50 protein-coding genes and 1 pseudogene (2 of these 51 only partly in view) are annotated in these 56415 nt (G+C 72.6%); 21 read left to right on the plus strand and 30 right to left on the minus strand.

Translation table 11 applies throughout. The features are described from left to right. From IEZ10_RS01635 to IEZ10_RS01655, 5 genes are all read left to right on the plus strand, one after another. On the plus strand, positions 1 to 588 hold the final stretch of the coding sequence (locus IEZ10_RS01635; protein WP_189244629.1) for a sensor histidine kinase. 1446 nt of this gene lie to the left of the window's left edge; only the last 588 of its 2034 coding nucleotides appear in the window; its start codon lies off the left edge, out of view; its stop codon occupies positions 586 to 588. A 226-nt stretch (positions 589 to 814) separates the two neighbouring features. After that, positions 815 to 1762 (plus strand): TolB family protein, encoded by a 948-nt coding sequence (locus IEZ10_RS01640; RefSeq protein WP_189244630.1) that lies wholly within the window; start codon positions 815 to 817, stop codon positions 1760 to 1762. Positions 1763 to 1978: 216 nt separating this feature from the next. Then, positions 1979 to 3763 carry an NAD+ synthase gene (locus tag IEZ10_RS01645; protein ID WP_189244631.1) on the plus strand — a complete coding sequence of 595 codons (1785 nt, stop codon included), beginning with the start codon at positions 1979 to 1981 and terminating at the stop codon, positions 3761 to 3763. Between the two features lie 237 nt (positions 3764 to 4000). Continuing rightward, on the plus strand, positions 4001 to 4237 hold the full coding sequence (locus tag IEZ10_RS01650) for a hypothetical protein (RefSeq protein WP_189244632.1): 237 nt from the start codon (positions 4001 to 4003) through the stop codon (positions 4235 to 4237). Further along, positions 4234 to 4662, plus strand: coding sequence for a type II toxin-antitoxin system VapC family toxin (locus IEZ10_RS01655; protein ID WP_189244633.1), 429 nt, complete (start codon positions 4234 to 4236; stop codon positions 4660 to 4662). Before IEZ10_RS01650 ends, IEZ10_RS01655 begins: the two co-directional genes overlap by 4 nt. 132 nt (positions 4663 to 4794) lie before the next feature. Here the strand turns inward: IEZ10_RS01655 and IEZ10_RS01660 are convergent, their stop codons facing one another. The 7 genes from IEZ10_RS01660 to IEZ10_RS01690 all read right to left on the minus strand — a co-directional run bounded on the left by IEZ10_RS01660 (position 4795) and on the right by IEZ10_RS01690 (position 13304). After that, positions 4795 to 5385 (minus strand): TetR/AcrR family transcriptional regulator, encoded by a 591-nt coding sequence (locus tag IEZ10_RS01660; RefSeq protein ID WP_189245050.1) that lies wholly within the window; start codon positions 5383 to 5385, stop codon positions 4795 to 4797. Further along, the gene (locus IEZ10_RS01665; protein ID WP_229810840.1) at positions 5385 to 6980 is read right to left on the minus strand and encodes a hypothetical protein; all 1596 of its coding nucleotides are present in this window, start codon (positions 6978 to 6980) and stop codon (positions 5385 to 5387) included. The genes IEZ10_RS01660 and IEZ10_RS01665 overlap by 1 nt, the downstream gene beginning before the upstream one ends. Beyond that, positions 6977 to 7378, minus strand: a complete 402-nt coding sequence (locus IEZ10_RS01670; protein WP_189244634.1) for a cupredoxin domain-containing protein — start codon at positions 7376 to 7378, stop codon at positions 6977 to 6979. Before IEZ10_RS01670 ends, IEZ10_RS01665 begins: the two co-directional genes overlap by 4 nt. Beyond that, positions 7375 to 9498, minus strand: coding sequence for a right-handed parallel beta-helix repeat-containing protein (locus IEZ10_RS01675; RefSeq protein ID WP_189244635.1), 2124 nt, complete (start codon positions 9496 to 9498; stop codon positions 7375 to 7377). The genes IEZ10_RS01670 and IEZ10_RS01675 overlap by 4 nt, the downstream gene beginning before the upstream one ends. 105 nt (positions 9499 to 9603) lie before the next feature. Then, positions 9604 to 10224: a TetR/AcrR family transcriptional regulator gene (locus tag IEZ10_RS01680; protein ID WP_189244636.1), complete on the minus strand. Its 621-nt coding sequence runs from the start codon at positions 10222 to 10224 to the stop codon at positions 9604 to 9606. Positions 10225 to 10231: 7 nt separating this feature from the next. After that, positions 10232 to 11815, minus strand: coding sequence for an MFS transporter (locus tag IEZ10_RS01685; protein WP_189244637.1), 1584 nt, complete (start codon positions 11813 to 11815; stop codon positions 10232 to 10234). Positions 11816 to 12101: 286 nt separating this feature from the next. Then, complete coding sequence (locus IEZ10_RS01690) at positions 12102 to 13304, minus strand: MFS transporter (RefSeq protein WP_189244638.1); 1203 nt, start codon at positions 13302 to 13304, stop codon at positions 12102 to 12104. A gap of 162 nt (positions 13305 to 13466) precedes the next feature. Between IEZ10_RS01690 and panB the strand changes: the two genes are divergently transcribed. Next, positions 13467 to 14312 carry a 3-methyl-2-oxobutanoate hydroxymethyltransferase gene (gene panB, locus IEZ10_RS01695; RefSeq protein WP_189244639.1) on the plus strand — a complete coding sequence of 282 codons (846 nt, stop codon included), beginning with the start codon at positions 13467 to 13469 and terminating at the stop codon, positions 14310 to 14312. Between the two features lie 49 nt (positions 14313 to 14361). Here panB and IEZ10_RS01700 read toward each other — a convergent pair whose 3' ends face one another. Together IEZ10_RS01700 and IEZ10_RS01705 are read right to left on the minus strand one after the other, a co-directional pair. Then, a complete protein-coding gene (locus IEZ10_RS01700; protein ID WP_189244640.1) occupies positions 14362 to 15273 on the minus strand; it encodes a threonine/serine dehydratase in 912 nt (303 codons plus the stop codon). A gap of 37 nt (positions 15274 to 15310) precedes the next feature. Beyond that, positions 15311 to 16483 (minus strand): trans-sulfuration enzyme family protein, encoded by a 1173-nt coding sequence (locus tag IEZ10_RS01705; protein ID WP_189244641.1) that lies wholly within the window; start codon positions 16481 to 16483, stop codon positions 15311 to 15313. A gap of 267 nt (positions 16484 to 16750) precedes the next feature. Here IEZ10_RS01705 and IEZ10_RS01710 point away from each other — a divergent pair, with 267 nt between their 5' ends. Genes IEZ10_RS01710 through IEZ10_RS01725 form a run of 4 tightly spaced genes read left to right on the plus strand, consistent with a single transcriptional unit; the run spans position 16751 to position 20295 of the window. Continuing rightward, positions 16751 to 17677, plus strand: a complete 927-nt coding sequence (locus tag IEZ10_RS01710) for an ABC transporter ATP-binding protein (protein WP_189244642.1) — start codon at positions 16751 to 16753, stop codon at positions 17675 to 17677. 2 nt (positions 17678 to 17679) lie between these two features. Beyond that, positions 17680 to 18450 carry an ABC transporter permease gene (locus IEZ10_RS01715; RefSeq protein ID WP_229810922.1) on the plus strand — a complete coding sequence of 257 codons (771 nt, stop codon included), beginning with the start codon at positions 17680 to 17682 and terminating at the stop codon, positions 18448 to 18450. A 10-nt stretch (positions 18451 to 18460) separates the two neighbouring features. Next, positions 18461 to 19693, plus strand: coding sequence for a sensor histidine kinase (locus tag IEZ10_RS01720; RefSeq protein WP_189244644.1), 1233 nt, complete (start codon positions 18461 to 18463; stop codon positions 19691 to 19693). Then, the gene (locus IEZ10_RS01725; RefSeq protein WP_189244645.1) at positions 19690 to 20295 is read left to right on the plus strand and encodes a response regulator transcription factor; all 606 of its coding nucleotides are present in this window, start codon (positions 19690 to 19692) and stop codon (positions 20293 to 20295) included. The genes IEZ10_RS01720 and IEZ10_RS01725 overlap by 4 nt, the downstream gene beginning before the upstream one ends. A 120-nt stretch (positions 20296 to 20415) precedes the next feature. Here the strand turns inward: IEZ10_RS01725 and npdG are convergent, their stop codons facing one another. Next, positions 20416 to 21081: an NADPH-dependent F420 reductase gene (gene npdG / locus IEZ10_RS01730; RefSeq protein ID WP_189244646.1), complete on the minus strand. Its 666-nt coding sequence runs from the start codon at positions 21079 to 21081 to the stop codon at positions 20416 to 20418. Between the two features lie 129 nt (positions 21082 to 21210). Between npdG and IEZ10_RS01735 the strand changes: the two genes are divergently transcribed. Beyond that, on the plus strand, positions 21211 to 21789 hold the full coding sequence (locus IEZ10_RS01735; RefSeq protein ID WP_189244647.1) for a hypothetical protein: 579 nt from the start codon (positions 21211 to 21213) through the stop codon (positions 21787 to 21789). Between the two features lie 130 nt (positions 21790 to 21919). On the opposite strand, the gene IEZ10_RS01740 is transcribed toward IEZ10_RS01735, so the two are convergent. Beyond that, positions 21920 to 22099, minus strand: coding sequence for a hypothetical protein (locus tag IEZ10_RS01740; RefSeq protein ID WP_189244648.1), 180 nt, complete (start codon positions 22097 to 22099; stop codon positions 21920 to 21922). A gap of 45 nt (positions 22100 to 22144) precedes the next feature. Between IEZ10_RS01740 and map the strand changes: the two genes are divergently transcribed. Beyond that, the gene (map, locus tag IEZ10_RS01745; RefSeq protein WP_189244649.1) at positions 22145 to 22993 is read left to right on the plus strand and encodes a type I methionyl aminopeptidase; all 849 of its coding nucleotides are present in this window, start codon (positions 22145 to 22147) and stop codon (positions 22991 to 22993) included. Positions 22994 to 23031: 38 nt separating this feature from the next. Here map and IEZ10_RS01750 read toward each other — a convergent pair whose 3' ends face one another. The 4 genes from IEZ10_RS01750 to IEZ10_RS01765 all read right to left on the minus strand — a co-directional run bounded on the left by IEZ10_RS01750 (position 23032) and on the right by IEZ10_RS01765 (position 27748). After that, complete coding sequence (locus tag IEZ10_RS01750) at positions 23032 to 23442, minus strand: ATP-binding protein (protein ID WP_189244650.1); 411 nt, start codon at positions 23440 to 23442, stop codon at positions 23032 to 23034. Positions 23443 to 23618: 176 nt separating this feature from the next. Beyond that, positions 23619 to 25640 carry a bifunctional copper resistance protein CopD/cytochrome c oxidase assembly protein gene (locus tag IEZ10_RS01755; RefSeq protein WP_373287370.1) on the minus strand — a complete coding sequence of 674 codons (2022 nt, stop codon included), beginning with the start codon at positions 25638 to 25640 and terminating at the stop codon, positions 23619 to 23621. A 35-nt stretch (positions 25641 to 25675) separates the two neighbouring features. Continuing rightward, the gene (locus IEZ10_RS01760; RefSeq protein ID WP_189244651.1) at positions 25676 to 26308 is read right to left on the minus strand and encodes a copper resistance CopC family protein; all 633 of its coding nucleotides are present in this window, start codon (positions 26306 to 26308) and stop codon (positions 25676 to 25678) included. 147 nt (positions 26309 to 26455) lie between these two features. Beyond that, complete coding sequence (locus IEZ10_RS01765) at positions 26456 to 27748, minus strand: helix-turn-helix domain-containing protein (protein ID WP_189244652.1); 1293 nt, start codon at positions 27746 to 27748, stop codon at positions 26456 to 26458. Positions 27749 to 28786: 1038 nt separating this feature from the next. On the opposite strand from IEZ10_RS01765, the gene IEZ10_RS01770 reads away from it, so the two are divergent. Further along, complete coding sequence (locus IEZ10_RS01770) at positions 28787 to 31675, plus strand: AfsR/SARP family transcriptional regulator (protein WP_189244653.1); 2889 nt, start codon at positions 28787 to 28789, stop codon at positions 31673 to 31675. On the opposite strand, the gene IEZ10_RS01775 is transcribed toward IEZ10_RS01770, so the two are convergent. Next, positions 31662 to 33365 carry a PucR family transcriptional regulator gene (locus IEZ10_RS01775; protein ID WP_189244654.1) on the minus strand — a complete coding sequence of 568 codons (1704 nt, stop codon included), beginning with the start codon at positions 33363 to 33365 and terminating at the stop codon, positions 31662 to 31664. The two genes, IEZ10_RS01770 and IEZ10_RS01775, sit on opposite strands and share 14 nt — an antisense overlap. A 96-nt stretch (positions 33366 to 33461) precedes the next feature. Here IEZ10_RS01775 and IEZ10_RS01780 point away from each other — a divergent pair, with 96 nt between their 5' ends. Both IEZ10_RS01780 and IEZ10_RS01785 read left to right on the plus strand, forming a co-directional pair. Further along, positions 33462 to 35867, plus strand: coding sequence for a molybdopterin cofactor-binding domain-containing protein (locus IEZ10_RS01780; RefSeq protein WP_189244655.1), 2406 nt, complete (start codon positions 33462 to 33464; stop codon positions 35865 to 35867). Between the two features lie 51 nt (positions 35868 to 35918). Further along, positions 35919 to 37295 carry an NCS2 family permease gene (locus IEZ10_RS01785; RefSeq protein ID WP_189244656.1) on the plus strand — a complete coding sequence of 459 codons (1377 nt, stop codon included), beginning with the start codon at positions 35919 to 35921 and terminating at the stop codon, positions 37293 to 37295. Positions 37296 to 37311: 16 nt separating this feature from the next. Here the strand turns inward: IEZ10_RS01785 and IEZ10_RS38615 are convergent, their stop codons facing one another. Continuing rightward, positions 37312 to 38559, minus strand: a complete 1248-nt coding sequence (locus tag IEZ10_RS38615) for an excalibur calcium-binding domain-containing protein (protein WP_229810841.1) — start codon at positions 38557 to 38559, stop codon at positions 37312 to 37314. Between the two features lie 379 nt (positions 38560 to 38938). On the opposite strand from IEZ10_RS38615, the gene ald reads away from it, so the two are divergent. The 3 genes from ald (at position 38939) to IEZ10_RS01805 (ending at position 41713) form a co-directional block, all read left to right on the plus strand. Beyond that, positions 38939 to 40054 (plus strand): alanine dehydrogenase, encoded by a 1116-nt coding sequence (gene ald, locus IEZ10_RS01795; RefSeq protein WP_189244657.1) that lies wholly within the window; start codon positions 38939 to 38941, stop codon positions 40052 to 40054. Positions 40055 to 40374: 320 nt separating this feature from the next. Continuing rightward, positions 40375 to 40851, plus strand: coding sequence for a vitamin K epoxide reductase family protein (locus IEZ10_RS01800; protein ID WP_189244658.1), 477 nt, complete (start codon positions 40375 to 40377; stop codon positions 40849 to 40851). A gap of 49 nt (positions 40852 to 40900) precedes the next feature. Next, positions 40901 to 41713 carry a DsbA family protein gene (locus IEZ10_RS01805; protein WP_189244659.1) on the plus strand — a complete coding sequence of 271 codons (813 nt, stop codon included), beginning with the start codon at positions 40901 to 40903 and terminating at the stop codon, positions 41711 to 41713. A gap of 186 nt (positions 41714 to 41899) precedes the next feature. Here IEZ10_RS01805 and IEZ10_RS01810 read toward each other — a convergent pair whose 3' ends face one another. Further along, complete coding sequence (locus tag IEZ10_RS01810; protein WP_189244660.1) at positions 41900 to 42634, minus strand: thioredoxin-like domain-containing protein; 735 nt, start codon at positions 42632 to 42634, stop codon at positions 41900 to 41902. A 120-nt stretch (positions 42635 to 42754) separates the two neighbouring features. Here IEZ10_RS01810 and IEZ10_RS01815 point away from each other — a divergent pair, with 120 nt between their 5' ends. Continuing rightward, positions 42755 to 43405: a DUF305 domain-containing protein gene (locus IEZ10_RS01815; RefSeq protein ID WP_189244661.1), complete on the plus strand. Its 651-nt coding sequence runs from the start codon at positions 42755 to 42757 to the stop codon at positions 43403 to 43405. A 121-nt stretch (positions 43406 to 43526) separates the two neighbouring features. Next, complete coding sequence (locus IEZ10_RS01820) at positions 43527 to 43826, plus strand: DUF3467 domain-containing protein (RefSeq protein WP_218911607.1); 300 nt, start codon at positions 43527 to 43529, stop codon at positions 43824 to 43826. 162 nt (positions 43827 to 43988) lie between these two features. Here IEZ10_RS01820 and trpS read toward each other — a convergent pair whose 3' ends face one another. From trpS to IEZ10_RS01875, 11 genes are all read right to left on the minus strand, one after another. Beyond that, positions 43989 to 45011 (minus strand): tryptophan--tRNA ligase, encoded by a 1023-nt coding sequence (gene trpS, locus IEZ10_RS01825; protein WP_189244662.1) that lies wholly within the window; start codon positions 45009 to 45011, stop codon positions 43989 to 43991. 153 nt (positions 45012 to 45164) lie between these two features. After that, positions 45165 to 46229, minus strand: a complete 1065-nt coding sequence (locus IEZ10_RS01830) for a threonine aldolase family protein (protein WP_189244663.1) — start codon at positions 46227 to 46229, stop codon at positions 45165 to 45167. Positions 46230 to 46395: 166 nt separating this feature from the next. Beyond that, on the minus strand, positions 46396 to 47037 hold the full coding sequence (locus tag IEZ10_RS01835) for an SDR family oxidoreductase (protein ID WP_189244664.1): 642 nt from the start codon (positions 47035 to 47037) through the stop codon (positions 46396 to 46398). Further along, complete coding sequence (locus tag IEZ10_RS01840; protein WP_189244665.1) at positions 47034 to 49106, minus strand: DUF6421 family protein; 2073 nt, start codon at positions 49104 to 49106, stop codon at positions 47034 to 47036. The genes IEZ10_RS01835 and IEZ10_RS01840 overlap by 4 nt, the downstream gene beginning before the upstream one ends. Positions 49107 to 49363: 257 nt before the next feature. Beyond that, complete coding sequence (locus IEZ10_RS01845) at positions 49364 to 50767, minus strand: RNA polymerase sigma factor (protein WP_229810842.1); 1404 nt, start codon at positions 50765 to 50767, stop codon at positions 49364 to 49366. A 4-nt stretch (positions 50768 to 50771) separates the two neighbouring features. Continuing rightward, positions 50772 to 51107: a YciI family protein gene (locus tag IEZ10_RS01850; protein ID WP_189244666.1), complete on the minus strand. Its 336-nt coding sequence runs from the start codon at positions 51105 to 51107 to the stop codon at positions 50772 to 50774. 446 nt (positions 51108 to 51553) lie between these two features. Continuing rightward, positions 51554 to 51655, minus strand: a complete 102-nt coding sequence (locus tag IEZ10_RS40370; RefSeq protein ID WP_189245055.1) for a DUF397 domain-containing protein — start codon at positions 51653 to 51655, stop codon at positions 51554 to 51556. 54 nt (positions 51656 to 51709) lie between these two features. After that, positions 51710 to 52228, minus strand: coding sequence for a hypothetical protein (locus tag IEZ10_RS01860; RefSeq protein WP_189244667.1), 519 nt, complete (start codon positions 52226 to 52228; stop codon positions 51710 to 51712). Positions 52229 to 52256: 28 nt separating this feature from the next. Next, the gene (locus tag IEZ10_RS01865; protein WP_189244668.1) at positions 52257 to 52769 is read right to left on the minus strand and encodes an AAA family ATPase; all 513 of its coding nucleotides are present in this window, start codon (positions 52767 to 52769) and stop codon (positions 52257 to 52259) included. A 149-nt stretch (positions 52770 to 52918) separates the two neighbouring features. Continuing rightward, positions 52919 to 53578 carry a rhomboid family intramembrane serine protease gene (locus IEZ10_RS01870; protein WP_189244669.1) on the minus strand — a complete coding sequence of 220 codons (660 nt, stop codon included), beginning with the start codon at positions 53576 to 53578 and terminating at the stop codon, positions 52919 to 52921. Between the two features lie 125 nt (positions 53579 to 53703). Beyond that, a complete protein-coding gene (locus tag IEZ10_RS01875; protein WP_189244670.1) occupies positions 53704 to 54654 on the minus strand; it encodes an aminoglycoside phosphotransferase family protein in 951 nt (316 codons plus the stop codon). Between the two features lie 149 nt (positions 54655 to 54803). On the opposite strand from IEZ10_RS01875, the pseudogene IEZ10_RS01880 reads away from it, so the two are divergent. Beyond that, positions 54804 to 55996, plus strand: a pseudogene (locus IEZ10_RS01880) (RNA-guided endonuclease InsQ/TnpB family protein); the annotation flags it as partial. 42 nt (positions 55997 to 56038) lie between these two features. Here the strand turns inward: IEZ10_RS01880 and IEZ10_RS01885 are convergent. Continuing rightward, positions 56039 to 56415 carry the 3' portion of a hypothetical protein gene (locus IEZ10_RS01885; RefSeq protein ID WP_189244672.1) on the minus strand. It continues 331 nt past the right edge of the window, so 377 of the gene's 708 nt are visible here — the last part of the coding sequence; its start codon lies beyond the right edge, outside the window — the gene reads right to left on this strand; its stop codon occupies positions 56039 to 56041.

The following is a 56415-nucleotide window of genomic DNA, read 5'->3' on the forward strand; positions in this document are numbered from 1 at the left end:
CTGCACGACGGGCTCGGGCACGCGCTGACCGACATGGCCATGTCGATCAACATGGCCAGGATCACCCTGCGCACCTCCCCCGACTCGGCCGACCTGCTGCTGGCCGAGCTGCGCGGCGCCATGGACACGGTCAGCCGGGAGGTCAGGGAGCTGGTGTACGGCCTGCGCCCGCCGACCCTGGACGAGCTGGGCCTGGCCGGGGCCGTACGGGCGCTGGCCGCCGAGGGGGATCCCGTGGTGGCCGTGGAGACGGCGGGCGAACTGTCCGACCTGCCCGCCGCCGCGGAGGTGGCCGCCTACCGGATCGCCCAGGAGGCGCTGACCAACATCCGCAAGCACGCCGGGGCCCGGACCGCGACGGTCTCGCTGGCCCGCGGGGAGTCGCTGACGGTACGGGTGCAGGACGACGGCAAGGGGCTGCCGGGGACGGCCCGCTCCGGTGTGGGCCTGCTGTCGATGCGCGAGCGCGCCGCCGAGCTGGGCGGAACGTGCGTGGTCGGCGCGGCCCCGGGCGGCGGCACCGTCGTGGAGGCCGTCCTGCCGCTTCCGGCGGGCCGCGAACCTCCGGTCCCGGCCGGGCGGCGGTGAGCCCTCCACCGGGCCGGAACGGGCCCCCGGCCCCGGACGGACGCGGGCCTTCGAGAACCCGGCCGGATGCGAACCTCCGATCCGCAGCCGGACGTGAGCCTTCGGCCCAGACGGGCGGAGACGACGTTCCGGTTCCGGTTCCGGTTCCGGTTCCGGGCGAATGTGAACCTTCTGCGCCGCTCGGCGCTCTAACAACGAGCAGACGAACCGTTCCGAGGAGACCGTTGTGAAATACCGGGCCCTGGTCGCCGGCGCCGCACTCGCCGTGACCGCCCCCGCTCTCTCCGCCCCCGCCCAGGCATCCGCCGGGACGGCCGCTTCCGCCGCGAACCCCGCGGCGGCCTCGGCCCCGGCCCGCGCGGCGGCCACCGTACGCGGCGTCTACTTCGACTACAAGGACGGCGGCGTCCAGGTGACGACCGGACCCGGCGGGCGACAGGTGACCATCCCGTCGAGCGGGGGTTCCTTCGTCGGGCAGTTCTCCGCGTCGCCGGACGGCGGGCGCGTCGCCTGGATCGACGACAAGGGCCGCCTGCACGTCAGGTCGGCCGCCGGGGACAAGGTCGTCGCCACCGGCGCGGCCTACGGCGGGCCGTGCGTGACCCCCGCCTGGAGCGCCGACGGCAGGCGGATCGCCTTCCCCAGGAGGGGCGATTCGGAAGCCGCGACGGTGGCCGCGGTCGGCGCCTCCGGCGGGCGGGTGACCGTCCTCGGCCGCACCCCCGGCCCCTGCCACCTGGCGTGGTCGGCCGACGGCCGGACGCTCGCCGGCTACGCCGGGGACACCGCCGGCGTCCACCTGCTCGACACCCGCACCCACCGCTCCCGCAAGGCGCCCGGCATCAGGCTCGCCAACCACGTGGGGAGCGTCTCGCCCGACGGGCGCCGGGTCGTGGTGAACGCGATCTCCGCGAACGCCCCGGGCGGCGACGGCTCCTGGCCCGCCTGGTACAGCCCGTCGGTCTACGACACGACGACCGGAAAGAAGATCGCCCTCCCGGTGAAGGGCAGGGCACTGAGCGCCCACTACCTGCGCGACGGCCGCCTGGCCGTCCGGGTGAAGGGCGCCTCGGCCAACACGCTCGTCGTCCTCGACCGCTCGGGGAAGGAGGTCCGGCGCGTCACCGAGCCCGCTTCGGCGCGGAGGCTCGGCCTGCTCGGCGTCACCGGCTGACGGATACGGGCCGCCCCCTTCCCCGGGCGGCCCGCACCGGCCGTTCCGGCGGGAGCCGCTCCCTCCCCGCACCGGTCGTTCGGCGGGAACCCCTCCCTCCCCGGACCGGCCGGTCCGGCGGGAGCGGTTCCCTCCCCGGACCGGCCGCCCGCCGGCTCCGGGGTGTCCCGATCGCCCCGCAACCGTCTCCCGCGAGGCCGGGAATAGGGTGGGGGCGTGGCTCAACTCCGTATCGCCCTGGCCCAGACCAACCCCGTCGTCGGCGACCTCGCCGGCAATGCGGACAGACTCGTCGAGTGGACCGGGCGCGCCGCGGACCGGGGCGCGCACCTGGTGGTCTTCACCGAGATGTTCCTGACCGGTTACCCGGCCGAGGACCTCGTGTTGCGCAGCTCGTTCGTGGAGGCGTCGATCGCCGCGATCGAGGACGTCGCCCGGCGGCTGGCCGACGAGGGCCTCGGCGAGATCCCGGTGGTGGTGGGCTACGTCGACCGGGCCGGCCTGGCGCCCCGGGTCGGGCAGCCCAAGGGCGCCCCGCTGGACGCCGCCGCGCTGCTGCACCGCGGCCGGGTCGTCACCAGGACCGCCAAGCACCACCTGCCGAACTACGGCGTCTTCGACGAGTACCGCTACTTCGTGCGCGGCGACCGCCTGCCGATCTTCCGCCTGCACGGGGTGGACGTGGCGATCGCCGTCTGCGAGGACCTGTGGCAGGACGGCGGGCCGGTCTCGGTCGTGGCCGAGGCGGGGGCCGGGCTGCTGGTGGTGCCGAACGCCTCGCCGTACGAGAGGGAGAAGGACGACGTCCGGCTGGAGCTGGTCTCCCGGCGGGCGCGGGAGGCGGGCTGCGCCCTCGCCTACGCCAACCAGGTCGGCGGGCAGGACGAACTGGTCTTCGACGGCGACTCGATCATCGTCTCGGCCTCCGGTGAGCTCGTCGCGCGGGCCGCGCAGTTCTCCGAGGAGCTCCTGGTCACCGACCTGGAACTGCCCGAGGCCCGGTACGGCGGGCTCGGGTCGTTCGAGGTGGACGCCCACGACGGCACGGTGATCACGGTGGAGCGGGTGGAGCTGGCCGCGTTCCCCGTCGAGCCGTACACCCCGCAGCCCCCCTCCGTGGCGCCGCACCTGGACGACCCCGCCGAGGTCTACTCGGCCCTGGTGCTCGGGCTTCGCGACTACGTCGCCAAGAACGGCTTCCGGTCGGTCATCCTGGGCCTGTCCGGCGGGATCGACTCGGCGCTGACCGCCACGATCGCCTCCGACGCCGTCGGCCCCGACCGGGTGCACGCGGTCATGCTGCCCTCGCTCCACTCCTCCGAGCACTCCCTGAGCGACGCCCGGGAGCTGGTGGACCGGCAGGGGATCAACGCCCGGATGGTGCCGATCGCCGACATCGTCGAGGCGTTCGAGAAGGAGATCGAGCTGTCCGGCCTGGCCGCGGAGAACCTCCAGGCCCGGGTGCGCGGCATGATCCTGATGGGCCTGTCCAACGAGCACGGCCACCTGGTGCTCACCACCGGCAACAAGAGCGAGCTGGCGGTCGGCTACTCCACCCTCTACGGCGACTCCGCCGGCGGCTTCGCGCCCCTCAAGGACGTGCTCAAGACCCAGGTCTGGGAGCTGTCCCGCTGGCGCAACGCCCAGGCGGGCACCTCCGGCGACTTCCTGTACGGCTTCGACCGGCCACCGATCCCGGAGAACTCCATCTCCAAGGAGCCGAGCGCGGAGCTGCGGCCCGGCCAGCGCGACACCGACTCCCTGCCGCCGTACGACGTGCTCGACCCGCTGCTCGGTGACTACGTCGAGAAGGACATGGGCTCGGCCCGGCTCGTCGCGGCCGGCCACGACCCGGAGCTGGTGGCCAGGGTCATCCGCCTGGTGGACCTCGCCGAGTACAAGCGCCGCCAGTACCCGCCGGGCCCGAAGATCACCCCGAAGAACTTCGGCCGCGACCGCCGCCTCCCCATCACCAACCGCTGGCGCGAACAGGCCCCCTGAGATCCGGGCGCCCGGCGGTGAGGACGGGACGGCGGACCGGCGCGGCACACCCCATGGCCATGATCGGCATGCCCGCACCACCGTCATGACGGCGGATCATCGCTGCGGCGTTCCGGTCCCATGACCTCGCGGTTCGAACCGAGCGGTCGCCGATCAGCCCTGAGACCTGCGCGGATGAATATCCGGCACCCGTGATTTCCCCTCGTACGGGCAGGAGCCGTGCGTACACTCGAAGGCATGACCGCCGCCCATGACTACGACGACGTACACCACCTCGTCGAGCAGCTGACCCCCGACCAACTGGTCGAGGTCCGCGCCCACGCGCTCCGGCTGGTCACCGGTCGCCGGACCTTCGTGCCGTGGAGCGAGCTCAGGCGCACCGCCGCCCGCCTGCCACGCATCGACTACGTCGAGTTCCGGAGCGACGTCGATGCCGCGATCGACTCCGACACCCTGCTCGGGGACGCTCGGTGAGTGACCCGCGCAACCTCCTGCTGGACACCTCCGCCGTCATCGATCTCGAGCGACTCGACGAGCAGTACATCGCCGGCACTCTCGGCTGCCGGCCAGGTGACCTGCGTCCGGCGATCAGCTCCGTCTCGATGGCCGAACTCGCGGCAGGTCCGCATGCGGCCAAGACCGCCGACGCGCGAGCCGTACGGCAGGCAGTGCTGCAGTGGGCGGAGTCCACCTTCGATCCGATCCCTTTCGACACCGACGCCGCCCGCGCCTACGGAATCATCTACGCGCTCGTGCTGGACCTCGGCCGCCAGCCGCGTAAGCGGCTGGCCGATCTGCTGATCGCGTCGGTCGCCGCGGCCAACGGCCTTCCCCTGGTGACCCGGAACCCTGGTGACTTCGCTGGGCTGGAGTCCCAGATTCAAGTGATCGCCGCCTGAAACGGCCTATACCGCTCCAGAACCCATCGCGTAGGACCTGAGCTGGGAGTTCTCCGAAAGGACGATGCGGCTCGGCGGTACTCGTTGATCAGTTCGCCGGAAAGGCGAGGCTTCCGTTCCGCGGAGGCTCGGTCAGCGAGGTAGGGCGCGCTCCAGGTAGGCGCGGAGGAGGCGCTTGGTCTCGGCGATGTAGGAGGGGTCGCCCCCGGGGGACTCGCGGAAGGCGAGTTTGAGGAGCGCGTCGGCGGCCTCGACGGCGACGCGGAGCGAACGGTTCAGGTCGCCCGCGTCGAGACCGTCCGCCGTCCCCGGGAGGAGCCGTCCGGCGAGATAGGTGGCGAGGGACTCGGCCACCGCGCGGTTCTCGCCGAAGTCGATGACCGCGAAACCCGGGACCGTGCGCTTCATCTCGACGTACTCGTCCACCACCAGGTCCACCGTGTCCGGCCAGTCCGCCGCCCCCGTGAGCCGCAGCTGGATCCGGGCCAGGAAACGCTCCAGGTTGCGCCGGGCCAGGGCGTCGGCCAGGCCGCGCTTGTCGCGGAAGAAACGGTAGATCGAGCCGATCGGCACCTCGGCGCGGGCCGCCACCGCCCGGGTGCTCAACGCGTCGTAGCCGCCCTCGTCGAGCAGGGCCGCCGCAGCGTCGAGCATCTGGTTCACCCGCTCCACGCTGCGTTGCTGGACCGGGCTTCTGCGTACGGAGGATCCCACGGCGTCCATCATGCCGCGAACAGCAGGATGAGCCCTCCGATGGTGTAGCAGACCATCAGGACCAGCAGCGGGATCTGCCCGGCGACCGCCTTCTCCGGCGGGAAGAGCCGTACGGACCGGTCGTGTGCGGCGACCACGCCGAGCACGTGGCCGGCCACGATGGCCAGCACCTGGACGGAGGCGATCGCGCCGGGGCCCACCACGTCCGGGTCCACGGTCCGGTCCAGGCCGAGCGAGAGGACGACCGCCCGCTGTCCCTCGATGACGAGGAGCGAGAAGTAGTGGGCGATCAGGTAGCCGACCGCGACGGGGACCAGCGAGTGGGCGAACAGCCGGGCCGCGCCGCGCCCGCCGGTCGCCCCGGCTCCCCCGCTCGCACGGCCTTCCCCGCTCGTACCGACCGCTCCGCCGGACGGCACGGCTCGCCCGCTCGCACGGCCTTCCCCGCTCGCGCCGACCGCTCCGCCGGACGGCACGGGTACGGCGGCGGCCCCGACCCGTCCGGCCCGGCCGATCAGTCCGGCGGCGGCGGTGCAGGCCCGGTAGAGGGCCGCCACGAGGCCGATCGCGGCGAGCAGGCCGAGCGTCCCGGTGACCGTACGGCCCAGCGGCCCGGTCTGCAGGAGTTCCACCCACCACGGGGAGTCGGAGAACCCGTCGTATCCGGTGGTGCCCAGCAGCACGCACACGACGGCGACCAGCCCCGGGGCCGGACGCAGGGCGTCGAGCCCGTCGAGGGGGTTGCGCAGGACCAGCCTGCCGTCGTCCCTGCGGCCGAGGGGCGAGAGGCGGCCGATCAGGGCGGAGTAGACCTCGAAGGCGTCGGCCCGGTCGAACCACCGCGTCCCGTACCGGAAGGCCGCGGCCAGGTGGGCGGCGCCGTACAGGGTGAAGAAGACGGCCAGCGTGGTCGTCGAGGCGGGGGCGGGCGAGGCCAGTTCCATCCAGGCGAAGGCGGTCAGGCCGAGCGCGGCGGGCCGGTAGCCGAACGGCGCGGGCCCCTTGTCCCGGCCGCCGAGCAGCAGGTGGATCGTGCGCAGCGGGTTGAGGAGCCGCCATACCGGCCCGAGCAGCAGCGACGCCGGGATCAGTCCGGTCCAGAGGATCACGTAGACCAGGTGGGCGGCCGGGTTCCGGCCGGGGTCGTCGGGCCCGAGGAGCGTCCAGGCCGCGGTGAAGACGGCCCCGGCCAGCCCGATGACCCGCAGCGTCCACCGGACCCGTGCCCCCTCGGGGAGCCGTACCGGCCGACCGGCCGCCCCGCCGCGGAACCGCGAGTCGGCCCAGAGCAGGGCGAGCCCGAGGAACGACACGAACAGCGCCGCGAACGCCCCGGCGAAGGCGTAGAACAGCGGGATCGGCAGGTCGTGCCGGCTCCCCAGCCCATGGGCGAGGACCCCGGTGACGTCGTGACCGGGAAGGCCGGCCAGGAGGCGGACCGGCGGCCGGGCCACGGCGTGGGACAGGACCCCGGTGACGTCGTGCCCGGTCAGCGCCTGCATCGGCGGCCCGGCCGTGGAGCGGGACAGGATCCCGGTGACGTCGTGGCCGGTCAGCGCGTGGATCGGCGGCCGGGCCGCGGTGTGGGCGAGGAGGCGCGTCATCGGATGACGAGCTGGGTCAGGACGAGGCCGGACTCGTGGGTCTCGACCTCGAACAGCCCGGTGCGGTCGGCGACGACGTCGAGGGTGACGGGCCTGCCGGGCTCCAGGCGGCGGGTGAGGTCGAAGCCGTGGACGTGGATCTCGTCGGCGACGTCGGAGGTGACGACCAGGCGGACCGCCTGTCCCCTGGTGACCTCGACGCGGCCGGGCGGCGGGGTCACCCGGCCGCCGGTGACGGTGATCTCGACCGTCGGCCCCTTGGGAGCGCCGTAGGCGTCGTAGGGCGGGGGCGCGGAGGCCACGCTGTGGTCGGTGCCGGGATTGTGGTGTCCGGTGGAGACGTTGCAGGCGGCCAGCAGCAGGCAGGCGCCCAGGGCCGCCACCGCCCGCCGCCTCACGCGGGCACCTCCTCGGCGGGGGCCGCCGCCGTACGGCTCGGCCTGCGGGCGAGCAGGACGACCGCCCAGAGGACCCAGACCCCGCAGAGCAGGCCCCGGATCCAGCCGGGGCCGACCGGCAGCAGCGGGATCATCACGACCGCCTTGTCGAACGCGTCGATCAGGGCGAGGACGCCGAGCACGACCGTGAACCAGCCGAACCCCCGGCCCCTCCGCGGCCCTCCGGCTCCGGTTTCCACTCCGGCGCCGGTCCCGCCGGCGGCCCCGGCTCCGGCCTCCCCGGCCCCGGCGGCGACCCCGGCTCCGGTCCCGCCGCGTGACCGGCCACCGGGCCGCAGCCACAGCAGGCCCGCGCCGATCCACCACGCCCCCATCAGCACCAGGGCGGCGGCGGGCAGCGGGGTGTGGCCGTAGGCCGCGCCGAGGACGTCCAGGGTCAGGCCCGTGAGCCCGGCGACCGTGACGGCCAGACCGGCCCGGGAGCGGAGCGCGCGGCGCCGGAGCAGGACCGCGACCAGGCCGAGCGCGAGGGAGCCGGCGAGGGCGAGCTGCACCTCGACCCTGGCCGCGCCCGCCGCGCCGTACCATTCGCAGCCGGCCGGGAGGCGCCGCTCGCGGATGCTGTAGTCGTTGCACAGGTAGCCCTTGGCGAGCTTGACCGGTTCGCCGAGGATCCGGGACGGCCCGGCCGAGCCGCAGGCGGGCAGCGCCCACGGGGTGGAGGGGCCGGCGTCGTCCTGCCAGCAGTTACCGGTCCCCTGCCCGTCCCACGAGACGCCGGCGCCGTTGGGGCGGCTCACGCCTTCGGGCGTGACGCCGAGGCGGTTGCCCTCGTAGAGGTTGTGGTGGGAGGTGTCGAACTGCTTGCCCAGGGCCCCCTCCCCGCGGATGAAGGCGGGCACCGCGAGCAGGTCGAAGGCGGCGGACTCGTGGCCCCAGATCCAGTTGTCGCGGAAGACGTTCCAGTTGCCGCCCGCGGTGATGATCCCGGTGCCCCGGGGCATGCCGATCTGGGGACAGACGACGCCCCGCTCGTAGCCGCGTTCGGCCGCGGGCTTGGCGCAGGTGCCGTCGGCGACGTACCGGTAGTAGTCCCGGTTGTTGTCGTGGATCCGGTTGCGCTCGAAGCGGGCGTGGTTCTGCGGCAGGCCCGGGTGCCCGGCGAACGCGCTGTCCATCGAGGCGCCGCCCATGTTGTCGAAGAACTCGTTGTCGTGGACGTACACCGAGTCGCCCGCCGTGCCGGAGTAGCCGACCATGTTGCCGTGGCTCTTGCAGCGCCGGATCTCGATGGAGTAGCGCGGCACGTCGTGGCCCCGGCCGTCGTTGATGTTCGAGGCGCTGCCCGGGTAGAGCCCGGAGTCGCCGTTGCCGTGCGACTCGCAGTCGGTGTAGAGGCCGTGGTCGCTGGCGAAGGTCAGGAAGCCGTACTCGTCGTTCCAGCGGGTGAGCATCGTGTCGATGACGAAGCCGTCGGCGGCGAGGATGTAGATCGAGTTGAACGTGGTCCGCTGGGCGGTGAAGTTGCGGAAGTAGATCCCGTTGGCCGTGTCGGCGCGGATCGCGTTGAGCTTCCGGTACTGCGCGTCGATGATCACGTCCGTCGGCTTAGCGCCGGTGCCCTCGATCTGCAGGTCCTTGATCCCGAGGATGGCGACCAGGTTCTGGTTGTGCGGGCACTGCCGCTGCTGCTCGTAGGAGAGGATCTGGTAGCCCCAGGCCGACCAGCGGGCGGGCAGGTGGGCGCAGGCGCCGGTGGGCTCCGGCAGGCTGGGCTCCTCCAGGTAGACGCCGGGCAGGATCGCGATGTTCATTCCGGGCCGGTCGACCTTGTCCACCGCCTCCTGCAGGTGGCGGTACCCCTGCCCCTGGCAGCGGTCGAACAGCTCCAGGTTGCGCCGCCTGAGGTCGGGCGGGAAGTCCGCGATCCGCCTGCCGAAGTCGGCGCGGTCGCTCTTGCAGACCAGCAGGTCGGGTTCCCCGGTACGGTGCACCGGGACGCTGCCCGTGCCGTCGGGGAGTTTCACGGGGCGTTCCTCGTGGGCGAGGGCCGCGGAGGCGGGCAGCAGCAGGGCGAGGGTCAGCGCGACGACGGTCGCGGCCCCGCGTAACGGGCGCATGGCCGCGAGAGTAGAACAATGTTCATCTTTTGCCCAGGCCTGTTTTCGGGCGCCGGGCCCGGGACCGGTCCCCCGGACGGGGCCGGCCCCCGGACGGACCGGTTCTCAGGCGGCGGGCGCCAGGCCGGCCAGGAGCTGGTCGACGATCCGCTCGGCGATGCCGGCCGGTGACTCCGTGGTCCCGTCGGGTCCCGCGTCGCGCATGTACCACGTGACGGTGCCGATCAGCGCCGCCATCGCGACGGGCACGTCGAGGTCGGCCCGGAGCTCGCCGGTGGCGGTACCCCTCCGCAGCACGGCGGCCAGCACCTCCCGGCGCGGCTCGATCAGGGCCTGGCGGACCCGCGCGACGAGACGCGGGTGCCGCTCGGCGTCGTTCATCACGATGCTCATCACGCACCGGCGGCGCGCGTCACACGAGTCGCGCACGACGACCTCGAGGTAGGCGACGAGATCCTCGCGGACCGACTCGCCCCGCAGCTCCGGCAGCGGCGACTTGAGCCGGGCGAGGGCGTCGACGCACAGGTCTTCCTTGTTGGCCCAGCGCCGGTAGATGGTGGTCTTGCCCACCCCGGCCCGGGCGGCGATCGCCTCGATCGACAGCTCGGCGATGTTCATGCCCTCGCCGAGCAGGTCGAGGGTGGCGTCGATGATCGCCTGTTCCGCCCGGGCGCTGCGGGGACGGCCCGCCGGGCGGGCCGCTCGCGTCTCGTCAGTCGTGCTCATCGCACGTCTACACTACTGCCGGTTCCCTGTCGCGGTCCCCCTCCCCGATTGCGGAGTCGGAGGCGGGAGCGACGGCCGCGCCGCCGTCGCCGGACGGCAGCCACCTGAGCGCCACCAGCGCCCCGATCAGCGTGATCGCCGCCGAGACCAGCGCGGTGACGTGCATGCCGTCCAGGAAGGCCGTCTTGGCGGGCTCCACCAGGGCCGCGCCGCGCGCGCCGAGGCTCTGGGCCACGCCCATCGTGTCCGTCAGCGACTCGCCCGCGACGTGCCTGAGCTTCTCGGGCAGCCCGGCCAGCGCGGGGGCGATCTCGTCGCGGTAGGTCGCCGACAGCACCGAGCCGAGCAGGGCCACGCCGAGCGCGCCCGCGACCTGCCGGACGGTGTTGCTCATGGCGGAGCCGACACCGGCCTTCTCCCTGGGCAGGGCCTCCATGATCGCGGTGGTCGCCGGCGGCATGATGTTGGCCATGGCCGCGCCCTGGACGAAGAAGACGATCTCGATGACCACGAGCGGCGTGCTTCGGTCCATCAGCGCGTAGGAGGCCAGCACGCCGGCCACGACGAGCATGCTCAGGGTGGCGGTCGGCTTGCCGCCGAAGCGGCGGACCATCCGCTGGCTGAGCGGGGCGAAGATGAGCTGGGCCGCGGCGAACGGGATCATCAGCGCGCCGGCCTGCAGCGGGGTGTGGCCGAGGACGACCTGCAGGTAGAAGACCAGGAAGAACATCGCGCCCATCATCGCGAAGAACACGATGCCGATCAGGCCGACCGCGGTGGCGAAGCGGGCGTCGCGGAAGTAGGTGACGTCGAAGGCCGGGTGGTCGACGCGGCGCTCGTACCAGACGAAGAGGCCCAGTACGGCCACGCCGAGGAGCGTCGGGACGAGCACCTCGGCGCTGGCGACGGTGGCCAGCTCGCCGCCCCGGATGATGCCGTAGGTGAGGGCGACCAGGCCGATGATGGACAGCAGCACGCCGGCCGGGTCGAGCCTGGACGGCCTGGGGTCGCGCGACTCGGGCACGACCAGGGTGATGAGCACCATGGCGACCAGGACGATCGGCAGGTTGATCAGGAAGACCGAGCCCCACCAGAAGTGCTCGATCAGCAGGCCGCCGGTGATCGGGCCGATCGCCACGGCGAGGCCGACACCCCCGGCCCACACGCCGATCGCCTTACCGCGCTCGTGCGGCGGGAAGACGTTGGAGATGATGGCGAGGGTCGCCGGCATGATCGCGGCGCCGCCGACCCCCATGAACGCCCGCGCCACGATGAGCTGGCCCGGGTCCTGGGCGTAGGCGCTGGCCAGCGAGGCGAGGCCGAAGAGCGCCATGCCGACCAGCAGCATGCGCCTGCGGCCGGTGCGGTCGCCGATGACCCCGAAGGTGAACAGCAGGCCCGCGAAGACGAGCGTGTAGGAGTTGATCGCCCATTCCATCTGGCTCTGGGTCGCGCCGAGTCCCTCCTCCGGGTCGGCGATCGTCTTGAGGGCGACGTTGAGGATCGTGTTGTCGAGGACGACGGCCAGGAGGCTGAAGACCAGCACTCCCAGTACCTGCCATCGTCTCGGGTGGCCGAGCTGCGGTTCCATGGGTCCCCGTTTTCGATACGATTAAGTTTCGCAACGTGACCGTATCGCTCCCACTTCCGATACGCAACTGTTTCGTTTCGTATTTACCGGATGTCAATCCTCCGGAAACATCCCGGGCCGGGTCCCGGGCCGGGCCGCCGGGAGGACCCCCGCCGGCCGGGCCGGGACCATCGCCTCAGCCCGGAGCCGGACCGCCGCCCGGACCGCCGCCAGCCGCCGAACCGCCGGCCCGGACCACCGGCCCGGCCCGGGCCGTCCCGGATTCACCGCACCGGGACGGAGCACCTCACACGACGGCGGCCACCGGCCGCTCCTCCGGGACCTCGGCCGGCATCCGCCGCCAGAAGGGCAGCGCGATCAGCACCATCCCCGTCGCCACCAGCCCGGCGGCGACGAAGGCCCAGCCCGGCCCGCCGTGGTCGATGATCGCCCCGGCGATCGGGGACGAGGCGGCGCCGCCGATCAGCAGCGCCGTGCCGTGCAGGCCCATCGCCTCTCCCCGCGCCGCGGCCGGGACCCGGTGGCTGAGGCCCTCGACCGTGGACGACAGTCCCGGCGCGCACAGCAGGCCGGCCGGCAGCAGCGCCAGCAGCAGCCACCGCCAGTCGCCGCTCACCAGCCCCACCGGCACGGTGAGCAGGCCCATCCCGCCGATCAGGACCAGCGGCGAGGCGCCCCGGGGCAGCGTGCCGTACACGAAGCCGCCGACCAGCGAGTACAGGCACCACACCCCGATGGCCAGGCCGGTCCACGCGGTGTCACCGGCGTCCTTCACCGCCGCCACCAGGGCCAGCTCGGAGGCGGTCAGCACGAACGTCGCCGCCGCGGCGGTGCCGAGCAGCGCGACGACGCCGGAGGTCAGCCACCGGCGGCGCGGCACCCGCTCCGCCGGGGCCGAGAGCTCCTCGGCCGAACGGGTCGGCGGGTTCAGCAGGATCAGGGCCGCGCCCGAGCCGGTCAGGCCGATCGCGACGGCGCACATCGTCCACGCGCTGCCCAGCTGCGTGACGCCGAGGACGCCGAGGGCGGGCCCGGTCATGTAGGAGAGCTCGACCATGATCGAGTCGAGGGAGAAGCCGATCCGGCGCTGGTGGGGCGGGACCAGGGCCGCCAGGCACTGCCGGATCACGCTGAACACCGGCAGGGCCAGCAACCCGGCCACCACCGAGGCGACGACCAGCACCGGGTACGGCAGCACCCACGCCGTGGACCAGAAGGCGAGCTGGGCGAAGGTGGTCACGAACAGCACCGGGCGCAGGCCGTACCGGTCGACGAACCGCCCGGCCAGCGGCGACCCGACGGCCATCCCCACCGTCGTGGCCGCGCCGGCCCCGCCTGCCTCCAGCCATCCCAGGCCGAGGGTGTTGTTGATGTGCAACGTCAGCGTGATGCCCGTCGCCGTGGACGGGATGCGGGCGATCATGCCCACCAGCAGCAGTGTTCGCACACCGGGAAGCGCGAGCAGACGACGGTAAGGTTCGATGGCCATTTTTATTGCTTACCTCCGGGTGCATTCTGTCCTATGCCCCCGACAAGATCGCCACTGGATTACCCGGCGGTGCGGGGGTGTTGCACCTTCGGAGCGCGTGCAATCATCGAAGACGTCCGGGGACGCCACTGGGGCGCCTCGAGACTTCACAGGGAGGCTCCCATGTCCTCTTCCGTCACAAGCCGGCCGACCGCTCTCTACGGCGGCCAGGCGGGACGAAGGGTCACCGTCCGCGACGTGGCCGCCGCCAAGGAGCGCGGCGAGAGGTGGCCGATGGTCACCGCGTACGACGCGATGACCGCGAAGGTGTTCGACGAGGCCGGAATCCCGGTGCTGCTCGTCGGCGACTCGGCCGCCATGGTCGTGTACGGCTACGACTCCACGCTGCCGGTCACCGTGGACGACCTGCTGCCGCTGACCGCGGCCGTGGTGCGCGGGTCGTCGCGGGCCATGGTGGTGGCCGACCTGCCGTTCGGCTCCTACCAGGCGTCCCCCCAGCAGGCCCTGGAGACGGCCGCCCGCTTCATGAAGGAGGGCGGGGCGCACGCGGTCAAGCTGGAGGGCGGCCGCCGGGTGCTGCCGCAGGTCGAGGCGCTGGTCTCGGCGGGCATCCCGGTCATGGCGCACCTCGGCCTGACCCCCCAGTCGGTCAACACCTTCGGCGGCTACCGCGTCCAGGGCCGCGGCCAGGCCGGCGACGAGCTGATGTCCGACGCCAAGGACCTGGAGTACGCCGGGGCCTTCGCAGTGGTTCTGGAGTGCGTCCCGGCCGAGCTCGCCGAGCGGGTCACCCGGTCGCTGTCGATCCCCACCGTCGGCATCGGCGCCGGGCCCTCCACCGACGCCCAGGTCCTCGTCTGGCAGGACCTGATGGGCCTGACCCCCCACCCCGCCAAGTTCGTCAAGAAGTACTTCGACCTCGCCGGGGAGATGGACCGGGCGGTCCGCGCCTTCGCCGACGAGGTGGCCGGCGGGGCCTTCCCGGCCGCCGAGCACAGCTACCACTGACGCGCCGCCGCGCCGCCGTACCGGCTCGCGGGCCGGTACGGCGGCGCGGTCAGGCCAGGGTCGAGGGGTCGGTGTTGCCGCCGCAGACGACCACGGCCACCCGCTCCCCGGGGGCCGGGACGTACGCCCCGCACCGCAGGGCCGCGTAGGCGGCGGCCCCGCCGTACTCGGCGGCCACCCGGAAGGACCGCCACAGCTCCAGCCGGGCGGCGGCGATGTCCTCGTCGCCGACCAGGACGCCGCGTACCCCCGCCGCACGGGCGAGGCCGTAGCCGATGGTCCCGATCCGGCTGGCGCCCAGGGAGTCGGCCGCGATCCCGCCGACCTCGACCCGGACCGGCCCGCCCGCCGCCAGGGCGCGGTCGAGGGTGGGGATGCGCTCGGGCTCGACGGCCACCACCCGCGCCCGGCCGTCCAGCGCGGCGACGATCCCGCCGAGCAGCCCGCCGCCGCCGACCGCGACGAGCACCGTTTCGACGCCCCCGGTCTGCTCCAGCAGCTCCAGCCCGGCCGTGCCCTGCCCGGCCACCACCTCGGCCTGGTCGTAGGCGTGGACCTCAAGGGCGCCGGTCTCGGCGGCCCGCTTGAGCGACGCCTCGTACGCCTCGGCGTAGACGGCGCCGGTCTGCGTGACCTCCGCGCCCAGCGCGCGCAGCCCGGCGACCTTCACCGGGCTGGAGACCGTGGGCACGAAGATCTCCGCCCGGACGCCCAGTTCCCGCGCGACGTACGCCACCGCCAGCCCGTGGTTGCCGCCGCTCGCCGCGATCAGCCCGGCCGCGGGCAGGTCGCCCGCGGCCAGCGCCCGGTTGAAGCCGCCCCGCACCTTGAACGACCCGGTGTGCTGGGTCAGCTCCAGCTTCAGGAACAGCTCCGGCGACACCTCCAGCACCGGCGTACGGCGGACCCGCCCGGCCAGGCGCCCGGCGGCCCGCGTCACGTCGTCGATCGACACGCTCATCGGTGGTCTCTCCCCGCCGTTCCCGGTCGGCGGTCCCTCACGAGAGGGCCTGGCTGAAGTCGGCCCAGAGGTCCTCGATGTGCTCGATGCCGACCGCGACCCGGACCGTGCCCTCGCCGATCCCGTGCCGGGCGAGCTCCTCAGCCGTCAGCGAGCGGTGCGAGGTGGTCGCCGGGTGCAGGATGAGCGTCTCGACGCCGCCGAGCGACGGGGCCAGCAGCGCCAGCCGTACCGAGCTCATGAACCTCTCCCCCGCGGCGCGCCCGCCGGCCAGGTCGAAGGAGAAGACGCCGCCGAAGTCCGGCAGCAGCTTGACCGCCAGCTCGTGCGAGGGGTGGGAGGGCAGGCCCGGCCAGTGGACGGCCGTGACGGCCGGGTGGTCCGCCAGGCGGGTGGCCAGCTCGCGCGTGTTGGCGCAGTGCCGCTCCATGCGCAGCGGCAGGGTCTGCATGCCGCGCAGCGTGAGCCAGGCCGCGAACGGGTCGGCGGTGGCGCCCAGCTCGACCGCGAAGTGCCACACCTTCCGGTACAGCTCGTCGGAGGCGAAGACCGCGACGCCGCCGAGGACGTCGGTGTGCCCGCTCAGGTACTTGGTGGAGGAGTGCACCACGACGTCCGCGCCGTGCTCCAGCGGGCGGCACAGGATCGGCGAGGCGAAGGTGTTGTCCACGACCGAGACCAGCCCGGCCTCGCGCGCCGCGGCGCACATCCCGGGCAGGTCGGCGACCTGGGTGACCGGGTTGGCGATGGTCTCCAGGTAGACGACCTTCGTCTCCGGCCGTACGGCCGCGCGCAGCGCCCCGGGGTCGTCCTCGGGCACGTAGGAGACCGTGATCCCGAACCTCGTGACCAGGTCGTTGATCATCCCGGCGGTGCCGCCGTAGAGGGCCCGCTGGGCGATCAGGTGGTCGCCCGGCTTGAGCAGGCCGAGCAGCACCGAGTTGATCGCCCCCATGCCCGAGGCGGTGGCCACGGCGCCGGCGCCGCCCTCCAGGCCGGCGACGGCCTCCTCCAGTGACCGGACGGTCGGGTTGGACAGCCGCCCGTAGACGAAGGGACCGTCCGGGCGGCTCATCCCGTCGGCGAAGACGGACGGGTCCTCGAAGACGAAGCCGGAGGTCTGGTAGATCGGCACCGCGATGGGCCGGCTGCCCTCAAGGGGCGGCTGCGGGTGGTGGACGACACGTGTCTCGGGGTGAAGCTCGCTCATGCGACCAGGATGACCCGCGGGGAGGCCCACTGTCAGATCCGGCACGACGGGACCGGCCCGTCATTCGACCGGATCACGCCCGGATCCGGGAGGACGGGACCCGGCCCGGGAGACCGGAGGGGGCGCAAGAGCCAGGAGAGCCAGGAGGGGTGGGAGAAGGTCCCGCGGGGGCTCCCGAACCTGGTCTTACGCGCTTTCCATACCTTCCAGGGGGATTTGTGAATTCCTCACTGTCGCCGGGCGCGTCCGCCCGCCAGCATCGGAGGCATGACAGCGATTCTGGTGGACGGCCTCCGTAAGCACTACGGGGACTTCGCCGCCGTCCGGGACGTCTCCTTCGACGTCTCGCAGGGCGAGGTCTTCGCTCTGCTCGGCCGTAACGGCGCCGGCAAGACCACGACCCTGGAGGTGCTGGCGGGCTTCGCGGCCCCCGACGCCGGCACGGTGCGCGTGCTCGGCCTCGACCCCGTCAAAGATCGCACGGAGGTACGGCGGAGCTGCGGCATCATGCTCCAGGAGGCCGGGTTCTTCCCCGACCTGACCGTGGCGCAGACCGTGGACGCCTGGCGCGACTTCGTCGCCGCCCCCCGGCCGCGTGACGAGGCCCTGGAGATGACCGGGCTGACCGCCAAGACCGGCACGAAGGTGCGGCAGCTCTCCGGCGGGGAGAAGCGCCGCCTGGACCTGGCCCTGGCCATCCTCAGCCGACCCGACGTGCTCTTCCTCGACGAGCCGACCACCGGCATGGACCCCGAGGCCCGCCGGAACACCTGGGACGTCATCCGCGACCTCGCCGGGCAGGGCACCACGGTCCTGCTCACCACGCACTACCTGGAGGAGGCCCAGCGGCTGGCCTCCCGTATGGCGATCATGGATCACGGGGAGGTCGTGGCGAGCGGCGGCATGGCCGAGACCCTCGCCGCCCAGACCGGCCGGGTCGCCTTCGAGCTCCCCGGCGCGGTCACGCCGGAGGAGCTGCCGCTCCCGCCGTCCTCGGTGGAGGGCCGGACCGCGGTGTACCGGATCGCCGACCCCGACCTCGCCGCGCGGACCCTGCTGAACTGGGCCGGCGAGCGCGGCCTGCGCCTGCACGGCCTGGAGGTCCGCACGGCGACCCTCGAAGACCTGTTCCTGGACCTCGCCGCGGACGCCGACGGGCGCCCGGAGAACGAGCACGCGAAGGAGGTGGCGTGACCATGGCGGCGCGCGATCTGGTGACGGTGGCCCGCTTCGACGCCCGCCTGTTCTGGCGGGACCGGACGGCGCTGGGCACATCCGTGACGCTCTTCCTGGTCCTGGGCGTCGGGCTGCCGGTGATGATGGACCGCCTCCAGCCGGGCCGCCCGGAGTTCGTGGCGGCCCAGCACGTCGGGATCCTGTCGATGCTGCTGGTCCTCGCGACGTTCGGCCAGGCGGCGACCACCCTGACCACCCGCCGCGAGCAGCTCCTCCTCAAGCGGCTGCGGGCCACCGGGCTGGCCGACCGCGACATCCTCGGCGGCGGGATCCTCAACCTCGTGCTGCAGAACACCCTGCTGACGGCGGTGGTCTCGGTCGCGCTGTACGCGCTGACGAGCCTGCCGGTCCCGCGTGACCCGCTGCTGTTCCTGGTGGCGGTGGTCGCGGGCGCCGCCGTCCTGTGCCTGCTGGGCACGGCGTTCACCCCGCTCATCCCGCGCCCCGAGCTGGCCGGCGTCATGGCGATGCCGTTCTTCCTGCTCGCGGGCGTCGGCGCGGGCGGTTTCGGGCCGCTCACCGAGATGCTCCCCGGCTGGGTGAGCACGCTGCTCGGCCTGCTGCCCACCGACGCCATCGCCGACATCGCCCGGATCGCGTACGCGGCGGACGGCACCTTCGGCGGAGACCTCGCGGCGGCGGCCGGGCCCGCGCTCAAACTCGCCGTCTGGGCGGCGATCGGGTTCTTCGCGCTCACCCGCTGGTTCCGCTGGGACCCCCGGAAGCAATAATCACCGTGACATGCGAATGACCCCTCAGCGCCTGGCCGTCGGCCTGGTCGCCCTCATCTCCGTCGGGTACACGGTCTTCCCGGTGATCTACATCTCCCGGTACTGCGGTCCGGTGGGGATCGCCGTGCTCGCCGTCGGGTTCCCGGCGTTCTTCGTCCCCCATTTCCGGCACATCCGCGCCGCCCTGCGCGGCGCGGAACCGGGCGGCCCGTCCGCCGGGCTCGCGGTGCAGGCGCTCGCCACCTTCCTCCCGTTCGCGATCCTGCCGGGGCAGATGGGGTACTGGTGGACGGGGATGCCGCCCATCCTGCTGGGCTCGGCGCTGCTGCGGCTGCGCCCGCCGCTCGCCCTCGGCTGCCTGGCGGTGCTGGTGCCGGCCGTCTTCGCGCTGAACTGGTACTACGCCTACCCCGAAGCGAAGATGACCGCCGCCTTCTACAGTCTCATCACACTCACGGTGACCGGCTTCGTGATCTACGGGGTGACCCGGCTGGTCGTGGTCAGCCGGGAGCTGGCCCGGGCGCGGACCGAGCTGGCCGAGGCCGCGGTGCTCCGGGAGCGGCTGCGCATCTCCCGCGACCTGCACGACGGCCTGGGCAGCAGCCTGACCGCCGTCGCGCTCAAGGGCGATCTCGCGCGCAGGCTGGTCAGGCGCGACCCCGCCGCGGCCGAGGCGGAGCTGGCCGAGCTGGTCGGCGTGGCCAGGGAGGCGGCCCAGGACGTGCGGCAGGTGGCGCGGGGCTACCGGGAGATGTCGCTGACCGGGGAGGTGCACCGGGCGGTGGCGCTGCTGGAGGCGTCCGGGGTGAGCTGCCGGACCGACCTGGCCGGCGTCGGGGTCTCGCGCGAGGCCGACGAGGCGCTGGCCTGGGCGGTGCGCGAGGCGGTCACCAACGTGGTACGGCACAGCCAGGCGACGACCTGCTCGATCAGCACCTCCGCGCGCGGCGGCGCCGTACGGCTGGAGGTGGTCAACGACCGCGCCCGCGGGCACGCGGCGGACGGCGGCGGGCTGACCGGCCTGAGGGAACGGGCGTCGGGACTGGGCGGCTCGGTCGTGGCCGAACGCGTCGGCGACGGTTTCCGGCTCGTCATGGAGCTGCCCGCGGCACCGGGGACCCCGCGGAGGCGGGCGGACCAGAGCCGGCGGGTGCGGAGGGGCCCGGAGACGGCCGCCGGGGACGGGGACGCCGCCGCAGGGGATCAGGCGACGACGACGGGGGACGCGGCGGTGACGACGTGATCAGGGTCCTGCTCGCCGAGGACATGCACATGATCCGGGCCGCGCTCGGGGCGCTGCTGCGGCTGGAGCCCGACATCGAGGTGGTCGCCGAGGTGACCCGCGGCGACGAGATCGTCGACGCGGCCCTGAGGTCCCGGCCGGACGTGGCGGTGCTGGACATCGAACTGCCGGGGATCGACGGCATCACCGCCTCGGTGGAGCTGCGGGAGAGGGTGCCCGGCTGCCGGGTCCTGGTGCTCACCGCGATGGGACAGCCCGGCCAGGTCCACCGGGCCCTGGCCGGGGGCATCGAGGCGTTCCTGGTCAAGGACGCCCCCGGTGACCGGCTGGCGGACGCGGTCCGGCGCACCGCCCAGGGGTTGCGGGTGCTGGACCCCGAGCTGGTCGCCTCGGCGCTCGCGTACGGCGCGAGCCCGCTGACCCCTCGCGAGACCGCCGTGCTGAAGGAGGCCGCCCGGGGCGCCCCGGCCGAGGAGATCGCCGGGCGGCTGCACCTGTCGGCCGGGACGGTCCGCAACTACCTGACCAGCGCCGTCTCCAAGACGGGCGCCCGCAACAAGGTCGACGCCATCCGGATCGCCGAGGACGCGGGCTGGATCTGACGGGCCGGGGTCGTGGGGCCGCCGGATCCGCCGGGTCCGCCGGGTCCGCCGGATCCGCCGGGCTCGTCGCGGCGGGCCCGCACCGCCGGACCCGGGGAGCCGTGACCGGCGGGCCGGCCGTCAGACGTCGGTGACCCGGAAGCCGGCGTGGGCCTTGTAGCGGCGGTTGATGGAGATGAGGTTGGCGGTCAGCCCCTCGACCTGGCGGGCGTTGCGCAGCCGCCCGCCGTACACGCCGCGGACGCCCGGGATGCGGCTCGCCAGCGCCTGGACCGTGTCGGTGGCCTCCCGGTCGTCGCCCAGCACGAGCACGTCCAGGTCGATCCGCTCCACCTCCGGGTCCAGCAGCAGGACGGCGGAGACGTGGTGGAAGGCGGCGACCACGCGGCTCTCCGGCAGGATCGAGGCGGCCTGCTGGGCGGCGCTGCCCTCCTCGACGTCCAGCGCGTAGGCGCCCCGCTTGTCGAAGCCGAGCGGGTTGACGCAGTCGACCACGATCTTGCCGGCCAGCTCGTCCCGCAGGGACTCCAGGGTGGGCCGGTGCCCCTCCCACGGGGTCGCCACGATCACCACGTCGGCCTCGGCGGCCACGGCCCGGTTGTCGGCGCCGCGGGCCGGCCCGCCGACGCTCTCGGCCGCCTCCCGCGCCCGGTCGGCGCTGCGCGAGCCGATCAGCACGGTGTGACCGGCCTGGGCGAACCGCCGGGCCAGCCCCTTGCCCTGGTCGCCGGTCCCGCCCAGGATGCCGATCGAGATGCCGCTCACGTCCGGGATATCAGTGCTCACTCATCGCTCCTCATGATCGTCGGCCGGCCGGACACCCGGGGACGTCCCGCCCCGTCATATCTCCAGATCATGCCAGGCACGTCCGGCGATCTCCTGGCGGGACCCCGGCGGCTGGTGCACGATGATCTGATGGACGCTCGGTCGGTCGCGCTCCTCCGCGACATCCTCGGCTCGACCGGCTGGGTGGAGCGCACCCGCGCGCTCGGCCTGGCCCTGCGCACCACCCGGTCACCCGGCGGCCTGCTGGTGGTCGGCACCCCCGCCGAGGAGCCCTGGCACCTGGCCGCGCACCTCGGGGACGAGGCCCGGCTGGCGGGCCTGCCGCAGCTCACCCCGACGCTGGTGCGCTGGAGCCCTCCCCCGGGCGCACCCGCGCACCTGCGGATCGGGATGGACCGGATCGAGCGGGCCCGGCGGGGCGAGACCCTGTTCGTGGTGACCGAGGACCGGGCCCCCGAGGCGCTGCTGGAGCGGGTCGGCGACGCCCGCCGTACCGGCGCGACGATCCTCGCCCTGGACGGCGGCGACCCCGACCTGGAGGGGCTGGCCCACGAGGCGCTGGCCGTCCCCGAGCGGGCGCCGCTGTCGTTCGACGGCGCCCAGCACCTGGTCAGCATGGCCGCGGGCGAGACCGGCCGGCGGCCGGGCCTGCGCGAGCGGCTGGCCCGGCTGCTGGAGAGGGTCAGCGGCCCCCAGGTCGCCGAGTGACGGCGCGACGGCCGTCATCCGGCCGGGGGCGGGCCGGCCGCTCCCCCGCGCGGTCATCGTCCGGCGCACCGCCCGGGACACGGCCGGCGACCTCCTCGATCGCCGGCCCCCGGCGCGGCCGGCCCGTCGTTCAGTCGTCGTCCCAGGCGCGGTCGGCCTCCCGCCACGCCTCGTTGCGCTCGGCCGCGGTCTTCATCGCGTCGGCCGCGGCCTCGCGGGTCCCGTAGGGGCCCATCCGGTCCTTGTTGGGGCAGCCCTCGTCGGGCTCGACCGCCATGTGCTTCAGGCAGAACCACCACTGATCGCTCATGGGGGCAATCCTGCCCAGTGGGAAGCCCAACTAGACTGGGGGACCATGACGACACTGCTCCAGCCCGGACGGATCTCACCCACCCGCAAGGTCCCCGCCGGCATCGCGCGGCCGGAGTACGTCGGGAAGAAAGCCCCCAGGCTCGGCGAGTCCGACATCAAGACCCCGGAGATCATCGAGCGGATGCGGGTGGCCGGAAAGCTCGCCGCCCAGGCCCTGGAGGAGGTCGGCCGGCACGTGGCGCCCGGCGTCACCACCGACGAGCTCGACCGGATCGGCCACGAGTTCCTCTGCGACCACGGCGCCTACCCCAGCACCCTCGGCTACCGCGGATACCCCAAGTCGCTGTGCACCTCGATCAACGAGGTGATCTGCCACGGCATCCCGGACGACACCGTGCTGCGCGACGGCGACATCGTCAACGTCGACATCACCGCCTTCATCGGCGGCGTGCACGGCGACACCGACGCCACCTTCCTGGTCGGCGACGTCGACGAGGAGTCGCGCCTGCTGGTCGAGCGCACCCGCGAGGCGACCGCCCGCGCCATCAAGGCCGTCGCCCCCGGCCGCCAGCTCAACGTCGTGGGCCGGGTCATCGAGGCCTACGCCAAGCGGTTCGGCTACGGCGTGGTCCGCGACTTCACCGGCCACGGCATCGGCACCACGTTCCACTCCGGCCTGATCGTGCCGCACTACGACGACCCGTCGCTGGCCGTCACGCTGGTGCCGGGCATGACGTTCACGATCGAGCCGATGCTGACCCTCGGCACCATCGAGTACGACGTCTGGCCGGACGGCTGGACCGCCGTGACCAAGGACCGCCGGCGGACCGCCCAGTTCGAGCACACCATCCTGGTCACCGAGACGGGCCACGAGATCCTGACGCTGCCCTGACGCCCTGACGCCCTGACGCCCCGCCGCTCCCGGTCCGCCTACCGGCGGGGCAGCGTCCCGGTGACGGTGGTGCCCTCCCCCTTGACGCCGTGGACGCTCAGCGTGCCGCCGAGGGCCTCGAACCGGCCGCGCATGGCGTCCACCCCGCGTCCGGCGGCCTGCCCGGCGAAACCGGCGCCGTCGTCGCTCACCGTCATCCGCAGGCCGCCGCGGCCCAGGGTGACCGCGACGGAGACCACCCGGGCCCGGCTGTGCCGTTCGACGTTGGCCAGGGCCTCCTCCAGCACCGCCAGTACGGCCCCGGTCACCTCGGCGGACGCCTCCTCCGCGGGCAGCGCCCAGGTCTCGACGGCGATCCCGGTGCGGCCGCTCCAGGCGTCCAGGCGCTCCCGGAGCTCCCCGGCGAGAGCCTGCCTCCGCCCCTCGCGCGTGCGTGGTTCCTCGGACACTCCTCGACCTTCCCGGCGCGCGTGGCGCCCGCCGGCCCTCCGGCCGGACACGTGGCTGATCCGTGAGCGGGCGTGGCGCGCCTCGTTGCGCGGCCGTCGCTGCGGATGCCCGAACCCCCCGGACTCAGGCTACCGGAGCCATCGCCGCGAAAGGGAGGAAGTGTCCGCCGTGCCGCCTACTCGGACCCGGCGGCGCGGTCCCGCCGGTTGAGCTTGGCGAGGTAGTCGTTGTAGGCGTCCAGCTCGGTGTCGCCGGTGCCGCCGGTGCGGGCCGCCACCGCGTCGGCCCGGCGGTCGTTGCGGCGGGCCTTGCGGTCGTCGTCGCGCCACCACTGGAAGCCCAGCGTGAGCAGCACGAGCAGCGTCGGGATCTCACCGAAGCCCCAGGTGATGGCGCCGCCCGTCTGCTGGTCCACCAGGGCGGAGGTGCCCCAGGCTCGGCCGAGCTGCTCGTACCACTCCGGGGCGAGGACGGTGCCCATGCTCATCAGCGCGATGCCGAAGAAGGCGTGGAAGGGCATCGTGACGAACAGCAGGAGCAGCTTGGCGTAGTGCGGCAGCCGGTGCGGCGCCGGGTCCACCCCGATGATCACCCAGAAGAACAGGGAGCCGCTGATCAGGAAGTGCAGCGTCATCGCGATGTGGCCGAGGTGCTCCTCCATCGCGGCGGGGAACAGCGGGGTGAAGTACAGGGCGTAGAACGACGCGATGAAGATCACCGTGGCGATCGCCGGGTGGGCCACGAAGCGGACGAACCTGCTGTGCAGGATCGTGGTCAGCCACTCGCGGGGGCCGCGGTCGCCGCGCCGGGCGGCGGGCTTGAGCGCGCGCAGCGCCAGCGTCACGGGGGCGCCCAGCACCAGCAGGATCGGCACCAGCATGGACAGCGTCATGTGCTCGGCCATGTGGGCGCTGAACAGCACCTTGGCGTAGCGGGCCACGCCGCTCTGGGTGGAGAGCACCAGGATCAGCACGCCGAGGAACCAGGAGACGGTACGCCCCCAGGGCCAGGAGTCGCCGCGCCGCCGGAGCCGTACGACCCCGGCGAGGTAGAGGCCGCCGAGGGCGGCCGCCACGGTGGCGAAGAACAGGTCGAACCACCACAGCGTGACCAGGTTGGCCACGGAGATCTCCGGCGGCATCGTGAAGCCGAGCGCCTCGAAGGCGCGGTCCACCGGCAGGATCGCGGGGGGCGGCGCGGTACGGCCCAGCGCGACCGCCAGCCCGACCGTCGCGAACATGACGAGAAGCTCGACGGAGGCGAACCGGGCGAACCCGCCGCGCCCGCCGCCGGCGAGCCCGGGGACGGTGCGCTTGCGGTGCCACCACCCGAAGACGCCGAGCAGCGCGAACGCCACGGTCTTGGCGACCAGCAGCAGGCCGTAGGCGGAGGTGAAGACCTCCGAGACCGAGGTGAGCCGCGCGATGACGCTGAACAGGCCGGACAGGCCCACCACGACGTAGCACCACAGCGCCATCGCCGAGAACCTGGCCGCGGCGACCTCCAGCTGCGGCTGCCGCCGCAGCGCGTGCACGCACAGAGCGGCGAGCCCGCCCACCCACAGGGCGAGGGCCAGCAGGTGGAGCGCCACGCCGGTGGTGGCCAGGTCGTGGTTGGGCGAGGAGGCGGAGTGGCCGGTCAGCGCGGGCGGCAGCATCGTCACCAGGGCGAGGGCCAGCAGCCCCGCGGCGGTGCCGACGGTGATCGCCCCCCGGGCGAACAGCGCGATCGCCACCCCGAACAGCACGACCAGGGTCAGGGAGATGCCCTGGGACACCTGGCTGGCGAAGCTGGTGAGCTCGTCGCCGCCGAGCACGTCGGCGACGGGCAGGCCCAGCACCTCCGACAGGGTGAACACCATCGTCGCGGCCGCCGCGCCGGCCCACACGAGCGCCGACCACGACGCGGCCCTGACGTAGCCGAGGGCCGACTTGCCGAGCAGGCCCTTGTCGACCGGGAAGAAGAAGGCGGCGGCCAGCAGCGTGCCCACGGTGACCACGCCCGCGGCGTCCATCGTGAGCTTGGCCAGCGGCAGGCCCCACCGGGTCACCGTGCCCTCGTCGGGCAGGCCGGGGATGATGCGCGGGGTCGCCGCGCCGCCGGCGAACATGGCGATCACCAGCGCGACGAGGGCCGCTCCGGCGACGGCGAGCGCCAGCCACACCGCCCGGGCGGTCCACCCCCGCCCGTCCGGCACGTCCGGTACGGCCCGCGCGGACTCCTCCCGGGTGCTCACGTCTGCTTCCGGCCCTTTCCTCGCAGGCTGAAGAACATGCCGATGCCGATGCCGGCCAGGCCGCCGACGATCAGCCACAGCCAGCCGGGCATCCCGCCCGAGGAGGCCGGCTCACCGGCCGCCGCCGGGGTCTGCGCCGGGGTCTGCGCCGCGTCCGTGGCGCCGGCGGTCTCCCCGGAGGCTCCCGGGCCGGAGACGGCCGGGGGCGTGGAGGCGGCCGGGGACGGCGACGCCTCGGCGGTGGCCGGGGCGGAGGGCGAGGGCGATCCCTCCAGCGTGAAGGGGATCTCCCCCTCGATCGGGTGACCGTCGGAGGAGACGACCCGGTAGGCGATGACGTAGCGGCCCGGCGGGAGGTCCGCCTTGACCTTCTGCGTCACCGTCGGGCCGTCGGCGACCGGCTTGCCGTCCTGGTGGGCGGCGTCGTCCGGGCCCCGGACGACCACGGCCGGGAAACGCACCGAGGCGGTGAACGTCAGCTTCACCTCGTCGAGGCTCTCGACCTTGGCGTCCTTGGCGGGCGAGCTGCTCTTGAGGGCGTCGTGGGCGAGGGCCGGCGAGGCGAACGCCGTGCCGAGTACGAGAGCGGCGAGGAGCGCGAGCACAGCCGCGACTGGGGAAGTCTTCATGGCGTTTCCCAGGCTACCGACGCCACCGAGCGGTCCCGAAGTCCCCGCCCCGGTCCCACGGCGCGCCGTGGGACGCCGTAGGACCGAGGGGACAGGGCGGGACAGTGTGAGGGCTGAGGTGCCGTGTCCTCCATAGGCACCGGCGGCCTACAGGTCGACGCAGGCCAGCGCCCGCCGGTAGGCGTCGGCCCCGCGCTTGGGCTCGTCGATCCGCTCCAGGACCTGCGCGGCGGTCAGCCAGAGGTGGGCGGTCTGCCGGGTGGGCGGCGCGTCCTCCAGCAGTCGGGACACCGCCGACAGCTCTCTCACGGCCTCCTCGTGCCTGCCGAGTTCGGCCATCACCTCCCCGGCCAGCAGGTGAGCCTCCGCCCGCAGGTCCTTGGGCATGTCGTCGCTCATGTTGAGCACGCTGCGGATGTGCCGATCGGCCTGCTCGATGTTGCCCAGCATCAGCTCTGCTCGGGCCAGGTGCTGGGCGCACATCATCTTGTCTGTCGCGTTGGCGGAGCTTTCCTGGAGAGCCACCTCCACCCGGGTCAGCATGTCGCGGCACGTCGCAGCGTCGGAAGGTTGAGCGATCAGACGGATATGCGCGTAGTCGTAACGCAGCTTGGCCACACCGTACGGCGTGCCGTTCTCGGAATAGATCGCGAGGGCCCGGTCCGCCAGCGTGATGGCTTCACTGAAACGACCGGTCTCCACAGCAATGATCGCTTCCGCCCAGAGCGCCAGGACCAGAGCACGCGGGGTGTCGACCAATTCCGCCGCAGCGAGCAGCTCGGCACCGAACTGATGCGCCCGGAGAAGGTCTCCACGTTCGGCATAGGCCGCCAGCAGGGCCGTGCCGAGTTCGATCAGCCCTTCGGTCCAGATGGGTCGGACGGCTCCGCCCAGGATGTCCTCGGCGGTCTGTACGGCTTGTGTCAGGTCACCGTGCTCGCGGTAGCAGCGGGTGAGTGCGATGGCGACCTCGATGTGCCGCTCGGGGGTCATCTCAGCCGAGGCGTTCCTACGCAGCCCGTTGAGGAGGTCGATCGCTCTCTCCAGATCACCGCAGGCCTCGGTGGCCAGCGCGAGGCCGTACTCGGCGTTCTGCCTCTGGTGGGGTAGGCTCGCGAGACCGCCGCCGTTGAGCAGTTCGGAGTAACGCGTGTGCGCCTCGGCGACCTCACCATTGTCCAAGGCCAGCTTGGCGTAGCTCAGCCCAAGCTCGATCTCTTCCATCTGCTCGGCCGTCACGCCGTTGACGAGATAGGTGAGGGAGCAGCCGAGCTTCTCCGCCAGAAGCTCCAGGACTGCGGGGGTCGGGGTGCGCTTGCCGCTCTCAATGAGAGAGACATAACTATCCGACAATTCCGGATGAGCGAGCTGGGCCTGAGAAAAACCACGCTGACGGCGCACCGCTTTAATGCGCTGCCCCACCGAGTCTTGACCAGTCACGTTACCCCTTGAAAAATATCGGTTGAGCAGCAGAACCCATGACAGGAGCCTCCCCCGTGCGCCGACGCCTCACCTTGTCTGCCCTCGCCATGCTCTTCGCGGCCGCATTCGCCGCCACAGGCAATGTTACGGCCGCGAGTGCCGAATCGTCTGCCCCTGAGTCCGTGAGTCACCAGTACGGCTGGGGCTGGCCTGGCTGAGACCCGCCTCTCGGGCAGACCGAGACAGCGCCGATCGGCTTCCACCCCGACACCTGGGGCTATGGACGACATCCCCGGGGCGAACAGGCGCTCCATACGCCTCGCGGCTCCCCACCGTGAGCGCATGGAGCGCCTGCGTCGTTCAACCGTAGGGCGGGCGGGTGTTGAGGATCGCCATCAGGCCACACTCGGCGAGCACAAGAACAGGCGGCCGCACTCCACAACAATCCATACGGAAAAACCACATCCTTCTCCGGCCTTCCCGACGGCACCCAGAAAAGATCTTCCTTCCCCACGAAAAACCAGAGACGAGCAACCCGGATTATTCAAACGAAAAAGAAGCCATAACGATAAACAATAAATTGACTATTTAATTGAATGTGAGTTTTTCTCCGGAGCCGCACAGGCCGGGAGGCCCGAAATTTTGGCGAGGACCTTCATCTCGTCTTCGTCTCGCCTTCAGGATCGCCTTCCGTCGCGGACGGATCCGCCTCCCGGCCAAGGTCGGGGCGGCATCTGCGCCACCACAAAGCGTAACCGCGAAGAGGAGGGGAGCGTTCCGTCACTCGAACACCGGCCCTCGGCGCCGAACAACCCCGCCACCCGCGCCCTCGAACCAACGCCGGCCCTCCAGCCGCCCGGGCGAGACCGGCTCGGCAACTTTAGTACACCGGCCGGTAACATCATGCAAGTAAAACAAGAATATACTAGAAATATATTACGAACAGCAATAGAGATGCCCTAACATCTTGATCGGTGAGCTGAATGCCATCAAGCTGGATGAATTCGTTGGAGACGTCCGGGAACCCTGGGCGCACTTGACCATGGGACTCAACGAATGACATTTCTGATGCTCGGCGGTCTGGAGGTTCGCAGCGACAGGGGGCAGATCATCCCGATCCCCCGCCTGAAACAGCGCCAGCTCCTCGTGGCGCTCCTCCTCAAGGCCAACACCCCGGCATCCTTCGAGTACCTGACGGACGCGCTCTGGGGCGACGACCCCCCGGCCTCTGCCGAGCAGAACCTCAAGACGTACGTCCACACGCTGCGGCGGCTCCTCTCCCCCGACGCCCCCCGCTCGGCCCCGATCGAGACCCAGGCGAACACCTATCTCGTCACCCTCGGCGAGGATGATCTCGACCTGCTGGCCTTCCGCGAGCACGTCCGCCGGGGAAGGCGCGCCACCCAGGGCCACCGGGCGGAGGCCGCTCACCACCACTACCAGCGGGCCCTCGACCTGTGGCGGGGTGATCCCTTCCCGAATGCCAGGGGAACCCGGGTCCTGAACGACGCGGCGGCCGGCCTGGGGGAGGAGCGTCTCGCCGCGCTGGAGGAGTTCTCGGAGATCCGGCTCGACCTGAAAAGATACGCGGAGGCGGTGCCGGACCTGCGCGCCGCGGCCGGCGCCAACCCGACGCGGGAGCGGCTCTGGGGGCAGCTCATGCTCGCCCTGCACGGAGCAGGGGATCGCGCCGCCGCCCTCCACGCCTATGAGCGGCTGGCGAAGGCCGTCATGGAGAGGACCGGGCTGGAGCCCTCCCCCACGCTCCGGGACCTCCACCGCCGGATCATCTCCTCCACCGAGGTCACCCGCCCGGCCTCTCCCGGACCGGAGCGTTCCACGGGGATCTCCGTGACCGCCGGGACCGTTCCGGTCCCCCACCAGTTGCCGCGCGACCCGGGCGGCTTCGTCGGCCGCGCCGAGGAACTGGTCCAGCTCAGGTCGTTGCTCTCCCCCTGGGACGGCGGGCGGCCCCACCACGTCGTCGCGATCACCGGGCCACCGGGGGCGGGCAAGTCCGCCCTGGCCATCCGGGCCGCGCACGCGGTCCGCGACCACTTCCCGGACGGGCAGCTCTACGCGAACCTGCACGGCGCGACTCCCGGCCTGCGACCGCTGGAACCCCTGGAGGTGCTCGGCAGGTTCCTGCGGGCCCTGGGGGTGGCCCCGCAGGCCGTGCCCACCGACGTCGACGAGGCCGCCGCGCTGTGGCGGAGCCTGCTCGACGGCAGGAACGTCCTCGTCGTGCTGGACGACGCCGTCGATCTCCCCCAGGTCCGCCCCCTGCTCTCGGTGCCGGAGGGCAACACCGTCCTGGTGAACAGCCGCCGGACCTTCGCCCTGGTCGACGACTGCGTCCACGTGCCGATCGGCCGGCTGCGGCAGGTGGAGGCGACCGCCATGCTGGCCAAGCTGACGGGCGCCGAGCGGACCGGGCGGGACCCGGAGGCCACGGAACGCCTGGTCGAACTGTGCGGCGGCCTGCCGCTGGCCGTGGCCGTCGCCGGGGCCCGGCTGGCGAACCGGCCCCGGTGGGAGGTCACCGACCTGGTGGAGCGGCTCCAGGACGAGCGGAGGCGGCTGCGGGAGCTGGAGGCGGGCGACATCGCGGTGCGGTCGAGCCTGGGGGTCAGCTACGACCTGCTCGCCGGAAGCGCCGACCCCCTCGACCGCGAGGCCGCCCGCGCGCTGCGCGCGCTGGGGGTGCTGCGGGTGCCCGACGTGACACCGCACGTCGTCGGCGCCCTCCTGGACGTCCCCGCCGACGAGGCCGAACGCGCCCTGGAACGGCTGGCCGACGGTCACCTCGTGGAGACCGACGGGGTGGGGAGATATCGACTGCACGACCTGGTGCGGCTGTTCGCTAGCGAGCAGGCGCTTCGGGAGGACAGCGAGACTGATCGTGACATCAAGCTGAGCCGGGCGCTGAGCTTCTACATCTCGACTGCCCACTCGGCGACGGAAATCATGCAATATCCCCGCATAGAATCAGCGGGAATCTCCGTGGACGCCGCTCCCCTCCCTCTTACCTCCAAGGACGAGGCTCAGGAGTGGTTGGAACGAGAGCGGGCCAGTCTCCTGTCCGCCGCGTCGCAGGCCATGGCCGCCATGGAGGAGCGGACGATCCGCCTCGGCGTCACCTTGGCCTTCACGCTCTACTGGTCTCTCCACTACTCCGGAGCCGGCTCAGATCTTCTTCTGATCAGCCATCAGACTCTTGAGGCGGGGCGGCGGCTGTGCGACCTCGGCATCGAGGCCAAGGCGCACAACTACGTAGGGGTCGCCCTGGACATGAACAACCGCTCCGGGGAGGCCGTGCCCCATATCCAGCGACAACTGGAACTCTGCCGGGAACTGTCCGATCCGCACGGCGAGCAGAAGGCCCTCGGCAGCCTGGCGGTGATCTACAGCTACCAGGAACGCTACGAGGAGATGCTCCACTGCGCCGAGGAGCAGCTGAGAGTGTCCAACGCGATCGGTCACCGGTCAGGGGAACACTACGCGATGGCCTACATCGGGCTGGCGCACCGTCGGCTGGGCCGGCTGGACCAGGCGCTGGCCGTCCTGAACGACGCCCTTGACAAGATTCACGAAGATGATGACAACCGCCCCTACCACGAAGCCATCGTGCTGGAAAAGCTCGGGGAGGTCCACGTCGACCGGGGGGACCCCGCCTCAGCCAAGACCTGTTACGAGAACGCACTGACCTGTGTGCGCGCCGTGAAAGCCAGCATCGCCGAGCCCTACCTGCTGCTCGGTCTGGCCCGTGCCTCGCGTCTCCTCGGTGAGATCGACGAGGCCGCGGGTCACCTGGCGCAATCGGCCGCCGGCGTACGAGAGATGGGAATCAAGGACCTGGACGGGCAACTGGCCGAGGAGGAGGCCGCGTTGCGGGAGGCGCGTGGTGAGGAGGCGGCCCCCGTCCGCCGGGTCATGACGCCCTGAGCGCCAGGAACAGGTCCACCCGGTCGGTCATCGTCGACAGGTCCCGCCCGGTCAGCTCCTCCACCCGGCGGATGCGGTAGCGGACCGTGTTGACGTGGACGTGCAGGCGCTCGGCGCAGGCGTTCCAGGACCCCGCGCAGTCGAGGAACACCTCAAGCGTCCGCAGCAGCTCCGACCGGTGGCGCCGGTCGTAGTCGAGGATCGGGTCCAGCGTCCTTTCGGTGAACGACCGCCGCACGTCGCCGGGAACCGTCGCCAGCAGCAGCGCGTGCGTGTAGATCTCGTCGCTGGTGACGACTCCCCCGCCGCGCGCCTCGGCCAGCCGCCGGGCGTGCCCGGCCTCCTCCAGGCCGCCCCGGAGCGCGGGCGAGCCGGTCAGCGCGGCGCTCACCCCGATCGACACCCGTAGGCCGGGCAGCCCCGCCGCCAGCACCTCCGTCCCGGCCCGCAGCGCCCCGGCCGGCTCGTCCGCCGTCCGGGGCCGCCCGCCGTCCGCGCGGTCCGGCGACCCTGCCGGGCCGGCGGCGGCCTGACCCGCCGGAGCGGGCCTGCCGGGGCCGCTCGCCGTACCGCGTGACGACCCGCCGGAGCCGCTCACCGCGCCGGCGGACAGCGGCACCAGCGCCAGCGCCCCGTCCGGTGTCACCGCGGCGGCCGTGGTCCGGGGGCGCAGCAGCTCCTCCAGGATCCGGCCGCCGAGCGCGGCCGGGTCGGCCTCCCGGGCCGCGCCGGGCCCGGTCACGGTCGCGCTCACCACGCGGTACGGCTCGGCCGGGCCGATCCCGCAGGTCCGCAGACCCGCCCCCAGCTCGGCGGGGTCGCCCGCCCCGGAGGCGGCCAGCGCGACGAGCTGCCCGGCGAGCCGGCGTTCGACCCGCCGTCCCTCCTCCATCCGGCCGCGTTCCAGCGCGACGCAGGCGGCCAGCTCGAAGCCCAGGTCCGTCTCGGCGATCAGGTCGCCGCCGCAGGCCAGCGTCCAGCCGGCGGCCCGGTGTTCGCGGCCCACGCCGAACAGGGTGAAAGTCCCGGCCGGAGTGCGGACCACGTGGGGCAGCCGGGGCGCGGTGAGGAACTCATGGGCGAGCCGGACGGCGACGGCCTCGCCGTCCGAGCCCCGTCCCGCCCCGGCTTCGGCCCGGGCGCCGGGAACGGCGGCCGTGCCCGTGTTCGGGAGCGTCCCGGCGATGACCGCGCCGGTGGCCGAGACGACCGCGCCGGTCATCCGAAGCTCGGCGTCCATCAGCGCGAACAGCTCCTCAAGGCCCGCGCCCTCGGCGACGGCGGCGACGATCCGGCGGTGGCGGCCGAGGGCGTCGCGCAGCTCTGCGTGCCGGGGGGTGATCGTCTCGGCGACGGTCCGGAAGGAGACCTCGACCGGCACCTCCATCAGCGGCAGGCCGTACTCCCGGCACGCCCGCACCAGGTCGTCGGGGACGGCGCCGAGCCAGGCCCGGCCGGCGCCGAGCGCGGCCACCCCGGCCTCGACCAGGCGGCGCACGAACCGTTCGGAGTCCTCGGGGCGGGTGCGCCACATGAGCCCGGAGAGCACCAGCTCGCCGGGCGACAGGTAGCGTCCCGGGTCGGGCAGGTCGGTGATCTGCACGCCGGTGAAGCTCCGGTCCAGGTGTTCCTCGCCCGCGAGGAGGGTGAGCCGGAGCTCCTCGACGGCGAGCAGGTCACGTATCCGCATAATTGGATGAAACTACAAGAACCACCGGTGGGCCCGTCCGGGGTTTCGTCGTGTCCTTGCCTGTCCGGACCCGGTTCCGGCTGCTGTACTGCAGGAATGAGCGGCACCGAGACCCGGCCGGACCGGGGTCAGAGCCGGGAGCGCGGGCACGGTCCGGGCGTCGGGCGCGATCTGGGCGTCGGGCACAGCGCGCCGCGCCCCGACGGGACGCTGAAGGTGACGGGCGAGTTCGCCTACTCCTCCGACCTCTACCTCGCGGACATGGTGTGGGGGGCGACGCTGCGCGGCCCGCATCCCTCGGCCCGGATCCGCTCCGTGGACGTGGGCCCGGCGCTGGCCATGCCCGGCGTGCTGGCGGCGCTGACCTGCGAGGATGTTCCGGGCGAGCTGTTCTACGGCCTGGACCGGCGCGATCAGCCGGTCCTGGCGGCCGACCGGGTCCGCTACCAGGGCGAGCCGGTCGCGATCGTCGCCGCCGACCATCCGGAGCGGGCGCGGCGGGCGGCCGCGGCGATCGTCGTGGACTACGAGGTCACCGAGGCGGTCACCGACCCGCGCCGGGCCGCCTTCGACCCGTCCTGCCCGGCGGTCCACGACGGCGGCAACGTGGTGCGCCACCAGCCGGTCCGGGTCGGCGGCGACTTCACGGCCCCGGTGGTGGTCACCGGGGAGTACGAGGTCGGCATGCAGGACCAGGCGTTCCTGGGGCCGGAGTCGGGGCTGGCCGTTCCGGCCGAGGACGGCGGCGTGGACCTGTTCGTCGCCACCCAGTGGCTGCACGTGGACCGCGACCAGATCGCGCCCTGCCTGGGCCTGCCGCCGGAGCTGGTACGGCTGACGCTGGCCGGGGTGGGCGGCGCGTTCGGAGCCCGCGAGGACCTGTCCATGCAGGTCCACGCGTGCATGCTGGCGCTGCGCACCGGGCGGCCGGTGAAGATGGTCTACGGCCGCCAGGAGTCGTTCTTCGGCCACGTCCACCGCCATCCGGCCCGGATGCGCTACGAGCACGGCGCGGACCTCGACGGCAGGCTGCGGTACGTCCGGGCGGAGATCCTGCTCGACGGCGGCGCCTACTGCTCCTCCACCCCCGCGGTCGTCGGCAACGCGGCGTCCCTCGGGGTGGGACCGTACGAGGTGCCGAACGTGTGGATCGACGCCTACGGCGTCTACACCAACAACCCGCCCTGCGGGGCGATGCGCGGGTTCGGCGCGGTGCAGGCGTGTTTCGCCTACGAGTCGCAGATGGACCGGCTGGCCGAGGCGTGCGGGCTGTCCCCGGTCGAGGTCAGGGTGCGCAACGCGGTGTCGCAGGGGTCGCGGCTGGCCACCGGGCAGGTGATCGACTCCCCCGCACCGCTGGCGGGCATGCTGCGCGAGCTCGCCGCCATGCCGCTGCCCCCGGAACCGTCCCGTACGGCCGGACCGGTCGCCGTGCCGCCGCCCGCCGGACCGGCCCGTGCGGCGGCCGCAACGAGCGTCCCGGACCCGGCGGGCGTCCGGGCCCCGGGTGCGGCGGCCACGCCGGACCTGCTGGACCTGCCCGGCGGCGTCGCGCAGACCACCCACGGCGAGGGGGTACGGCGCGGCGTCGGATACGGCGTGGGCATCAAGAACATCTGCTTCTCCGAGGGCTTCGACGACCACTCCACCGCCCGGGTCCGGGTGGAGCTGCTCGGCGGCGAGCCGCACGTCCTGGTGCGCACCGCCGCCGCCGAGGTGGGGCAGGGCCTGGTGACGGTCCAGGAGCAGATCGCCCGCACCGAGCTGGGCGTCGAACGGGTGACGGTCGCGCAGGCGGACACGACGGTCGGCTCGGCCGGGTCCACCTCGGCGTCGCGCCAGTCCTACGTCACCGGGGGTGCGGTACGGGCGGCCTGCCGGGCCGTACGGGAGCGGCTGGCGGTCCTGCGAGCGAACGGGGAGACGCTGGCGGAGACGCTGGAGCGGGCCGGGGCCGTCGAGGAGACCAGGGTCTACCGGCACCGGCCGACCTTCCCGATGGATCCGGTCACCGGTCAGGGCGACTCCCACGCCCAGCTCGCGCTGTGCGTGCACCGCGCCGTGGTGGACGTCGACGTCGAGCTGGGCCTGGTCAAGGTGGTGGAGCTGGCGGCCGTGCAGGACGTGGGCCGGGTGCTGAACCCGCTCGCCCTGGAGGGGCAGATCCACGGCGGCTCGGCGCAGGGGCTGGGGCTGGCCCTGATGGAGGAGGTCCAGGTCGTGGACGGGCGGGTGCTCAACCCGTCCTTCACCGACTACCTCATCCCCACGATCCTCGACATGCCGCCCATGCGGGTGTCGGTCCTGGCCAACCCCGACCCGCACGCCCCGTACGGCCTGCGGGGCGCGGGCGAGCCCCCGACGCTGTCGTCCACCCCGGCGGTGGCGGCGGCCGTGCGGGCGGCCACCGGGTTGCGGCTGCCCCGCGTGCCGATCCGCCCCCACGACATCGCGATGGACGGAAGCCGGTACGGTAACTGGGCGGGGGACCGGTCACTCTGACATAGCACTCAAACAGCAAAAATCCGGTCATCCCTGTTCGAAAGGGATTTCATGGACCGGTTCTTCGAGCTGACGGCGCGCGGGTCGACGGTGGGCCAGGAGGTCAGGGGCGGCCTGACCACATTCATGGCGATGGCCTACATCATCCTGCTGAACCCGCTCATCCTGGGCGGTGCCACCGACGTCACCGGGGCGAAGCTGTCGATCCCGCAGCTCACCACCTCCACCATCGTCGCCGCGGCGGTGAGCACGATCCTGATCGGCCTGGTGGGCAACGCCCCCTTCGGCGTGGCGGCCGGGCTGGGCCTGAACGCCGTGGTGGCCTACCAGGCCGCGCCGTACATGACGTGGGCGCAGGCGATGGGGCTGGTCGTGCTGGAGGGTGTGGTCATCATCCTGCTGGCCGTCTCCGGGGTGCGCCGGCTCATCATGAACTCGATCCCCCTGGCCCTGAAACACGCGATCAGCGTGGGCATCGGCATGTTCATCGCGCTGATCGGGCTGGTGGACGCCGGTTTCGTCGGCAAGGGCACGGGATCGCCGGTACAGCTCGGCACGACCGGTCACCTGACGGGCCTGCCGGTGGCGGTGTTCTGCTTCGGCCTGCTACTGGTGATCGTGCTGTTCGTCCGCAAGGTGCCGGGGGCCATCCTGATCGCCATCGTGGTCACCGCCGTGCTGGCGATCGTGGTCAACAGCGTGGCGAAGATCGACCCGGCGAGCTGGGGCGTCGTGGTGCCGAAGATCCCCGAAGGCGTGGTGGCCATGCCCGACTTCGGGCTGATCGGCAACATCGACCTGTTCGGCGGGTTCGCCCGGGCCGGGGTGGTGACCGCGCTGGTCGTGCTGTTCACGCTGGTGCTGTCGGGGTTCTTCGACGCGATGGGCACGATCATCGGGGTCAGCGACGAGGCCGGGCTGGTGGACGCCGAGGGCCGGGTGCCCCGGCTGGGCGCCATCCTGACCGTGGACGGCGTGTCCGCCGCGGTCGGCGGCTTCTCCAGCGCCTCGGCGAACACGGTGTTCGTCGAGTCGGCGGCCGGGGTCGGCGAGGGCGCCAGGACCGGCCTGGCGGCGGTGACCACCGGCGGCGTGTTCTTCGTGACGATGTTCTTCACCCCGCTGTCGTCGGTCGTCCCGGCCGCCGCGGCGGCCCCGGCGCTGGTGCTGGTGGGCGCGCTGATGATGACCCAGGCCAGGAACGTGCCGTGGGACGACCTGACGCTGGCCGTCCCGGCGTTCCTGACGATCGTCCTGATGCCGTTCACCTACAGCATCACCAACGGCGTCGGCGCCGGCGTGATCAGCTACACGGTCATCCAGGCGGCGCTCGGCCGCTCCCGCACCATCCCGTGGTTGCTCTGGGTGGTCTCGCTGGTCTTCGTGGCCTACTTCGGCATCGAGGGCATCCGGGCACTGGTCGAGTAGGCGTCCCGCCGGCGGGTCAGTTCCGGGTCTCGCAGGTGACGCCGTCGCCGTCCACGTCCCTGTACCAGCCGTACTCGACGTGCACGCCCCTGGTGTAGGGGCCGTACCCGGCGTCGACCGCCTCCTTGCACGTGCGGTACCGGGGGTTGTGGCCGTCGGCGGCGGGCGCGATGGCACCGTCCGGCGCGGTGGTCCGCCCGGTGCCCGTCGCGGAGTCGGTGGAGTCGGCCGGGGCGGTGGGGCGGTCCGCGGCCCCCGGCGGCGGGGTGGTCGCCGCGGGGGCGGCGGCGGGGGTCGTGGCGGGCGCGGCGGGCGGCGTCACCGGAGGCGTCGCGGGTTGCGTCGCCGGCTGGGTCGCCGGGGGCGTCGCGGGCTGGGTCGCGAGGGACGTCGCGGCCGGGTCGGAGCCCGCGGAGTCCGTGGAGCCCGGGGGCGTGAAGATCGACTGGTTCGGCTGGGGCTGCCCGGGGGGCGGTGTCGACGGGACGGTCGTGCCGGGGACGCCGCCCAGCCGGGAGACGAGGGCGTCCGCCTCCTCCTTGGTGGCGAATCCGGTGATGCTCAGGCTGTCGTCGGTGATCTCCTGGGCCACCCGCGGGGCCGACACCACCTTCTCCTGCACCACCATCGCGATCTGCTGGTTGAGCGCGTCCTTGGTCAGGTCGTTGATCAGATCGCGGAAGGCGGGGGCGAACGCGATCCTGACCGCGTAGCCGCCGTTCGCGTCGCGGACCGTCTCGATCTTCCGTACGGCGTTCACGCTGACCCCCTCGGCCAGCGTGTAGCAGGTCTGCCCCGCCTCGTCGGGCATGTCCTCGGCGTTGGCGCACGGGCCGGGCTGGACCGCGAGGACCGGCGCGAAGTGGATGGGCGCGGCCAGCCGCTGCGGCGGCTTGGCCCCGAGCGGCGCGTCGGGGTTCCGGGTCATCAGGACGGCGAGGGTGGCGAGCACGCCGGTGACCAGCACGACGACGACGAGGGCGGCGATCAGGACGCCCGTGGTGAGCCGGCTCGCCCGGGGGTCGCCGGGCGCCTCGGGACCGGGGACGGCCCCGGGCTCACCGGGCCCGGCCGGTCCGCGCGGGCCGGGCGGCACCGGCGGAACGGGCGGGATCGGCCCGGCCGGGCCCGGGACGCCCGGGGTGCCCGGGACGTCGTCTCCGGCGGGCCCGGGGGCGCCGCCGCCCGGACGGGACGCACCCCCCGGCGCGGGGCCCGGGGCGCCGGAGGGCGCGGCGCCGTACGTCCCGAGGACGTCCGGCATCCCGGCTGACGTGGGGTCGGGGGCCCCGGCGGGCCCCTCCGGACCCGGTGGGCCGAGGGGGGCGGTCAGGGGCGCGGTCAGGGGCTCCGCCCGCCCCGGGTGCGCGGGTGGAGCCCCCTTCGGCGCGGCCCGCCTGCCCGGACCGGCGTGCTTCCCCATCGGCATGTCTCCGCATCCCTCGCTGTGCTCGCGGCGAGCCTACCGATCAGTCAAAGGAGGGGGTAACCGGACGGTCAAGACGGCTTCCGGAAAGATGAGGAGCCACCGCGTTTGACAACCCGTCACCAAGGGGGGTCGATTCCTTGCAGCATGTGCGTAGTGCTCTCTTTGCAGGGAACCGAAAGTGAAGGAGGACACGGGCGCGAAACCTGGAGGTGCCATGAAGATCGCCGTTCCTCGCGAGGTAAAGGACCAGGAGTACCGGGTGGCCCTGACCCCCGCCGGAGCCCACGAGTTCGCCCGGCACGGCCACGAGGTCTTCGTCGAGAAGGACGCCGGAGCCGGGTCGTCCATCCCCGACTCCGACTTCGAGGCCGTGGGGGCGACCATCGTCGCCTCCGCGGACGACGTGTGGGCCGAAGGCGACCTGGTGCTGAAGGTCAAGGAGCCGGTCGCCGAGGAGTACCACCGGATGCGCAAGGAGCAGGTGCTGTTCACCTACCTGCACCTGGCGGCGTCGGAGCCGTGCACCAGGGCCATGCTGGACGCGGGCGTCACCGGGATCGCCTACGAGACCGTGCAGACCGCGAACGGCGCGCTGCCGCTGCTGGCCCCCATGTCGGAGGTCGCCGGGCGGCTCGCCGCGCAGGTGGGCGCCTACCACCTGATGCGGTCCGGCGGCGGACGCGGCGTCCTGATGGGCGGGGTGTCGGGCGTGCACGCGGCCAACGTGGTGGTGATCGGCGCCGGGGTGTCGGGGATGAACGCCGCGGTGATCGCACTGGGCATGCAGTCCGAGGTGGTTCTGCTGGACAAGAACATCGACCGGCTGCGCCAGGCCGACGTCATCTACCAGGGGCACTGCCAGACCGTCGCCTCCAACACCTTCGAGATCGAGCGCGCGGTCCTGTCCGCCGACCTGGTCATCGGGGCGGTCCTGGTGCCGGGCGCGAAGGCTCCGAAGCTCGTGAGCAACGAGCTGGTGGCGCAGATGAGGCCGGGCTCGGTCCTGGTGGACATCGCCATCGACCAGGGCGGCTGCTTCGAGGACTCCCGGCCGACCACGCACGCCGAGCCGACCTACCGGGTGCACGACTCGGTCTTCTACTGCGTGGCCAACATGCCGGGCGCGGTCCCGCACACCTCGACGTACGCGCTGACCAACGTGACCCTGCCCTACGCGGTGTCCATCGCCGACCTGGGCTGGCGGGAGGCGCTGCGCGGCGACCCCGCGCTGGCCCTGGGCCTGAACACGCACGAGGGGCACCTGACGAACGAGCCCGTGGCCGAGGCGCACGGGCTGGAGGCGGTGCCGCTGGACCGGATCCTGGCCTGACGCCCGCTCGCGCCGGGGGTCCGTCCCACCCGGCGCCCGCTTCCGCCTGACGCCCGCTCGCGCCGGGGATCCGTTCTCGTCCGGCGCGCGCTTCGGGCCGTCATCACGCCCGGGTGGATCCGCACCCGGGCCACACCCGTGTCCGCGTGAATCCCGGACCACCAGAAATCATCAGAAAGCGGTCAAACCACCGCTTTATTAACGATCTTCTTATCTGTGGCAATCTAACATACGATGCCCGGCCAAGTGTCGGCCTGCGGAGCCCGCGCCTGGACGACCGGCGGCGGAGCGCAGTCCCCTGCCCAGGAGAAGGATGATTCATGGTGGGAAACGTCGACCCGCGGGTCGGTACGGCACCGGTGCGCTCGCCCGGGTTGCTGACGGCGATGCGCCTGCTGACCCTCGTGGGCCTGGCGGTCTCCGTCTACCTCACCGTCGTCCACTACAACGACGTGCCGCTGATCTGCTCGGAGAGCGCGACGATCGACTGCGCCTCCGTCACCACCAGCGAGTACTCCAAGCTGTTCGGCATCCCCGTTCCCCTGCTGGGGCTGGTGTTCTTCGTCGGCTTCGGCGCGCTGGTCGTCCCGGCGGCGTGGCTTTCGGCCCACCCGGTCCTGCGCTGGGGGCGCCTCGCCTCCGTGATCGTCGGAACGTTGTTCGTGGTGTACCTCGTCACCGCCGAACTCCTCCTCGGCAAGATCTGCCTGTGGTGCACGGCCGTACACGTGATCACTGTGCTGCTGCTCGGCCTGGTGCTGACGGACGAGTACCGCAGGCTCGGCAGCGGGACCTGAGCACACCTGACCACCCTTTGAAAACCGAAATTCCCCAGGAGACGACACGATGAGCAAGAGCGCCCGGCAAGGAAACGCCAGGGAGAGGCTCGCGGAGGAGCGCAAGCGCCAGGCGGCCCGCGACAAGCAGCGCAAACTGCTGCTGGGTGTGGCCGGGGGCCTCGTCCTGGTGTCGGCGGCGGTGGTCGGGTTCGTCGTCGTCAAGAACAACTCCGGCGACGGCGGCGACGTGCCGAAGGCGGTCGCCTACACCGGGCCGCTGGCGCCGACCACCCGGCAGGAGGACGGGTCGATCCTCATGAGCAAGGAGGGCGTCACCGGCCCCACCCTGGTGGTCTTCGAGGACTTCCAGTGCCCCGCCTGCAAGAGCCTGGACGAGGCGGCGGGCGAGGCGCTGATGAAGGCCGCCGCGGAGGGCAAGGCCAAGGTGGTCTACCGCCCGTTCCAGCTTTTCAAGGCGCCCTCCTTCGCCGAGCCCCTGCCCTCGGTCTCGCGCCGCGGGGCGAACGCGGCGCTCTGCGCCCCCGCCGACAAGTGGGCCTCGTACGCCAAGACGCTGTACACCCACCAGCCGGTGGAGGGCAAGAACGGCTTCGAGAACGCGGAGCTGCTTTCCTGGGCCCGCGACCTCGGCTTCTACAGCGCGGACTTCGAGAAGTGCGTGACGGGGATGGAGAAGGCCGCCGACATCGACAAGGCCACCAAGTACGCCGAGGAGCAGAACGTGCAGGGCACGCCCACGCTGAAGCTCAACGGCAAGGACCTGACCCAGGAGCAGGTCGGGCAGATCGCCTCCTCCCCGGCCGCCCTGGACGAGATCCTGGCGGCGGCGGGCTCCTCCCCCGCCCCCTCCGACCAGTAGCCGCGGCCTCGGACGACACAGAAGGCGACACAGAAGGCGACACAGAAGGCGACACAGAAGAGGCCGCCGCCCGATGGGGCGGCGGCCTCTTCGTGTGACCGTGCGGGCCGCGGCGGCCGGGGACCGGGGGCCGGGGACCAGCGGCCGGAGATCGGCGGCCGGCGGCCGCCGATCAGGAACCGGTGGTCAGGAGCTCGGGCTGGGCGAGGCCGACGGCTCAGGCGACATGTCCGGCTTCGGGGAGTCCGACGCACCCGGAGAGGGAGCGTCCGACGCGCCGGGCGAAGGGGCGGCCGCCGGGATCGGCGCCTCGGCCGTGGTGGTGTCCACGCCGGCGCTGCAGGAGGCGCCCAGCTCGGGGGCCTGGTCGCCGCTGTTGCGGTACTTGGCGATGTACTTGGGCAGGCGCGGGTCGTCGGCGCTGTCCACCTTGAGCTGCCGGTTCCAGGAGCTGAGCACGATCTTCGCGGGCAGCCCCGGGTAGGGGCTCATCAGCATGTAGTCGCGGGAGGCGAGCTCCTTGAGCTTGTCCACCTGGTCCTTGGGCAGGTCGGGCCGGTAGGTGATCCACACGGCGCCGTGCTCCATCGAGTGGACGGCGTTCTCGTTGTTGATCGGCTGGTCGTAGACGGCGCAGGTCTGCCAGGCGGGGTTGTGCTCCCCGCCCATGGGCGGGTTCTCCTTGTAGGTCACCTTGGTCTCGACGTGCTGGGCGCCGGGGTAGGCGGCGGTGGCGACGGCGTCCAGCGAGGTGGTCGCCCGCACGTTGACCATGTAGAAGGCGACCGCACCGACGAGCAGGACGATGACGGCGCCACCGATGCCCCACATCGTGAAGGCGGTCCGGCGCTCCTTGCGCTTCTGCTCCGCACGCATCCGGGCAAGATGCTCCCGCCTCGCCTGCGTCTTGTCCTTCGACATCGACCCTCCATAGCGACCAATTCCGGGTCAGACTATGCCCTAGGCGGGTGTGCCAGGAATAAACAAATCACAACGTGTGACACAGCACCGATTCAACACAATGGGTACTCTGGGTGAGCGATGGAACCCCTTGTCGATGACGCACCCAAGCCCCGGCGCCGTACGGCGGTCGCCGCGTTGGCCGGAATCCTGGTCCTGGCGGTGGCCTTCCTGCTGGTCATGGGCCGCAACACCGACCCGACCGACGCCTCCGCCGAGGCCGGGTTCGCCCGCGACATGGCCACACACCACGCCCAGGCCGTGGAGATGGCCTTCATCGCCCGGGACGGCAGCACCGACGAGGACCTGCGGCGGTTCGCCTACGACATCATCGTCACGCAGACCGCCCAGCGTGGGATCTTCATGGGCTGGCTGCAGCAGTGGGACCTGGAGCAGTCGTCCGAACGGCCGCCGATGGCGTGGATGGCCGGCGGCCACGGCCACTCCGGGACGGCCGCCGCCCCGGCGGAGATGCCGGGCATGGCCACCCCAGAGCAGCTCAAGACACTCCGCGGGGCCGCCGGCAAGAATCAGGAGATCCTGTTCCTGCAGCTCATGATCCGGCACCACGAGGGCGGCGTGCAGATGGCCGAGGCCCTGCTCAGGCAGTCGGACCGCCCCGAGGTCGCGACGATGGCCCGGCACATCGTCGAAGGCCAGACGGGCGAGATCACGCTGATGACCGACATGCTCCGGAAGCGCGGCGCCCAGCCGCTGCCCCCCACGCGCTGACCGCCCCGCGACCGCCCGACCGCCCCTTCGACCGCCACCCCCTTGATTGCGCCGCGTTCCCGCACGGCCGGTCTCCGGCCGGAACGGTGTGGCGTGACCCGGCCCTGAGGAGACAGGACCCATGGTGAACGACGAGCCCGAGAACCGCCTGGAGGTGAGCATCTCGGCCGAGGTCGAGGCGGGGCAGTACGCCAACTTCGCCTCCGTGTGGCACACCGAGGACGGCTTCGTCCTCGACTTCGCGGTGATCACCAGACCGCCGCAGCTCGCCAACGACCCTTCCTCCGGCCAGCACTTCGTGAGCGTGCCGACCCGGATCGTCAGCCGCATCCGTCTCCCCCCGAGCCAGGTGTTCGAGCTGATGAAGGCGCTGGAGCAGCAGCTCACCGCCTACGAGAAGGAGACCGGCCAGAAGAACTGAGCCGCGGGGGACCCGTCCGCCGGAGTGGATCCCCCGCGGCTCGGCCGGCGCCGGGCGACGGCCGCCGCGGGCACGCCGTACCCTTCGGAGCCTCGCCCTCAGGGCTTCGCCCTCCGGGGCGACGCCCTTCGGAACGACCCGCCCTTCAGAGCGGCGCGCTCTTCAGAGGACCGCGGCGGAGGACGGTGCGGCCGTGGCCGGAACCGTCGAGGGCAGCGCGGTCGAGGGCAGGCCGATCGCCTGCCGGGCCGCGGCCATCAGGCCGGCCGTACGCTCGGCGGCCCGCGCCGCGCCGCCCGTCAGGATCCGCGACAGCTCGGCCGGGTCGGCCGACAGCTCGGCGTGCCGTTCCCGGATCGGCCGCAGCGTCTCCACCACCGCCTCGGCCACGTCCCGCTTCAGCGCGCCGTAGCCCTCGTAGGAGAACGACTCCACCGGCCTGCCGGTGCACGCCGACAGGATCGTGAGCAGGTTGGAGACGCCGGGCTTGTTCGCGGGGTCGTGGACGACCTCGCCGCCGGAGTCGGTCACCGCGCGCATGACCTTGCGGTGTGCATCCGCCGGGTCGTCGAGCAGGTAGATCGTCCCGGCTGATCCCCGCGACTTGCTCATCTTGGCGGTGGGGTCGGCCAGGTCCATCACCCGGGCCGCCACCGGCGGATGCACCGCCTCCGGCAGCGTGAACGTCTCGCCGTACCGGTGGTTGAAGCGCAGGGCCAGGTCGCGGGTCAGCTCGACGTGCTGGCGCTGGTCCTCCCCCACCGGCACCTGGTGCGCCCGGTGCAGCAGGATGTCGGCGGCCATCAGCGCGGGGTAGGTCAGCAGCGACAGCCGCACCTCCTCGTTGCCCGCCGACTTCTCCTTGAACTGGATCATCCGCCGCATCTCGCCGTAGTGGGCGGTGCACTCCAGCAGATAGGACAGCTCGGTGTGCGCGGGCACCTCCGACTGGATGTAGACGAGCGAGCGGTCCATCCCGCAGGCCAGCATCAGGGTGGCCATCTCCAGGGTGCGCTCCCGCAGCAGGGCGGGGTCGTGCTTGACGGTCAGCGCGTGCAGGTTGGCGACCGCGTAGACGCAGTCGGCCTCGTCCTGGAGCCGTACGGCGGGCAGCATCGCGCCCAGGAGGTTGCCGAGCGTGAGGTGGCCGCTGGCGGTGAAGGCGGAGAAAACACGTTTCGTCATGGTCGCTCCTTTTGGTGGAAGGAGGCCGTCCGCGCCCGGCGAGCCGTACAACGCGAAACGGCCGCCGGTTCACGGCGGCCGTTCGGGTGCGCAGTCAGGCTGGCAAGCGGGTCCGCCGAGGTGCGGCCCGCCACAGCCCTGTGCTGCGCGTCGTCATACCGACGACCTTATCTCCTCGGCCACCGCGGCGGCAAAAGCATCCACATCAGCCTCGGTGGTGTCGAAGGCGGTCATCCAGCGCACCTCGCCGGTGGCCTCGTTCCAGGTGTAGAAGCGGTAGCGCTTCTGCAGGCGCTCGGTGACGTCGCGCGGCAGGATCGCGAAGACCGCGTTGGCCTCCACCGGGCGCGGCACCTCCACCCCCGGGATCTCCCGGACGGCGTCGGCGAGCCGCCGCGCCATGGCGAGGGCGTTGCGGGCGCTGCGCCGCCACAGGTCCCCGGCGAGCAGCGCCTCGAACTGCACCGAGACGAACCGCATCTTGGAGGCGAGCTGCATCTGGGTCTTGCGGATGTAGCGCAGGCCGCGGACGGCGTCGGGGTTGAGCACCACGACGGCCTCGCCGAACATCATCCCGGCCTTGGTGCCGCCGAAGGACAGCACGTCCACGCCCGCGTCCGTGGTGAACGCGCGCATCGGCACGTCCAGCGCGGCGGCCGCGATCGTGATGCGGGAGCCGTCGAGGTGGACGAGCATGCCCAGGGAGTGGGCGTGGTCGCAGATCGCCCTGATCTCCTCGGGGGTGTAGAGGGTGCCCAGCTCGGTGGACTGCGTGATCGAGACGACCTTCGGCTGGGCGCGGTGCTCGTCGCCGAACCCCCACGCCTGCAGGTCGATGAGCTCGGGGGTGAGCTTGCCGTCCGGGGTGGGCACGGTCAGCAGCTTCAGGCCCGCCGCCCGCTCCGGCGCGCCGCCCTCGTCGGTGTGGATGTGCGCCGACTCGGCGCAGACCACCGCCTCCCAGTGCGCGGTCATCGCCCGCAGCGCCACCACGTTGGCGCCGGTGCCGTTGAACACCGGCCACACCTCGGCCGCCGGGCCGAAGTGCCGCCGGAAGACCTCCTGCAGCGCCTCGGTGTAGACATCGGCGCCGTAGGCGATCTGGTGGCCCTCGTTGGCCAGGGCGATCGCCTGGAGGATCTCCGGGTGGACTCCTGCGTAGTTGTCGCTGGCGAAGCTCTTCACCAGCGGGTCGTGCCTGCGGATGGCGTCGGTCACGTGTTCCCCTCGAACGGTACGGCCCGCCGTGCGCCGGCGGGCCGCTGTCGTGCGTCGTGCCCCCGCCCGCGGGCGGGGGACCTCGTGCGGTGCGGCGCCCGTCTCCGGGCGCCGCTCGTCGGTGTCGTCCCCGCGGGAGCTCCGCCCGCGGGTGTCCCCGCGGGAGTTATCCGCGGGTGAGGTCGATCCTGGTGCCGTTGGCGTCGGTGTCCCACAGCGCGTCGAACGCCTCGGCGAGGTCGGCGACGTCGGTGAAGCCGGGGAACTTCCGCTCCGGGCTCGCGGCGCGCATGGCGTCGCTCACCAGGGCCTTGACGACCAGGATATTCGCCGTGGCGTTCGTGCCGGACAGCGCGTCGGCGAAGGCCAGCGTCCACGCCTCGGAGGCGGCCTTGGCGGTGGCGTAGGCCGCGTTGCCCTGGGTGGGACGCTGGGCGCCCGTGGCCGAGACGATGGCGAACCGGCCCTTCTCGCTCGCCTTGAGCAGCGGTTCGAAGGCGAGCGTGACGTGCTGGAGGGTGCGGACCAGCAGGTCGTGCAGCAGGTCCCAATCCTCCAGCTTCGTCTCGGCGAAGGTCTTGCCGCCGCGCCAGCCGCCGACCAGGTGGGCGATGCCGTCCACGCGGCCGTGCTCGGCCTCGATGTCCCGGGCGAGCCGCTTCACGGCGTCGAGGTCGAGCAGGTCGACCGCGAGCGTGCCGTCGGCGCCGGACTTGTCGACGCCGATGACGGTGTGGCCCTTGTCGGTGAAGCGGCGGACGAACGCCTGGCCCGCGGGGCCCGCCGCGCCCGCAACGAGGATGATCATGCTCGGATCCCCTTCGTGGAGTCGATGACGTCGGTGAGCTTACGACGCAGGGCCTCGTAGAACATGCTCAGGGGGAACTCGTCGGGCAGCACCGCGTCCACCACCGCCTTCGGGAAGCCCTCCACCGGCAGCGCGTCCACCCCGCGCGCCCAGACCGAGGCCGGGTGCGGCTCGACGTAGGTCGCGACGAGCTGGTGCGCGGCCAGCCAGTGGGCGAGCTTGGAGCGGTCGATGCCGTCGCGGTAGAGCTTCTCCACCTCGGCGCGCAGGTCGGCGACGCCGCCGGCCACGCGGGTCCAGTCGATGCTCAGCCGGTTGTCGGTCCAGCGGACGATGTCGTTGCGGTGCAGGTAGGCGAAGAGGAGCTGCCCGCCCAGGCCGTCGTAGTTGCGGACCCGCTCACCGGTGATCGGGAAACGGAACAGCCGGTCGAACAGGATCGCGAGCTGGACGTAGCGGGCGTGCGGCACGCCCTCGGCCTCCAGCTTCACGGCCTCGCCGTACGCGGTCAGGTCGCAGCGCAGCTCCTCCAGGGAGTAGAGCCAGTACGGCATGCGCTGCTTGATCATGAACGGGTCGAACGGCAGGTCGCCGTGGCTGTGGGTGCGGTCGTGGATCAGATCCCACAGCACGAAGGTGTCCTGGGCCAGCTCCTGGGAGGCGATGAGCCGGGCGGCGTCCGGCGGCAGCGCCAGCTTCAGCGTGCTCGCGGCGGCGCCGCTGACCGCGCGGAACCGGGCCGCCTCGCGGTCGCAGAAGATGCCGCCCCAGGTGAACCGGGACGGGGTCTCGCGGACGGCGACGGTCTCCGGGAACAGCACCGCGGAGTTGGTGTCGTAGCCGGAGGTGAAGTCCTCGAAGGCGATCGGCACGAACAGCGGGTTGTCGTAGCGGGTGCGCTCCAGCTCGGCCAGCCACTCGGGCCAGACGGTGCGGATCCAGACGGCCTCCAGATAGCGGAAGGTCGTGCCGTTCTGGGTGTACATCGGGAAGACGACCAGGTGCTCCAGGCCGTCGACCCGCTGGGTGTCGGGGTGGAAGGCGTTGAGCGAGTCCAGGAAGTCGGGCACGCCCAGGCCCTGCTCGGCCCACCTGTTCAGGTCGGCGACGACCGCGGCGAGGTACGCCTCGTCGTGCGGGAAGCGGGGCGCGAGCCGGGTGACGTGACCGGCGATCTCGGCGACCAGCTCCGCCGCCCGCTCGTGGTCGCGCTCGACCGAGCCGTCCTTGGCCTGCAGCGGCTTCAGCGCCTCGACGGCCTCCTTCAGCTCGCGGAAGGCGGCCCGCGCCTCCGTCTCGCCGGTGGCGGCGGTCCGGGGGGCGGGGATCCGCGCGGCCCAGGTGACGAGGTTGCCCCACAGCGCGGCGTGGTCGTAGTCGCCGATCGAGTCGTCGCCGAACAGGTCGGAGTCGGCGAGCACGACGACGCGGCCCTCGCCGTGCCGTACGGCCACGGCCAGCGGGCGGCCGGCCGGGTCGGCGGTGGGCGAGGTGGAGAACAGCACGGTCGCGTCCTCGGGGGCGGTGAGGACCCCGGCGCGGTAGAAGCAGGCGCGGCGGGCGCCGGCCAGCGGGTTCTCGCCCTCGGTCGCGGCGGGTGCGCCGAGGACCCAGGCGGCCACGCCGTTGTGGGCGTTGCGCGGGTCCTGGACGGTGAGGTGCTCGACGCCGACGCCGAAGCGGGCGAGCAGGTCGGTGAGGTTGCTGCCGTACTTCTCCTGCTCGCACTCGGCGAGCACGACCAGGCCGCCGCCGCCCCGGACGTGCTCCTCGATCGCGTCGAGCTCCTCCACGGGGAAGACGGGGCTGCCCAGGCCGGTGGTGCGCTCCCAACGGTCGGCCGACGGGTGGGCGATCACGAAGACGTCCTGCCCCGCCAGCAGGGCCGGGGTGATCGGCCCCTCGGTGTGCGCGGTCACGGTGTGGCCGAGGCGGCGCAGGACGTCGGCGGCGCGGGCGTAGCTGTTGTCGTCCGGATGCCCGGGATTCATCGTCTCGGCGACATCCCGGCGGATCGTCCATGACTCGCTGTGTGCCTCGTCGAAGAGCACCCGCGGGAACGCTCGCACGATAAATCCTCCCTTAGATCAGTCCTTGCACCGAAAAATATACACAACCTGTCCGATTTTTGGTATGTCCCTTACGGCACCCCTCGGACGGCAGGCGGGCCGCCCCGCCGGAGAAGCCGCGGCCGGACGGGGGTGCGGAGAGGTCGCGCCGCCGTCCGGATGACAGGCGGGCCGCCCCGGCCGGAGGCGTCGCGACCGGGTGGAGGAGAGAGGTGTCCGCGTGTGCCCGAGCGCCGCGCCGCGCCGCCGTCCGGGCGTCAGCGGTCCGCCGTACCGCCCACCGGGTGACGGCGCGCCGCCTCGTCGGCGCGGTCGAGCAGCGCCCGGCGCTCGGGTTCGGAGTGCGCCGCGGCCGCGGCCCGCCGGAACAGCGCGGCGGCCCGGTCGCGGTCGTCCCGGCCTCCCCTGCGGGCGGTGAGGTCCGCCTCGGCCGCGACGACGAGGGGATGGCCGTCCAGCGCGCCCCCCGCGCGGACCCGGGCGAGCAGGGCCAGCCCGGCCTCCGGCCCGTGCGCGTAGCCGTGCGCCACCGCGCGGTTCAGCTCGACCACCGGTGAGGGCTGGATCCGGGCCAGCCGGTCGTAACACGCGGCGATGGCCCGCCAGTCGGTGGCGTCGGCGGAGGCGGCGGTGGCGTGGCAGGCGGCGATCCGCGCCTGCAGCGCGTACGGGCCGTCCTGTGACGTGTACGGATCGTCCCGCGGCGCGCACGGGCCGCCCTCCGGCGCGCACGGATCGTCCTGCCGCGCGTACGGACCGCCCTGCGGCGTCTCCGCGAGGAGGCGCAGGCCCTCGGCGATCGCGGCGCGGTCCCAGCGGCGCCGGTCCTGCCGGTCCAGGGTCAGCAGGTCACCGCGGTCGTCGCGGCGGGCGTCGCGCCGGGAGTGCTGGAACAGGAACAGCGCCAGCAGCGCGGTCACCTCGCCCTCGCCGGGCATGAGCTCCCGCAGCAGCCGGGCCAGGCGGATCGCCTCGTCGGCGAACGCGGGCCGGCCGTCCGCGTTGTAGCCGTGGGTGAACAGCAGGTACAGCACGGCCAGGGCGCCGGGGAGCCGCTCGGCGAGCGCCGGGCCGGTCGGCACCCGGTAGGGGATCCCGGCGTCGGCGATCCTCGTCTTGGCCCGGGTCAGGCGGCGGGTCATGGCCGACTCGCCGACCAGGAAGACCCGCGCGATGTCGGCGGTCGGCACCCCGCAGACCGTCCGCAGCGTCAGCGCCACCCGCGCCTCCATGGAGAGCGCGGGATGGCAGCAGGTGAAGATCAGCCGCAGCCGGTCGTCCACGACCTCCTCCGCCGGCGGCTCCTCGGCGGCCGGGCCGGGACCGGTGAGGGCGAGCGCCGCCAGCTCGGCCAGCTTGCGGCGCTCGACCGACGCGCGGCGCAGCACGTCGATCGCGCGGTTGCGGGCCACCGTCATCAGCCAGCCACCCGGGTTGCCCGGCACGCCCTCCCGCGGCCACCGCTGCAGGGCGAGCGCCAGCGCCTCCTGGGCGCAGTCCTCGGCCAGCGTCCAGTCGGAGGTGACGCGGATCAGCGCGGCGACGATCCGCGGGCGGGCGTCGGCGCCCGCGGCCGCGACGGCGCCCGCCACGGCGGCCGCGGGCGTCGCGGGCACCGTGGCCGGCGTGGCCGGCGTGGCCGCGGGCGTCGTACCGGTCACGCCGTCAGTCGTCCAGGTCGACCAGCGGACGCAGCTCCAGCCGTCCGTTGCGGGCCATCGGGTGGGCGCGGGCCACCTCGATCGCCTCGTCCAGGTCCGCGCAATCCAGCAGGTCGTAGCCCACGATCACCTCCTTGGTCTCCGCGAACGGCCCGTCGGAGACCAGCAGCCGCCCGTTGCGGACCCGGACCGTGGTGGCCGCGGACGTCGGCCCCAGCACGCTGCCGTCCAGGCGGCGGCCCCGGGAGTCGTTCTCCGCCACCCACTTCTCGATGTCGGGCATGTCGCCGGTGTCGGTGTCGGGCTCGGTGTCGCTGCACACGAACATCATGTACTTCATCTTCGCTCCCAGGTGTCTCCTGTCGCTCCCCGGTGCCGGGGCTCACCACGATGACGAACCGGCCCCCCGCTTCCGGACGGCGTCACTCCAAAAAATCCGCGCTCCATCGATCTTCCAGGGGTCACCCGCAGCGACTCGGTACGGCGCGGCAGGGCGGCGGCCCCGACGGGGGCTTGCCGACCCGCACCGCCGCGACCCCGGGGAGCGGGACGACGTCGCGGCGTCCTCGACCCGGAGAACCGGGATCAACTCATCCATGTGATCATCTTTCCAGACCACGAGGAACGGGGCCGGGGTCCGCGTCATGCGGCCGATCGGCCCCCCGGCAACCCGCAGGGCAGCGACCGGTGGCTACGGCGGCAGCGTGAAGTGACCGCTCTGTACGGCACCGCGGCAGGCGAGCCCTGGACGACCGATCACCGAGGGCCCGTCCTGCCATGAACCGGTCAGACGGTGTCGTCGGTGCGGACCCAGCGGGTGAAGGCCGCCCACTCCCCCGGCGTGAACGCCAACGCCGGACCCGCTCTTTCCTTGTTCCGCCCTTCGATACGGAAGAAGCAGGGGCACCCGTCCGCCGATGAGGCCGTGCCGTGTCGGGGCCTTCAGTCGCCCTGCCAGTGCGAGGTGTGCGACGTGATGGCCTCCGGCACGCCGATCCGCCCGTCCCGCAGGACGAGTGGTGTGATCTCCGCGCTTTCGTGGAAGCGCATGTACCCGAGGAGGAATTCGACGCCGGCCGTCCGCGCGTCGAGCGAGGAGCGGCCGAGCCATTCCAGGAGTGTCCTGAGCCGGTAGAAATCGTCGGGATGCACTTCCTGGCGCACGGTCAGCGACCAGCCGTCCGGCCGCTCCCGTCTGAGCAGCTCGGCGACGAGTGCGCCTCCCACCCTCCCGGCGACGCCACGCTGCGCGAACACGGGCTCGGGTTCCTCGTCCTCCCACTCGCAGCCGGGGTCGTCGGGATCGCCGAGCGGACAGGTCGCCAGATGGTCGCCCGTGCCGATCGGCAGCCGTTCGGGGCGGGGCCCCTTCCCCATGTGCCACCGCAACTCGGCGAGTTCGTCGTCGGTGATGTCAGCGCGGACGTCCACCGACAGCACGAATTCGTATATGTCTCCCACGGCCCACATTATTGGGGGAGAAAACGGGTCAGGGTTCGCTGCGGGCACCGGCGAGGATGGCGTCCACCGTCTCGGCGGGGGTCTGGCCCGAGGTGTCGAGCCACAGGCCGATGCGGGGCGTCTCCTCGCGCAGCACGCGGTCCAGCTGCTCGATCGCCCACAGGTCGTAGGCGTCCTTGCCGCGCCCGGCCTCGCGGGCGGCCACGGCCTCCGGGCGCGGAGCGAGGACGACCACCCGGAGCGGGCGGATCCTGATCATCCCGACCGTCTCGGCCAGGAAACCGCCCAGGATGACGTCCTGCGCGACGACGGTGAACCCCGCCTCGGCATAGGTCTCGCTCACCTGGACGGTCAGCCGGTGTCGCAGCCGGAGCTGCCGCAGGGCCTCCTCCGACGGCTCCGGGGTCATCTCCTCCCGCCCGCCGACCACCATGCGGCGGAACGCGTCCCCCCGCACGTGCACCGAGCGCGGCAGCCGTTCGGCGAGCAGCTGAGCGACGGTCGACTTCCCCACCGCCTGGATACCAGTGATCAGAAACATCCTCGGCTCCTTGTCATTCCTGGATTCGCCGGACGGCCGGCGCACGTGGAGAGCCGTGCCCGTCGGCACGGCGGGATCATCACGATCAACCCGCCGGAGACCGTCTCCGGGACGCCGGCCGCTCGCCGCCGGCCCACGCCGTACGGTCGTCAGAGGCCGAGGTCGTCCAGTTCCTTCAGCAGCGCCGACCTCGGGCCCTGCGGCGGGGCGGCCGGGACCGACCGGGGGCGACGGCGGTCGCGGAACAGCCAGCCGCCCGCCAGTCCGGCGAGGAAGCCGAACACGTGGGCCTGCCAGCCGACGCCCTCCTGGGGCAGCAGCCCGGCGAACTGGTAGGCGAAGCACAGGGCCATGACCACGCCGACCACGATGTCGATCAGGTGCCGGTCGAACGCGCCGCGCACGAGGACGTAGCCGAAGTAGCCGAAGACGACGCCGCTCGCGCCCGCGCCGACGCTCTCCGGGCTGGAGGTGAACCAGGAGCCGAGGCCGCTGACCAGGACGATGAACCCCGTCACGCCGAGGAACCTCTTGACGCCCCGGTAGGCGGCCAGGAAGCCGAAGACGAACAGCGGCCCGGAGTTGCCCTCGATGTGGTCCCAGCCGAAGTGCAGGAACGGCGCCGAGACGATGTCGGGCAGGCTCTCCGGGTGCCACGCCCGGACGCCGTGCTCACGGCTCAGCGCGTAGCCCGACAGCCAGTTGGCGACCTGCAGCGCCCAGATGAGGGCCAGGAATCCGACCATCACCCAGAACGCCTTGCGGGCCTCCGCGACCATGATCTCCGCCGTACGGCCCTCGGTCTCCATTCGGTTCCTTCCTGGCTGCCCCGATCGCTGGAAGATCAGTATTCAGCCATCGGCTCCACCGGACGATCCGTTTCGCCGACATCGGCAGCGCCGTACCGCCGGGCCCGGCATGGGTCCCCCGGCGGTCACGGCAGGCGGGCGCGGAGCCATTCCAGGGCGGTCCGGCCCTGGGCCGCCTGGAAGGCGCGCAGGGTGGGGAGGCCCGGCGGGGCGGGCCGCCGGGAGTGGCCGACGAAGAAACCGGCGAGTGCGGCCAGCACCGCCGTCACCGCCTCCGGGTCGGCGTCCCGGGCGACCGGGCGGGCGGCGAAGACCTCCTCGCACGGCGGGCCGCCCTGCATCCGGACACTGGGCAGCATCAGCAGCAGGTCCAGCCACGGCGCCCCGACGAACGCCCACGGCCAGTCGACGACCATCACCTCGCCGGGGGTGAGCAGCAGGTTGTCGGCCCTGATGTCGCCGTGGAGCAGGGTCTCTCCCCTGGAGGCGGCCGGCCAGCCCGCCTCCAGGTCCGCCAGCGCGTCCAGGTGGCGCGCGGCCCAGGGGTCCAGCCCGGCCAGGTCGTCGGCGCCCTCGTCGCGGGCCGCGACCAGACGCCGCCATCCGTGGAACTCCTCGCCGAACCGCTCCTCGGGGGTGGGCGCCGCGATGGGCGACGGGGTCAGCGCGGCGGCCAGCCGATCCAGGGCGTCCAGCACCCGCTCCAGTTCGGCGGCGTGCCACGGCTCGGCGGGCGGGTGGCCGTCCACGTCCTCGAACAGCAGCGCCACCCAGCCGTCGGAGTCGAAGGAGGCCAGCAGCCTGGGCGCGGGCGCGGCGTCGGGGAGCGCCGCGGCGATGCGGATCTCCTGCCGGTGGATGTCGGCGCTGCGCGGGTTCGGCTCCGGGCCGACGACCTTGGCGAACGCGCGCCGCCCGTCCACCAGCCTCAGCCGTACGGCGGCGCCCGGCGAGAACCCTCCGGTCTGGGTCACGGCCTCGGCGACCGGCGCGCCCAGGTGGTCCTCGACGGCCAGGCGGATCTTCTCGGGCACGGCGTGCCAGGGCAGGCGGACGCCGGTGGCAGGAACGCTCATCAGTTACCTCCGAGGAAACCCCCGCCTTTAGGCGGGGGAGGAATCGGACCCCTGCGGAGCAGGGCAGGGGCAGGCGATTCGCCGCCAGGCGAACCGCCGTCTCGAACACACGCACGATCCTTAGATGATCCTGCGGTAAAATGTGAGGCATGGCGCAGACCGTGAAGCGGGCCTACAAGTACCGCTTCCACCCGACCCCCGAGCAGGCCGAAGAGCTTGCCCGGACGTTCGGCTGCGTCCGCCTGGTCTACAACAAGGCCCTCGAAGAGCGAACCCGCGCCTACACCCTCCAAGGGCGCCGCGTCTCCTACGTGGAGTCCTCGGCCGCGCTCACGGCGTGGAAGCGCACCGAGGAGCTGGCGTTCCTCAACGAGGTGTCCAGCGTTCCGTTGCAGCAGGCGCTCCGGCACTTGCAGGCCGGGTTCGCGAACTTCTTCGCCAAACGGGCCAAGTACCCGGCCTTCAAGTCCCGCAAGAAGTCCCGGCCCGGCGCCGAATACACCCGCAGCGCGTTCCGCTGGCGGGACGGCGCGCTGACGCTGGCGAAGATGGACGCCCCGCTTGACATCGTGTGGTCGCGTCCGCTGCCCGAGGGCGCCGAGCCGTCCACGGTCACCGTGTCGAAGGACACAGCGGGCCGCTGGTTCGTGTCCCTGCTGGTGGAGGAGAAGGTCAGTCCTCTCCCGCCCGTCGCGGCGAGCGTGGGGATCGACGCCGGGCTGAACCACCTGCTCACCCTCTCCACCGGCGAGAAGATCGCCAACCCGCGCCACGAACGCCGCGACCGGCGCAAGCTGGCCAAAGCACAGCGCGCGTTGTCCCGCAAGGCCACGGGCAGCGCGAACCGGGCCAGGGCGAAGCTGAAGGTCGCCCGCGTCCACGCCCGCATCACCGACCGGCGGCGGGACTTCCTGCACAAGCTCACCACTCGTCTCGTCCGTGAGAACCAAACGGTCGTGATTGAGGACCTCACCGTGCGCACCATGGTCAAGAACCACAGCCTGGCCCGCGCCATCTCCGACGCCTCCTGGCGTCAGATGCGCTCCATGCTGGAATACAAAGCGGCCTGGTACGGGCGGGAGCTGGTCGTGATCGACCGCTTCTTCCCCTCCTCGAAGCTGTGCTCGGCGTGCGGCACCGTGCGGGACAAGACGCCGCTGAATGTCCGGGAGTGGACCTGTGCCTGCGGCGCGGCCCACGATCGGGATGTCAACGCCGCGGCCAACATCCTCGCCGCCGGGCTGGCGGAGAGGTGAAACGCCTGTGGAGCCGGTGTAAGACCTCAACGAGAGTCCTCTCGGGCGGGCGACCGGCGGTGAAGCAGGAACCCCCACGGGTGACCGTGGGAATCCCCCTCGTTTACGAGGGGGAGGATGTCAAGTCCTCATCCTGGCGAAGGCGGGGCCTCGGATTCCATCCGTTTCTCCGACCGGCGACGCGGCCCTTGGGCCCGGCCGGCCGGGCGGCCGTGTCCCAGCTCTCCCACCGGGGCGACGGCGTGTGACCCTCCCGCGGTGCACCGCCAGACGGCCCGCCCGCGTTCCCAGGCGACGTGCAGGCCGCGGTCGTGCTCGGGGCAGACGGGCCAGACCGTCCAGGCCATCTCCATGACGACCTCCTGCACGGCGTCGGCGACCCCGGCGAGCCCTCCCCCGCCGGGCCGGATGCCGTTGCCCTGGGTCGCCCCCCGGAACTCCACCCAGGCGTCACCGCTGTCGTCCCAGTCGGGGACGACCAGCCGCAGCTCCCCGGTGATCCCGG

Origin of the sequence: Streptosporangium pseudovulgare (assembly GCF_014648055.1) — a bacterium.
Taxonomy (GTDB): Bacteria; Actinomycetota; Actinomycetes; order Streptosporangiales; family Streptosporangiaceae; genus Streptosporangium; species Streptosporangium pseudovulgare.

What these genes read in the sequence shown, in the direction of transcription:
- IEZ10_RS01650 (WP_189244632.1), top strand. Translation starts at nt 4,001, where the DNA reads ATGACCGCCGCCCATGACTACGACGACGTACACCACCTCGTCGAGCAG.
- IEZ10_RS01660 (WP_189245050.1), bottom strand. Translation starts at nt 5,385, where the DNA reads ATGGACGCCGTGGGATCCTCCGTACGCAGAAGCCCGGTCCAGCAACGC.
- IEZ10_RS01665 (WP_229810840.1), bottom strand. Translation starts at nt 6,980, where the DNA reads ATGACGCGCCTCCTCGCCCACACCGCGGCCCGGCCGCCGATCCACGCG.
- IEZ10_RS01675 (WP_189244635.1), bottom strand. Translation starts at nt 9,498, where the DNA reads ATGCGCCCGTTACGCGGGGCCGCGACCGTCGTCGCGCTGACCCTCGCC.
- IEZ10_RS01680 (WP_189244636.1), bottom strand. Translation starts at nt 10,224, where the DNA reads ATGAGCACGACTGACGAGACGCGAGCGGCCCGCCCGGCGGGCCGTCCC.
- IEZ10_RS01685 (WP_189244637.1), bottom strand. Translation starts at nt 11,815, where the DNA reads ATGGAACCGCAGCTCGGCCACCCGAGACGATGGCAGGTACTGGGAGTG.
- IEZ10_RS01690 (WP_189244638.1), bottom strand. Translation starts at nt 13,304, where the DNA reads ATGGCCATCGAACCTTACCGTCGTCTGCTCGCGCTTCCCGGTGTGCGA.
- panB (WP_189244639.1), top strand. Translation starts at nt 13,467, where the DNA reads ATGTCCTCTTCCGTCACAAGCCGGCCGACCGCTCTCTACGGCGGCCAG.
- IEZ10_RS01700 (WP_189244640.1), bottom strand. Translation starts at nt 15,273, where the DNA reads ATGAGCGTGTCGATCGACGACGTGACGCGGGCCGCCGGGCGCCTGGCC.
- IEZ10_RS01705 (WP_189244641.1), bottom strand. Translation starts at nt 16,483, where the DNA reads ATGAGCGAGCTTCACCCCGAGACACGTGTCGTCCACCACCCGCAGCCG.
- IEZ10_RS01710 (WP_189244642.1), top strand. Translation starts at nt 16,751, where the DNA reads ATGACAGCGATTCTGGTGGACGGCCTCCGTAAGCACTACGGGGACTTC.
- IEZ10_RS01715 (WP_229810922.1), top strand. Translation starts at nt 17,680, where the DNA reads ATGGCGGCGCGCGATCTGGTGACGGTGGCCCGCTTCGACGCCCGCCTG.
- IEZ10_RS01720 (WP_189244644.1), top strand. Translation starts at nt 18,461, where the DNA reads ATGCGAATGACCCCTCAGCGCCTGGCCGTCGGCCTGGTCGCCCTCATC.
- IEZ10_RS01735 (WP_189244647.1), top strand. Translation starts at nt 21,211, where the DNA reads ATGGACGCTCGGTCGGTCGCGCTCCTCCGCGACATCCTCGGCTCGACC.
- IEZ10_RS01740 (WP_189244648.1), bottom strand. Translation starts at nt 22,099, where the DNA reads ATGAGCGATCAGTGGTGGTTCTGCCTGAAGCACATGGCGGTCGAGCCC.
- map (WP_189244649.1), top strand. Translation starts at nt 22,145, where the DNA reads ATGACGACACTGCTCCAGCCCGGACGGATCTCACCCACCCGCAAGGTC.
- IEZ10_RS01760 (WP_189244651.1), bottom strand. Translation starts at nt 26,308, where the DNA reads ATGAAGACTTCCCCAGTCGCGGCTGTGCTCGCGCTCCTCGCCGCTCTC.
- IEZ10_RS01770 (WP_189244653.1), top strand. Translation starts at nt 28,787, where the DNA reads ATGACATTTCTGATGCTCGGCGGTCTGGAGGTTCGCAGCGACAGGGGG.
- IEZ10_RS01775 (WP_189244654.1), bottom strand. Translation starts at nt 33,365, where the DNA reads ATGCGGATACGTGACCTGCTCGCCGTCGAGGAGCTCCGGCTCACCCTC.
- IEZ10_RS01780 (WP_189244655.1), top strand. Translation starts at nt 33,462, where the DNA reads ATGAGCGGCACCGAGACCCGGCCGGACCGGGGTCAGAGCCGGGAGCGC.
- IEZ10_RS01785 (WP_189244656.1), top strand. Translation starts at nt 35,919, where the DNA reads ATGGACCGGTTCTTCGAGCTGACGGCGCGCGGGTCGACGGTGGGCCAG.
- IEZ10_RS38615 (WP_229810841.1), bottom strand. Translation starts at nt 38,559, where the DNA reads ATGCCGGACGTCCTCGGGACGTACGGCGCCGCGCCCTCCGGCGCCCCG.
- ald (WP_189244657.1), top strand. Translation starts at nt 38,939, where the DNA reads ATGAAGATCGCCGTTCCTCGCGAGGTAAAGGACCAGGAGTACCGGGTG.
- IEZ10_RS01800 (WP_189244658.1), top strand. Translation starts at nt 40,375, where the DNA reads ATGGTGGGAAACGTCGACCCGCGGGTCGGTACGGCACCGGTGCGCTCG.
- IEZ10_RS01805 (WP_189244659.1), top strand. Translation starts at nt 40,901, where the DNA reads ATGAGCAAGAGCGCCCGGCAAGGAAACGCCAGGGAGAGGCTCGCGGAG.
- IEZ10_RS01810 (WP_189244660.1), bottom strand. Translation starts at nt 42,634, where the DNA reads ATGTCGAAGGACAAGACGCAGGCGAGGCGGGAGCATCTTGCCCGGATG.
- IEZ10_RS01815 (WP_189244661.1), top strand. Translation starts at nt 42,755, where the DNA reads ATGGAACCCCTTGTCGATGACGCACCCAAGCCCCGGCGCCGTACGGCG.
- IEZ10_RS01820 (WP_218911607.1), top strand. Translation starts at nt 43,527, where the DNA reads ATGGTGAACGACGAGCCCGAGAACCGCCTGGAGGTGAGCATCTCGGCC.
- trpS (WP_189244662.1), bottom strand. Translation starts at nt 45,011, where the DNA reads ATGACGAAACGTGTTTTCTCCGCCTTCACCGCCAGCGGCCACCTCACG.
- IEZ10_RS01835 (WP_189244664.1), bottom strand. Translation starts at nt 47,037, where the DNA reads ATGATCATCCTCGTTGCGGGCGCGGCGGGCCCCGCGGGCCAGGCGTTC.
- IEZ10_RS01850 (WP_189244666.1), bottom strand. Translation starts at nt 51,107, where the DNA reads ATGAAGTACATGATGTTCGTGTGCAGCGACACCGAGCCCGACACCGAC.
- IEZ10_RS01865 (WP_189244668.1), bottom strand. Translation starts at nt 52,769, where the DNA reads ATGTTTCTGATCACTGGTATCCAGGCGGTGGGGAAGTCGACCGTCGCT.
- IEZ10_RS01870 (WP_189244669.1), bottom strand. Translation starts at nt 53,578, where the DNA reads ATGGAGACCGAGGGCCGTACGGCGGAGATCATGGTCGCGGAGGCCCGC.
- IEZ10_RS01875 (WP_189244670.1), bottom strand. Translation starts at nt 54,654, where the DNA reads ATGAGCGTTCCTGCCACCGGCGTCCGCCTGCCCTGGCACGCCGTGCCC.